Origin of the sequence: Kocuria rhizosphaerae (assembly GCF_044462265.1) — a bacterium.
Lineage (GTDB): Bacteria > Actinomycetota > Actinomycetes > Actinomycetales > Micrococcaceae > Kocuria > Kocuria rhizosphaerae.
Window position 1 is genome coordinate 1 of record NZ_JBISWL010000076.1, and the last position, 56,948, is coordinate 56,948.

The following is a 56,948-nucleotide window of genomic DNA, read 5'->3' on the forward strand; positions in this document are numbered from 1 at the left end:
CACGCGCGGGTGTTCTCAGCGGCGGTCGTGGCCCCGGTCGTCGCCGTCGCGGTGCGCCGAGCCGATGTCCACGGGGCCCGAGCGCTCGCGCTCCTCGTCCTGCTCGTAGACGTCCGGGATGCCGTCGTGGTCGGCGTCGACGGACTCGAGCTTCTCGATCATCCGGTAGCGCCGATTGCGGGCCGTCAGCAGCACCGAGGCGAGCAGCGCGGCCAGCACGGAGGCCGTCAGGATCGCGACCTTGGCGTGGTCGCCGAAGTCGCTTCCCGGGGCGAAGCTGAGCTCGGCGATGAGCAGGGAGACGGTGAAGCCGATGCCCGCCAGCAGGGACACCCCCACGAGGTCGATCCACTGGAAGTCCGGGTCGAGCCGCGAGCGCGTGACCTTGGTGATCAGCCAGGTCGCGCCCGTGATGCCGATCGGCTTGCCGAGCACCAGTCCGGCCACGATCCCGAGCGTGACGGGAGCGGTCATGGCCTCGGCCAGGCCGTCCCAGCCGCCCACCGCGACACCGGCCGAGAAGAACGCGAAGACCGGCACGGCGAAGCCCGCCGACAGGGGGCGGAAGCGGTGCTCGAAGATCTCGGCGAGGCCCGGTCCGGCCTCGGGGCCGCCGCTGGCCTGGCTGCGGATCACCGGCACGGCGAAGCCCAGCAGCACACCGGCCACGGTCGCGTGGATGCCGGCCTCGTGCACGAGCGCCCAGACCACGATCCCGAGCGGCAGCAGGATGTACCACGCGCCGGGGGCGTGCAGGCCGAAGAACCGGCGGTACTTCTGCGCCAGGAAGAGGTACAGGGCGAACGGGATCAGTGCCAGCAGCAAGGGCTGGACGCTGACGTCCTCGGAGTAGAAGACCGCGATGATGGTGATCGCCAGCAGGTCGTCCACCACGGCCAGCGTCAGCAGGAACAGCCGCAGCGCGGGCGGCAGGTGCGAGCCGATGATGGCGAGCACCGCCACGGCGAAGGCGATGTCCGTGGCGGTGGGGATGGCCCAGCCGCCGGAGGTGTCCGGGTGGGTCGCGTTGAAGGCGACGTAGATGAGCGCCGGGACGGCGACGCCGCCCACGGCCGCCGCGATCGGGACCATGGCCTTGCGGAAGTCCCGCAGGTCGCCCGCCACGAACTCGCGCTTGAGCTCGAGGCCCACGAGGAAGAAGAAGACCGCGAGCAGTCCGTCGGCCGCCCACTTGCCCAGGCTCAGATCGAGGTGCCACGGCTCGTAGCCGACCTTGAAGTCCCGCAGGGCGAAGTAGCTGTCCGCGAACGGGGAGTTCGCCCACACGATCGCGATCAGGGCGGCCGCGACCAGCAGTATGCCGCCGACGGTCTCCTTGCGCAGGATCTCCCCGACGCGCAGGACCTCGCGGTAGCTGCCCCGGTGCAGGGTGTCGTGGCTGTGGTCCTCGGGGCGGACCGTGGGATCGTGACTGGACATGGGCAATCCTCTTTCCGGGGTCGACGAACGTGCACATGCCGACCAGACTTCCCGGCTCACCTGACAGGCCAGTCTACGGAAGATCGTGGTGCACGCCACCTGACCCGGCCCCGCTCCCGGCCGGGTCAGGTCAGCAGACCCCGTCGGCGGAACCCGGCGGCGGCCACGGCCACGAGCACGAGCGCCGCGGCCGACAGTCCGAGCAGCGGTGCGGCCTGCGGGTCCTCGGACGGCACGAGCGGTGTGAGGTGCACGGGGGAGAGGCTCATCGCCCACTCCGGCATGTCCAGGAGCATCCCGAACCAGGAGACGAACACCGTCCAGGCGACCACGGCCCAGCTCAGGGCGGCAGCCCGGGGGGCGAGGCCCACCAGGGCCGCGGCCAGGCCGGACACCGCGAGCACCGCCGGGGCGTAGGCCAGGGCGGCGAGCGTCAGGTCCGCGATCCACCCGGGGTCGCCCGTGGTCGCGCTGACACCCGCGCCCAGCGCCGCGCCCGAGAGCACGAGCGCCACGAGCGACTGCGCGCCCACGACGGCGAGCCAGCCCAGCAACCAGCGGGCCCGCGGGAGCCCGGCCGAGAGGACCAGGGCGGTGCGCCCGGCGTCCTCCTCCCCGCGCAGCCGGAGCACGGCCGAGACGGCGAGGGCGAGGACCCCCAGCACGAGGAAGGACAGCATCGACGCGGCGAAGGACTCGGTGAGGGCGTCGAGGTCCACCGCGAGCATCTCGGTGATCGACGGGATGTCCTCGATGCTGTCCTCGAGCGACTCGGCGAGGGTGCCGAAGGCGACGCCGAACAGCACCAGGCCCGCCGTCCAGCCGAGGAAGGTGCCGCGGAGCAGGCGGCGGGCGAGCCCGGCCGCGGAGCGCAGGGACCCGCGGGCCGTCGCGGGACCCGGCCGGCCCGGCCACAGACCGGCGCCCAGGTCCCGCCGCCGGCCCAGGAGCACGGCGGTCGTGAGCAGGGCGGCGGTCAGGGCCGCGGTCGGCGCCAGCGGCCACCACCGCAGGTCCACGTAGAGCCGCGTCTGCTGGGCCCACGCGATGGGCGAGAACCAGGACAGCCATGAGCCGGTGGGCTCGACGACGTCGCCGATCCCGCGCACGAGGAAGGCCGCGCCGAGCACGGCCAGCGCCATGCCGGAGGCGGCGCGTGCGTGCTCGGATAGCTGGGCGGTCACGGCGGCCACGGCCCCGAACGCCAGGCCGGTGAGCGCGGTCGCCAGGCCCCACGCCACGGCGTCGAACCCGCCCAGGCCGGCCGCGGAGAGTCCCGCCGTGACGCCGGCGCCGACCGCCGCATCGGCCACGGCGACGGCCGCGAGCGCGGCCGCCGGCGGGGCGAAGCGGCCCACGGGCAGGGCACGGACGACCTCCAGCCGTCCCGACTCCTCCTCGGCCCGTACGTGCCGGCTCACCAGGAGGATGCTCATGACGGCGGTGGCCACGAGGATCGACAGGCTGAGCTCGTTGACCGTCATGGCGCCCAGGGTGTAGTCGTCCGCCCCGAAGGCCGGTCCGGTCATCATGATCGCCGAGGGGTTGTCCAGCAGCGCGGCCCGGGCCTGGCGGGATTGGCCGTCCGGGAAGGTCTGCTCGAGGGCCCGGACGGTGGCCCAGACGGTGCCGGAGATCGCGAGCGTCCACACGAGGACGCGCATCCGGTCCAGCCGGAGGTTGAGCCGGAACAGCCGTCCCGTCGCGGCCCAGGGCCCGGCGCCCCTCATCGGGGGTGACCGGCGGCGGGTCCGGCGGACCGCTCGGCCGGGCGGTCGCCGTAGTGCCGCAGGAAGAGCTCCTCGAGCGAGGGCGGGGCCACGGTGAGGTTCTGCACGCCCAGGTCGGCCAGCGCCCGGAGGACCTCGGGGACGCGGACGTCGTCGACGTCGAAGGAGACCCGGCCGTCCGCGTGCACGAGGTGGTGAACCCCCTCGACGTCGTCCAGGCGGGACGGGTCCGCGGAGGTGGTCGCGGTGACGGCCGAGCGGGTCAGGTGGCGCAGCTGCGCCAGGGTTCCGCTCTCCACGTCCCGGCCCGCGCGGATGATGGTCACGGTGCCGCACAGCTTCTCGACCTCCGCGAGGATGTGGCTCGAGAGCAGGACCGTTCCGCCCTGGTCGGCGATGCGGCGGACCTCGTCGGTGAACACGGCCTCCATGAGCGGGTCCAGACCGGAGGTCGGCTCGTCGAGGACGTAGAGCTCCGCCTGGGCGCTCAGGGCCGCCACGAGCGCCACCTTCTGCCGGTTGCCCTTGGAGTAGCTGCGGGCCTTCTTCGTGGGGTCCAGCTCGAAGCGCTCGATGAGCTCGTCGCGGCGCCGGCGGCGGCGTCGTCCGCCGCGGATGTCCGTGAGGAGGTCGATGATCTCCCCGCCCGTGAGGCCGGGCCACAGGTTCGTGTCCCCGGGCACGTAGGCGGTGCGGCGGTGGATCTCGACCGAGTCCGTCCACGCCTCCCTGCCGAGGACCCGGGCCGTGCCCTCGTCCGCCCGCAGGAGGCCGAGCAGGACGCGGATCGCCGTGGACTTGCCCGAGCCGTTGGGCCCCAGGAACCCGGCCACCTGGCCGGCGCGGACGGTGAGGTCGAAACCGTCCAGGGCCCTCGTGGGTCCGAAGGTCTTCACGAGTCCTCGGGCCTCGATGACCGGGGTGTCCATGGCTGCTCCTGGGGTCGTGCGGCCGACGACGTCGTGGCCGTCCGCTCCTCACGCTAGGCACGGGACCCGTGGCGGACAAGGGACGCGCCGCCCCGTCCCGCACGGCCCGCGGGGAAGGCCCCCGGGCCGTTCCCGGCCGGGTGTGCGCCCGGAGATGGCACGGAGGCGGGATCTCTGCTGAAGTATGCCCATGGACGTTGCTGGCTTCAGGGCGCTGTTCGGCGACAGCATCCGGGCGTGGATCGACTGGGACGCGCTCGACGACGGGAACTCCCGCGTGCAGGATCGCGTGCTCACCACGCGGCAGGAGATCGGCAATCTCTACACGGTCTGGCACGTGGACCCGGAGGGCAACCCGGGAGAGTGGTCGCACCCGCGGCACCGGCCCCTGACGGTGGCGGAGGCCGCGTTCCGGGAGTGGCCGGAGGACCGGCAGGCGAAGATCGACCGGCTCCGGGCCGAGTTCGCGCAGGAGTCGGGGCCCGTCCAGCTCACCATCCCCGCCTATCGGACGGTGGACTCGCTCGTGGTCCTGGACTCCTCCCACCGGCTCATCGGGGCCTACCTCTCCGAGGCGGACCTGCGGGTGCTGCTGATCGTGCTGGACGGCCCGGACTCCTCGCTCGTGCTCCCGGCCACGGCCCAGATCGAGAACGACCAGCGCTCCCGCGGCTGAGGCGGCCGGCGCAGCCCGTTCCACCCCGCCGGGTGCCGTCGCGGGGTGTCAGAGTTGGGAGGCCAGCCGGTGGAGGAAGGCCGCCATGACGCCGCGGTCGACGGCGACGTGGGGGCGGTACTCCTTGCCGGTCGCCGTCGACCAGCCGCCGGAGATGCCGGCGTCGGCCATCCAGGCCATCTCCCGGTAGAAGGTGGTCTGCGGGGTGATGTCGGCGAACGGCGAGGTGGCCGGGGGCGTGAACTGCGGGGAGCCGGCCAGGCGGTAGAGGAAGGCCGCCATCACGTCGCGGTCCACCTCGGCGTGGGGCCGGTACTCCTTGCCGCCGTCAGGAGTCGTCCAGCCCCCGGAGATGCCCGCATCGGCCATCCAGGCCATCTCCTTGTAGAAGGTGGTCTGCGGGGTGATGTCGGCGAACGGGGAGGTGGCCGGGGGCGTGAACTGCGGGGAGCCGGCCAGGCGGTAGAGGAAGGCGGCCATCACGTCGCGGTCCACCGCCAGCCGGGGGCGGTACTCCTTGGCGCCGTCGGCGGTGGCCCAGCCGCCGGAGATCCCGGCCGAGGCCATCCAGGAGATCTCCTGGTGGAACGCGTGGGTGGTGGGCACGTCCTGGAACGGCGTGGCGGCCGGAACCGCGGCCAGCGCGGTGGCCGTGTTGGCCACCGGAACGCCGGCCGGTGACGTGGCGGTGCTCAGCAGGGCCGACTTGAGCTGGGCCGGGGTCAGGTTCGGGTTCTTCTGCCGCATCAGCGCGACGGTCCCGGCCACGTGGGGCGAGGCCATGGAGGTCCCGGACAGCCACATGCTGTTGGCGGTCGCGGGGGCCTTCGTCCCGCTGTTGCCGCTGGAGATGATGCTGTGGCCCGGCGCGTAGATGTCGACGACCCAGCCGTGGTTGGAGTACGAGGCCCGCTGGCCGCTGGAGGTGGACGCACCCGTGGTGATGACGTTGTAGCAGTTGCCCGGTGCCGCGTGGAGCGCCTCGACGCCGGAGTTGCCGGCGGCGACGACCACCGGGACCCCGCGGTGGTAGGCCGTGTCGATGGCCCTCTGGAACGTCGTTCCGCATCCGCCGGGGAAGCTCAGGGACAGGTTGATGACGTCGGCCGGCCTGGCCGGGGCCGGCGCGCCGGCCACGGGGGCGCCGGCCAGCCAGGTCACGGCGTCGGCGATGTCGGAGATGTAGCCCAGGCCGCAGGCTCCGAGCGCCCGGGCGTTGAGCAGCTTCGCGTCCGGGGCGACCCCGACGGTGCCGACGCTGTTGCGGGCCGCCGCGGCGGTCCCCGCCACGTGGGTGCCGTGCCAGTTCGAGGTCGACGCCGCCGCACCCTGGTAGCACTGGTCCACGGACGAGTAGGTGCCCGGGTCTCGGGGGTCGGCGTCCCGGCCGTTGCCGTCGTTGGAGAGGTTGCTCGCGGAGACGAAGTCGAAGCCCCCTGCGACCTGGGGGTCCAGGTCGGGGTGGGAGGCGAAGCCGGTGTCGACGACGCCGATGGTCACGCCCGCTCCGGTGGCGGAGTTCCACGCGGTGGACACCTTCGTGGCGGGGTGCGCCCACTGGCTGGAGTAATGGGCGTCGGAGGCCGCTGCGACGGACACGAGCTGGTCCGGCTCCGCGTAGTCGACGGCCGGGTCGTCCGCGATCTTCCGGGCGAGCTTCTCCACCTGCTCGTCCGAGGTCTCGGACTCGAGCTCGACCACGGCGGCGCCGTCGGTCGTCGTCCTCACCTCGCGCACGTCCGTGCCCTCGGGAACCCCGGCCTCGCGGGCGGAGTCCTCGACCACGCGTTCCTCGTCGGCGTCCGAGAGGGGGGTCTTGTACTTGACGATCAACCGGTCCGTGACCTCGGGCAGCTCCACGGTCTCGGGCTGCGACGCGGCCGTGCCGGCCACGGGCGGTTCCGCCTCCGTGGCGGACGCGAGCGGCAGTGGTCCCAGTACGAGGGCCAGACAGAGCGCGGGGATGACGGAGGACGGCAGGGGACGGCGCACGGGGGGATGCTCCTGGGGGTGGCGGGGGCGGCACGGCCACGACAGGGAAGGTGCCGGAGGCTGTTGCATGTCGGCGGACCGTCCCGGCCGGTGCCCACCGTCCCGGAACATCCGCTGTCACATTACGATAGCGAAGACCTCAGGGATGTCCATGTGAATGCATTGTCTGTGACGCGCAAAGACTCCGGGGGCGCGGGACCGGCCCTGACGGAGTCCGGCAGGTGCCGGCGTCCGGCCGGAGGCGTCGCGGGTCTACGCGGTCGGCAGCTCCAGCAGGCCGTCCCGGCGCACGATCCGACCGTGACGTTCCAGGAGGTCGAGGACCGCTGAGTAGCGCTCGCGGATCTCTCGGCCGGTCCGGTTGAACCCGAAGACCTCGTTGAGCATCTGGAAGACGTCCTCCTGCTGTCCGCGGCCCTGAGCCCCCAGGAAGTGGCGCACGGCGTTGCCCAGCTCCTGCGGGGCGATCTCCGTGACGGCCCTCTTGTCCCCGCCCGGAGGGGTCCTGCGGAAGCCGGTCCAGGCGTCCGGCTCCACGTCGTCGGGCCAGTAGAAGGCGCCCAGCGCGCTCCTGCTGCAGCGACTCCTCGGCAGGCACCCCAGGATGGTCTCCTGGCGCTGGGCCGGCACCCGTTGCATGCCGAACCGGTTGCCGAGCAGCCGCGCCAGGCGCCTCGCCTCGACGGGACCCTCCGCGGCGATGATCTCTTCGAGGTTCTCCCTCACCAGTTGCTTGTTCCGCGGCGCGGCGATGGCGTCGAGATCCGCCCTCGAGCCCGTCTCCCGATGGGGAGCCGCTCGATACACCTCGGACGAGTTGCCCCCGTCGTTCGACGGAGGCCGGGTGGTCACGGTGTCCGGCTCGGGAACCGGGAGCGGCGGTCCGGAGCGCACCAGCTCCCCGTCGTTGTCGGACGACGAGCCGGAGCCGCTCTCGGCGGGCACGCCCACCGGGGCGGGGTCACCCTTCGGCACGAGTCCGCCCTCGGTCTCGGGGAACGGCTCGACGGTCTCGGGGAACGGCTCGACGGCGTCCGGCTCCGTCGCCGGTGTGCTCTCCGGGGCCGGGCGCCTGACCGCCGCCTCCGTGGCGTCCACGAACTCCTGCACCACCGCGCTCCGGGACCGGATCCAGGCGGGCAGCCACACGCGCTCGAGGTGCCGCCAGCCCATGGCGCCGGTCAGCACCTGGGTGGGGAGTGCGTCACGGTCGGAGACGATGGTGCGGTGGGCCCAGGCCGGGCCGTCGAGCAGGACCCCCACCCAGTCGTGGTCGCCCGAGGCCCGAGCCGCGAGGTCCACGCGGAAGTTCGACATGCCGATGTCCTCGGCCACCTCGAGACCGGCCTTGCGCAGCTCGGCGGCCACGTCCTGGCGGTGCAGGTCCCAGGACTCGCCGGTGGGCACGTGGACGGCGTCCCGTCCGTGGTCCCGGGCGAAGATCAGGTACTCGCGCAGGTGCCGCAGGCCCTCGGAGCCCGTCCGGGCCAGGTCGATGTCCTCCGGGCCGAAGGAGCTGTAGATCGTGATGGCGCGCCGGGCCCGGGTGATCGCCACGTTGAGCCGGCGCTGTCCGCCCGACGCCGTCAGGGGCCCGAAGTTCAGCCGCAGCACGCCTGTCTCCTTGTTCCGGGAGAAGGCGAGGGAGAAGAGGATGACGTCCCGCTCGTCGCCCTGGACGTTCTCGAGGTTCTTCACGAACAGCGGGTCGTCCTCGCGCACGAGCGCGTCCTGCACCACGCGCACCGTCGACTGCTCGAGCTTGTCGAGCACGAGGTCCCGCTGCTGGGTGTTGAACGTGACCACCCCGATGGAGGCGCCGGGATCCTCCCGGAGGCGCTGCGCGACGTCGTCGACGATCCGCTGCGCCTCGACCTCGTTGGTGCGGGTGCCGCCCTGGCCGCCGTCGAACTCGCCGTCCACGCGCTCCCAGGTCACGCCGAGGCCGGGACGCCGTTCCGGGGGTCCCGGAAAGCTGGAGAGCCCTCCGCGGTAGTAGCGGCGGTTGGAGAAGGCGATGAGGGACTCGTCCTGGCTGCGGTAGTGCCAGGTGAGGCCGATGCTCTGGACGTTGGAGTCCACGGACTCCGTGAGAATGGAGTCCTGGTCGGCCACGACGAGGCCCTCGTCCTCCGTGCCCTCCTCGTCGTCGGCGCCCGAGGAGGCGAACATCGAGGAGGGCGGCATCTGCTGGGAGTCGCCCACGACGACGACGGCGCCGGAGCGGCCCATCGCGCCGATGGCGTCGGCCACCCGGATCTGGGAGGCCTCGTCGAAGATCACGACGTCGAAGGACATCGCCCCGGCCGGCAGGTACTTCGACACGGAGTGCGGGCTCATCAGCAGGCACGGGGTGAGCTGCTGGAGCACCGACCCGGTCCGTTCCATGATCTCGCGGACGGAGCCGCCGCGCTTCTGGTGGATGAGGCGGTTGAACTCGCCCTGTTCGCGGGTGGGGCGTTCACGGTTGATGCCGGTCGCGGTGAGGACCTGCGCCGGCAGGGCCGTGCGCATGCTCTGCCGGACGCTGTCCGAGAGCTCGAGGTAGCTCTCGACCTGCCGGTCCCTGGCGTCCGCGTCGAAGGACGTGAGGTTGGACTCCTCGAGCGTGTCGGTGAGCACCTCCTCGGCCACGGCGTGCCGGAGCCGTTCGGCGAGGCCCGCCACGGAGGCCGTCCCGGACCGCAGCGCGCCGGCGAGGGCGGCGAAGCCGGCATCCTCGAGCTCCTGCAGCTCGGCGTCCACGAGCCGGTACGTGCGCAGCCGCCGGTCCCGCTCGCGGTCCACCTGGTCCTGCCAGACGGGCGCGACCTGCCGGAGGCGGTCGAGCACGGGCTCGTCCCTGCGCCAGCGGTGCAGCGAGGCCCCGGTCGTGCCGAGGAACTCGAGGGCGGCCGTCCAGGCGTCGGCGAAGGCCGCTGTCGAGGGAGCCAGCGGGCGCCGGGAGCGGTCCCGGTCCGGAACGGCGCCCCCCACCGGTACCAGGAGCGAGCTCAAGGCGTCCTCCCGGCCGGGGAAGGCGGCCAGGACGTGCTGCAGCGCCTCGGCGGCGGCGAGCACGCCGTGGAGCACGCCCACGGGATCGCGATCGGTGAGGGACCACCCGATGCCGGTGGGCAGCAGCGTCCCGGCACGGTGCCGGAGGTCCTGCTCGGCGTGCTGGAGGGCGTCCAGGGCGTCGAGGAAGGCGGCAGGGTCGCCGAGCAGCTCCTCGTCCGCTGCGACGGCCAGGCGCCGCAGTGACTGGGCGACCCCGGCAAGGGCCTTCTTTCGCCCGAAGAGCTTCCCCTGGGCCTCGTCCAGCTCCTGCCGGTACGGAGCCAGGTCCGCGGCGAGCGCGGCGGGGTACACGGCGTGCAGCAGGGGCCCGTGCTCCGCGAGGACCCGGCGGACGTCGTCCAGGAGGCGGCACAGGTCGTCGTGCCACGTCCGGGAGACCACCTCGCGGTAGTGCGCCGGCGGCATCGCCCGGTGCGCGTCGACGTCGTGCAGCCAGGCGGCCAGCGTGCGCCAGCGGCCGACGTCGTCGGTCGTGCGCAGGAGGGCGACCGCCCGATCGTCGAGCTCCCGCAGCGCGGCCAGCAGCTCGCCGACGGGTCGCAGCGGCGCGGTGCCGCGCGCCGGCCCGTCCGGCCGGTCGGGCCCGGCGAGGCACCACTCGTCGTCGTCGGGACGGTGCCCCAGCTGGGGCAGGGAGGTCTCCAGCGCCGCCGCCGTGCGCAGCGCGGCGTCCGCCCGCTCGGGCTGGGCGACGAGGGTGCCCGGGATCGTGATGTCCGCACCGGACGGGACGGCCGCCTCGGCCCGGGCGGCCCGCAGGGCCAGGAGCTCCTGGTTCGCCTGCCACACGCTGCGGCCCCGCGTGGGCCGGTGCAGAGCCCGGGGATAACGGCACAGCTCGGAGACGCTGTCGGCGTGCTGGTCGCGGAGCACGCCGAACGCGGGCGAGGTGGTCCTCGTCCGGGCGTCCCAGGAGCGCACGAGCTGCTCGCGCACGCTCTTGGTGCTCTGCTGCCGGCCGTGCAGCTCGAGGGCGAGCGGGCCGAGGCCGACCTTCTCCAGCCGGTCCCGCACCACCTGCAGGGCCGCCTGCTTCTCCGCGACGAACAGGACCGTGCGGCCCGCCGCGAGGTTGTCCGCGATCATGTTGGTGATGGTCTGGGACTTGCCGGTGCCGGGAGGGCCTTCCAGCACGAACGTGCGCCCGGCCGTCGCCCACTTGACGGCCTTGAGCTGGGAGCCGTCCGTGGGGACGGGCAGGTAGGACGCGGCCTCGTCGTGCTCGTCGACCTCCGGCTCGGGGACCGGGTCCACGAAGGTCTCGGTGGGGGTCTCGACGAGGTGCCGGACCACCGGGTTGTCGAGGAAGTCCTCCCAGTGGGTCGTGAGGTCGCGCCACATCTCGAGGGTCGAGAACTGCAGCATCGCCAGCCGGACGTCCGGGACCACGGTGAAGGGCAGGTTGTGCCGGGCCATGGTCCGCCGCACCTCCTCGAACACGGAGGCCACGTCCATGCCGCTCTCGTCGACCGGCGGCGTGGACAGGGCAGGGACCTCCAGGCCGTGGTCCTGCTTGAGCTTCTCGATGAGGCAGAAGTTCGGCTGGGCCTCGGCGCCGTCCTCGACCTGGATCCGGAACTCCTGGTTCTTGCGCCCGGTGAGCACCACCGGCACCAGGAAGAGCGGGGCGAGCGCCTCCTTGCCCTGCTTGTCCTGCCAGGAGAGCGCGCCCAGGGTGACGAAGAGGTTGTTCGCGCCGGTCTCCTCGAGGACGACCTTGGCCTTGCGGCGCAGGCCGTCCAGCACCGTGCCGTGCCGGGCGTCCGTGGTCCGGGCGTGGACGGTGTGCTCGGTCCGCAGGATCGCGTCGAGCGTGGCGTCGTCCATCTCGGCGGCCGAGCGCTTCCCCTGGGCCGCCGCGATGTCGGAGAGGTCCTCCCCGGAGCGCAGACGCAGCACGGTGCCGCTGGCCAGGCGGTCCTCGAGGTCGGGGAGGGTGCGCTCCGGGACGACCAGGGACACCGCCCCGGTCTTCTTGAGCTTGAGGAGCGGGTTGCGCAGGCTGAGGTCCAGCAGCGCCGAGCGCCACGTGCGGACCCGCGGGGGGAACGCGGTCGTCCCGCTGGCCGCCGTCCCTCCTGCGGCGCGCCGCCCGGGGGCGGGCAGCGGGGCCGGGGCCGCCTTCTCCACCTCGATGACGATCCCGCCCTCGACCCGCCGGACGCGGGGCAGGGGGCGGATCCTGCGGTGGGCCGCGGCGACGTCCAGGACGTGGTGGATCTCGCCGTCCGTGTCCCAGTGGCGCGCAGTGGCCAGCCGGGCCCGCTCGAAGCCGAGGGCGCGGCCCTCGACCACGGCCGTGGTCTCCAGGGGGAGCAGCAGACCGCCGCGGACGAAGTTCTGGATGATCCCCGGGTCGGTGAGCGCGAGCTCGGGCAGCTGCGCCTCCTCGGTGAGGAAGCCCGCGAAGGCGTGCCCGGGGACCCGGACGACGACGGGGTTCAGGCCCGCCTGCTCCAGGGCCGCCGCGCAGGCCACGGTGAGGTCCAGGCACGTGCCCCACCGCTCGGCGAGCACCGCGTCGACGGGACGGATCTTCTGCCCCGTGGTCTCGAAGGAGGCCGGCGGCTCGGCGTAGCGGATGCCGAACGAGACCAGCGCCTCGTAGACGGCCTGCCCGATCTCCAGGGCCCGTTCGGGCCCGCCCTGGTAGCCGTCCAGCGAGGGGTCTCCCGTGCGCTCGGCCAGCACGCCGGAGGCCCGCTCCAGGATCTGCTGGACGCCGGCGGCGTTCGGGGTGATGAAAGCGGCCAGCAGCTCCGGGATGGACCGGGCGTACCACTCGTCGCGGGCGAGCAGGCGCACGCTGGTGGTCTCCGTGGTGACCCGGCCGTCCACGGTCGCGTTGATCCGCAGCGAGACCGTGCGGGCCTCGTCGAGGGCGGCGAAGGCCTCGTGGCTGAGCGGCCAGGCGACGTCCGCGCCGTCGAGCAGCAGCTCCTCCCCGGCGCCCACGGTGACCCGGTCCACGCGCCGCGGTGTGCCCATGGCGCCGTCGTCGAGGGCGTCGTCCAGGACCAGGACCAGCTCCTCCAGCACGTGGGCGGCCACGGGGTCCGTGTTGTGCACGCGGATCTCCAGGAGCGGGCTGACGTCGTTGTTGACCAGGGCGTAGTTGACGGCCTCCCGGAACAGGACCGTGACGGTCAGCGGGCCGGCCGTCAGGCGCGCCTGCCGTGTCCCCGGCGGCAGGTCGTCCCGCTCGAAGGGGACGCCGTCGTGGGCCTCGGCCGGTTCGACCCCGCACGCGGGAGCTGCGGGGCCGGCCCCGGCGGAGTCCTCCGGCTCGTTCCGCGGTGCGTTCGCGTCCGGGTCCGCGGCGGGGACGTCGACGTCGGCCGGCTCGTGGAGTCCGAGGCTCTCCAGGAGCAGGCGCATGGTGTCCGTGGCGCGGGCGACCTCCGCCGCGGTGACCGTCAGCGGTTCGTGGGCACAGACGTTGAGGTGGTGGACGATCTCCCGGGCCCAGCTGCTGTGCAGGGGGGTGACCTGGTGGTCGAACTGCTTCCGGTCCTGGATGAGCAGGCGCAGCAGGAAGCGCGGGTCGTCCATGCTGTACCTGCGGTGGGGCCGGCCGTTGACCCTGTCCTCGTGCTGGGCGCGGGTGGTCCAGGACTGCGGATCGCCCGCCACCGGCGCATGGCTCTCCACCCAGGGACGGAGGGTGCGTGCCATGGCCACGGCGGCGCGCTGGATCGCTTCGGAGGGGAGGGTCTCGGGCACGGGGGCTCCTCGAGGTCAATGCATTTGCGATTGCGAGTCTACGGAGCGGCACGGTCCCTGCCGGAACCCGGTGACGATTGTTGCCCCGGGAGGAGGGCCGCACGCCGAACCCGGCGACGGTGCTCCCCGAGCCATTGCCCTCGGCGCGGTGCTCAGGTGGTCGTGGTGCCGGCGCGGCGCCACAGCTCCAGGAGCGCGGCGTTGAACCCCTCGGTGACCAGCTGCACCTCGTGCCCGGCGCCCTCGACCGTGCGGTGCTCGGCCCCGAGGTCCCGTGCGAGCGCCTCGCACATGGCGGTGAAGGCCGGGTGGTGGTTGCCGGAGACCACCAGGACCGGGAAGCGCGCCCCGGCCAGTGGCCCGAGCGGCACCGGCGTCCCCCACGGCGGGCGACCGAGCCGGACCGCCGGGGCCATGGCCTCCATGTCCGAGACGAGCTCCTGCGGCAGGTCCTCGACGGAGGTGCCCACGGCTCGTAGGAAGGCGTCGACGAACTCCTGGTCCGTCCCCTGGCGGGCGAACACCGCCTCCGTCCGCTCTCGCAGCGCGGCCACCGCGGGGTGCTCCGGGGCCGCGCCGAAGACGGGAGGCTCGGCCAGGACGAGGGAGCGGACGGCCTCCGGACGGGCGGCGGCGGCGACCATCGCCGAGAGCCCGCCGTAGGAGTGGCCGACGAGGTGGGCGCCGTTCCCGAGCAGTTCCGCGACGTCGTCGCCGTCCGTCAGGAAGTCCTCGCCCTCGCCGGCGTGGCCGGGCAGATAGGCGCGACGCGTGGGCACCACCAGCTGGTAGCCCAGCTCGGCCAGGACCCGCTGTCCCTCCCACTCCAGAGGCCCCGTCGCGAAGGAGCCGTGGACGAGCACGACCCGCTCGCCGGCGCCCCAGGTCTCGTACTCCGTGCCGGACATGGCGGGAGCCTACGCCGGCGGTCGTCGGCCGACAGCGGCGAACGATGTCGACGACGCCCGGAGAGCCATCAGCTCACGTCGTCGTCGTCGGGGTCGAGGTCGGTCTCACCGACTCCGGTGGACTCGCCGTGGGCGTCCTCGTCGTCGGGGTCGGCCTCGTCCTGTCCCCGGAGGGTCGGATCGTCGAGCACGTCACGGTCCTCGAGCACGTCACTGCTGTCGCGCACGACGGGCGCCTCGGGCGCGTCCGCCTCGGAGGTGCCCGTGAGGGAGTCGGGGTGCTTGATCTGGTCGTGGGGTCCGCTGCTCATGACGGGTCCTTCCGGGTCGGGCCGATGGACGGGCGGCGGACACGCGCCGCACGTCAGTGGGCTGGTCCTCGTGTGCGCTTCAGACTAGAGGCGGGGCGGGGCTTTGTCTGCCCCCACGGGCGCGGGATCACCAGGGTGATCGAGAGGGCGCCGGTGCACGAGCGACGAGGATCGGTGGTGATCGACGGTGGCGCGCACCCAGTCCGGTGAGTCCGTGCTCTCCCGCGCCGTGCGCCTGGTCGAGGCGTTCCGGCAGGGGGAGGAGTGGCTCACCGTCTCCGACCTGGCCCGGCGCACGGGCCTGCACCTGGCAACGGCCTCCCGGCTGGTCGCCGAGCTGACCGAGCACGGCTGGCTCGAGCGGGACGAGGCCCGCCGGGTCCGGCTGGGCGTGCGGCTGTGGGAGGTCGCGGCCCGGGCGTCGTCGGCGCTGTCCTTGCGGGAGGCGGCCATGCCGGTGCTCGAGGACCTGCACGCCCAGGTGCGCCAGCACGCCCAGATCGGGGTGCTGGACGGCACGGAGGTGCTGTTCCTGGAGCGGCTCAGCGCCCCGGACGTGGTCGTGAACTACACCCGCATCGCCGGGCGGATCCCCTTGAACGCGTCCTCGTCCGGGCTGGTGCTCCTGGCGCACAGCGATCCCGCGTTCCAGGAGGAGGTGCTGGCGGGCCCGCTCGAGTCGTTCACCGAGCACACGCCCGCGGCCCCGATGCAGCTGAGGAGACTGCTGGCCACGATCCGGCGCACCGGCTCCGCCTACTGCCCCGGCTACCTGCACCCTGACGCCACCGGGATCGCCGCACCGGTCTTCCGCCACGGCAGGGCCGTGGCCACGCTCTCCGTCGTCGTGCCCAACGCGCCGCAGGCGCGGCAGTGGGAGCCCCTGCTGCGGATCGCCGCCGCGACCGTCACCCGCCGGCTCGACGGAACGGGCTGACACTCTCTCAACCATTGAGAGTGCTGTGGTGTGTGACGCAGACCACACCGAACACTGGAGGACATCAGCACCGAGGAGGTCCGATGTCCACCACCCTTCCGTTCGCCGGCACGCGCACCCCGGAGCACGACGGCGTGCACGGCCGCGGGCCCAGCCACCAGCACGACGGCGTTCGCGGCCGTGACCGCGGTCCGGCCGGGCTCGCCGTCGTCGCCAAGGAGGCCGTCGCCGAGCACACCGTCGCCCTGACGCTGGCCGCCCCCGACCGCGGCCGGCTGCCCGACTGGGCCCCCGGCGCACACGTCGACCTGCACCTGGGGGAGGGGCGGATCCGGCAGTACTCGCTGTGCGGGGACCGCTGGGACCCCACGACCTACCGGGTCGGGATCAAGCTCGACCCGGCCGGCCGCGGCGGCTCCCGGTGGGTGCACGAGCAGCTGCGCGTGGGCGACGTCGTACCGTTCGGGGGACCGCGCAACACCTTCCGGATGCGCCCGGCGCCGTCCTATCTCTTCCTCGGCGCCGGCATCGGCATCACCCCGCTGCTGCCCATGATCGAGCAGGCCGAGCGGCTGGGGGTGACCTGGCGCTGCGTGGCCGTCGGCCGGAGCCGCGCCGCCATGCCGTTCCTGGCCGAGCTGGAGCGGCACGGCGGGAAGGTGGAGTTCGTCGAGACCTCCGTCGCCGGACGGTGCGACCTGCGCGAGGCGATCGGAGCGCTCGACGGGACGGCCGGCGTGTACGCGTGCGGCCCGGAGCGCTTCCTCACCCCGCTGCTGGGCCTGGAACCCGAGCTGGCGCTGCCGCCCGGGGGCCTGCGCGTGGAGCACTTCACCGCGCCCGCCGATGCCGCCCCGGCCGGGGGCGCGTCCTTCGAGCTCGAGCTGGCCCGCAGCGGCCGGGTGCTGGAGGTGCCCGCCGACCGCACCGTCCTCGACGCCCTGCGCGAGGCCGGCCGCACCGTCCTGGCCTCCTGCGAGCAGGGCCTGTGCGGCACCTGCGAGACCGACGTCCTCGCCGGGACCCCCGACCACCGCGACTCCGTCCTCGCCCCGCACGAGCGGGAGGCCGGAACCTGCATGATGCCCTGCGTCTCGCGCTCGCTGACGCCCCGCCTGACCGTGGACCTGTGACCGCGCCGCCCGACCGAGAGGCCCTGCCATGACCGTCGTTCCCACCACCGCTGCGCCCGTGCTCGCCGAGGACCCCTTCGGCGACGACGTCCTCACCGACCCCCACCCGTTCCACGAGGCCCTCCGCGAGGCCGGCCCGGTCGTGTTCCTCGAGTGCTGCAGCGTCTGGGCCATGGGCCGCCACGCCGAGGTCCACGCGGCGCTGACCGACTGGCAGCGGTTCCAGTCCGCCGCCGGCGTGGGCCTGTCCAACTTCACCACGGAGAAGCCCTGGCGCCCGCCCAGCCTGCTGCTGGAGGCCGACCCGCCCCGGCACGACGCCCCGCGCCACGTGCTGGCCGACGTCCTGAGCCCGCGGGCGCTGCGGAAGCTGCGGGCGGCCTGGGCCGCCGACGCCGAGCGGCTCGTGGCCGAGGTGCTCTCCGGGGATCCCGAGTTCGACGCCGCGGAGCGGCTCTCCGGGGCATTCCCGCTGCGGGTGTTCCCCGACGCCGTCGGGCTGCCGCAGGGGGGCCGCGAGAACCTGCTGCCCTACGGGGACCACGCCTTCAACGCCTTCGGCCCGCCGAACCACCTGGTGGAGAAGGGAGCTGCGCGCGTGGCCGAGCTCAGCGGCTGGGTGGGGTCCCGCTGCGCCCGCGAGGCGCTGGCCCCCGAGGGCTTCGGCGCCGACATCTGGGCCGCCGCCGACCGCGGCGAGATCACCCCGGAGCAGGCCCCGCTCATCGTCCGCTCCCTGCTCACCGCGGGCGTCGACACCACCGTGCACGCGCTCTCCGCGATCCTGTACGCCCTCGCGACCCATCCCGGGCAGTGGGACCGTCTGCGGCAGGACCCGTCGCTGATGCGCACCGCCTTCGACGAGGCCGTGCGGCTCGAGTCCCCGGTCCAGACGTTCTTCCGCACGACGACGCAGGACGTCTCCGTCGCCGGCACCCGGATCCCGGCGGGCGAGAAGGTGCTCCTGTTCCTGGGCTCCGCCAACCGGGACCCGCGGCGCTGGGACCGCCCCGACGAGTTCGACCTCTCCCGCGACCCCTCCGGGCACGTCGGCTTCGGCATGGGCATCCACCAGTGCGTGGGCCAGCACGTGGCCCGGCTCGAGGCCGAGGCCCTGCTGCACGCCATGCTCCCGCGCGTGCGCCGCATCGAGCTCGCGGGCCGCCCGCGCCGCCACCTGAACAACACCCTGCGCGCGTGGGGCTCGCTGCCTGTGCGCGTGGAGCTCGAGCGCTGAGCTCCCGCCGCGCCGTCGTTCCTTCGCTCCCCTCCTGACATCTCCGCTCCTGACATCTCCGCACGACCTCTGCTCCGCTCCGCCGACGAAAGGCCGATCCATGTTCCGCACCACCGCCCACCGCCGTCCCGTCCTGCTGCCCGTCCTCGCCGTCCTGTCCCTCGGGCTCGCCGGCTGCGGCGGAGGCGCCGAGGCCGACGACGAGGAGGGCGGCGCCGAGGCCGTCCGGATCGGGTACTTCCCGCTGGTCCACACCGCCACCGCTGTCCACGCCGAGGAGACGGGCCTGTTCGAGGCAGAAAACCTCGACGCGGAGCTCGTGCCAACAGGGGGCGGTGCCTCGGCCGTTCCGGCGCTGATCTCCGGGGAGCTGGACATCACCTACGCCAACTACACCTCGGCCCTGCTGGCGGCCGAGAAGGGCCTGCCCCTCCGTCTGGTGGCGGGCAACGACGTCGGCGCCACCGACCACGGCATCTACGTCGTCGCCGGCTCCGATATCAGCCGTCCCGCCGACCTCGCAGGCAGGACGGTGGCCGTGAACAACCTGCAGAACATCGGCACGGTGGCCGTTTACGCCCAGCTGGAGGACGCGGGCCTCGACCCCGAGGACGTCGACCTGGTGGAGATGCCACTCCCGGACATGAGCGCCGCCCTGGAGCGCGGAGAGGTGGATGCCATCTGGCAGGTCGAGCCCTTCCAGGCCGTGGCCGAGGCGGCGGGGCACCAGAAGATCTTCGACCTCTTCTCCGGGCCGGTGGCGGACATGCCGGTGGCCGGCTGGGTGACCACGGAGAAGTTCGCGCAGGAGAACCCCGAGGTCGTGGCGGCGTTCGAGCGGGCGATCAGCGCCTCGGCGGAGGAGCTGCAGGGCGACCGGGAGCGGCTGGTGGAGCTCGTGCCCACGTTCACCCAGGTGAGCGCGGAGACGGTCGAGCAGGTCGAGCTGCCGGTCTACGCGGGCGAGCTGGACCTCGAGCGGCTCCAGCGGACCGCCGACCTGATGCAGCAGTACGGCATCACGGGCGGGGAGCTGGAGGTCTCCGACCTCGTGGCCGAGCCCGTGCGCTGACCCGCACCCTCGCCTCCGCCGCACCCTCCGCCGCGACCCTCCCGCGCGAGTGTGCCGTCGTTGTCGCCCCGGCACGCGCGAAGCGGCAACAACTGCACACTCGCGCCGGAGACGGCGGTGGACGGGTGTCCTCGCGGGGGACAGGGTCACGGTTAGCATGAAGCGCATGAGCGACGACGACGGCTGTCCCGTCCCGCACGGCGACCGGCGCAGGACCTCCCGGCCCGGCGAATCCGGCGGCGCCCCGGCGGTGGAGGTGCTCGACGGCGTGTGGCACGTCCGCTCGCTGCCCCTCGTCCGCCAGGTCCTGCGGGAGGCGGACGCCACCACGCAGGCCGGGTTCAACGCCGAGGCGGCCCGGAAGGGGCTGACCGGCGACCACCCGCCCGTGCTGTACCAGGACGGTCCCGAGCACCGGCGCCAGCGCACGGCCACCGCGCGGTTCTTCACCCCGGCCACCGTGGGCCGGCGCTACCGGGAGCTCATGGAGCGCCGTGCCGACGAGCTCGTCGAGGGCGTCCGCGCTACGGGCGGGGCGGAGCTCTCGGGGCTCACGCTGCGCTACTCGGTCGAGGTCGCCGCACAGGTCGTGGGCCTGACGGACTCGGACGTGGCGGGGATGGCCCGGCGCCTGGAGTGCTTCTTCGCCGTCCCGCTCGACGCGGCGAGGCCGGGCGTCCTGGGCCGGGCGCGCGCCGTCGTGCGCTCCGTGCGCCCGCTGTGGGCGATGACCGTGTTCCACCGCCGGGACGTCCGCCCGGCCATCGCGGCGCGGCGGCGGGAGCCGCAGGACGACGTCCTGTCGCACCTGCTGGAGCAGGGGTACACGGACCGCGAGATCCTGGTCGAGTGCCTGACCTATGCCGCGGCCGGCATGGCCACCACGCGCGAGTTCATCGCCGTCGCCGCCTGGCACCTGCTCGACGACGACGCCCTGCGCCGCCGCTACCTGGACGCCGGTGAGCCCGAACGGCAGTCGATCCTGCACGAGATCCTGCGCCTGGAGCCGGTCGTCGGGCACCTCCACCGCCGGGCGGTCCGGGAGATCGTGCTCGAGGACGGCGGTGAGCGCCACGTGGTGCCGCCCGGGGCGCTGCTGGACCTCTCGGTCCGCCGGGCGAACGCCGATCCCGTGGCGCTGGGCGAGGACGCCCTGGAGCTGTGCCCGGAGCGGCCGCGGCCCCGGGGGATCCGGCCGGAGGTCATGTCCTTCGGCGACGGCGCCCACCGCTGCCCGGGCGGATTCCTGGCGATCCAGGAGACGGACGTGTTCCTGCTGCGCCTGCTGCGCCTGCCGCTGGAGGTGGCGCACCCGCCGCGGGTCTCGTGGGTGGACCTCATCTCCGCCTACGAGGTGCGCGACGTCGTGCTGCGGGTGCGGGCCGGTCAGGAGTGCCGGGAGCCCTCCCCGGCGAGCACCGCCCGGTAGCCCTCCCGGTACGTGGGGTACCGGAACTCGAAGCCGGACTCCCGCAGCCGGGCGTTGGAGAGCCGCTTCGCACCGCGCGGCGGCGAGTCGGCCTCCGGGACGTCCTCGGGCAGCGGCACCCCCAGCTCCTGGGCCACGAACTCGAGGACCTCGCGCTCGGGCACGGGCCGGTCGTCGGTGCCCAGGTACAGGGTCAGCGGCTGGTCCGCCATGGTCAGCAGGTGCACGGCGGCCGCGGCGGCGTCGTCGCGGTGGATCCGGTTCGTCCAGGCGGCGCCGCCGGCGGCGTCCCCGGATCGCACCTTGTCGATCAGCCGCGTCCGCCCGGGGCCGTAGAGCCCGGACAGCCGCAGCACCGTGCCGTACGGGAACTGCTCGTGGAAGAGGTCCTCGGCCTCCAGCAGGACGCGGGCCGTGGGCGTGACCGGGTCCGGGGGCGTGTCCTCGGTGACCACCTCGCCGTCGCCGCTGCCGCACACGGCCGTGGACGAGATCAGCAGCGCCCGGCGGGGCAGCGACCCGGCCGCGCGCACCCCGTCGAAGACGTGCCGCAGCGAGTCCACATAGGCCGCCTCGTAGGCCTCCGGGGTCCGCTCGTCGGCGGCCGTGGCGACGACGAGGAGATCGACGTCGCCGGGCAGCTCGGGGACCTCGGTGCTCAGGTCCACGGACACTCCCGTCAGCGGCGGCGGCACGAGCTCCGCCCGGCGGCGCAGGCCCACCACCTCGTGCCCCAGCCCGGCCAGACGCAGCCCGATCTCCGTGCCCAAATCTCCGCATCCCGCGATCACAGCGCTCATGCGGGTCATTGTCGCACCGCCGGCGCCGGGCGCAGGACCACAGGGCACGACCGTCGTTCCGTCCCGGCGGCGCACGGCCTAGATTGGAGGTGATGACGAGCCGAGAGGACGACGATGACCTGGTACCGCGAGGACGTGGAAGAGCTGACGGCCGAGGACTGCTGGGACCTGCTCGGGCCGGCCGGGACCGGCCGGCTGGCGGTGGTGGTGGACGGGGAACCGGAGATCTTCCCCGTCAACTACGCCGTGGACGAGGGGACGGTCGTCCTGCGCTCCGGGAAGGGGACCAAGACGGCCGGGGCCCTCTCCGGGGCGTCCGTCGCCTTCGAGGTCGACGGACGTGACGCGTCCGCCGGCCGGGCCTGGAGCGTCGTCCTCAAGGGGCACGCCCAGGATGTCCCTCCCGGTCACGAGCTGATGAACGCGCTCGAGCTCCCTCTGTTCCCGTGGCAGGCCGGGCGCAAGGACACGTTCCTCCGGATCCTGCCGGCGGCGGTCACCGGTCGCCGCTTCTCCGTGCTCGAGCCCGAGGCGTGGGACTCCACGGCGGCTCCCGGCCGTCGGACCCCGGGCGGCTCGGCGCGGTGGCTGGCCACGGATCCCGGCGAGCCCTGACGAGCACGCACGAGCCGCGCGCGCCGTGGCCGCCACGGGACCGGTGTCGGTCCCCGCCGCACCCCGGCGCCGGTCAGTAGGCTGAGGTCATGGCAGGGCACACCGTCTACACCGTGGGACACTCCACCCGATCCGCCGAGGAGTTCGTGGCGCTGCTGCAGGAGTTCGGCGTGCAGGAGCTGGCCGACATCCGGACCGTGCCGCGTTCGCGCACCAATCCCCAGTTCAACCTGGACGAGCTGCCGGACACCCTCGCCGTGGCCGGCATCGGCCACACGCACTGCCCCGGCCTCGGGGGACTGCGCTCCACGTCCGAGGACTCGGTCAACACCGCGTGGCGCAACGCGTCCTTCCGCGGCTACGCCGACTACATGCAGACCGACGCGTTCCGGGAGGCCCTCGGGGAGCTGGAGGCCCTGGCGGCGGACCGCGTCGTCGCCGTCATGTGCGCGGAGGCCGTGTGGTGGCGCTGCCACCGCTCCCTCGTTGCCGAGGCCCTGCTCGTGCGCGGCCACGACGTCCAGCACATCATGGGACCCGGCAAGCTCACCCCCGCCACCCTGCGGGACTTCGCCGTGGTCGACGGATACCACATCACCTACCCAGGAGGATGACCATGCAGCACCTCAACGAGATCGCCATGCAGCACCTGAACGAGGCCCGTCACGCCCCGCACGGGCGCAGCGCGGCGCAGCTGCTGCACCAGAAGGTGCTGCGCCAGACGCTGCTGGCCATGAAGGAGGGCGCCGTGCTCGCCGAGCACAACGCCCCCTACGCCGGCAGCCTCCAGGTCCTGCACGGGCGGATCCGCGTCCGGGCCGGCCAGGACCTGGTGCTCGAGGCGGGTCAGCTGCACGTGATCCCCGTGGAGCGCCACTCCGTGGAGGCCGTCGAGGACTCGGTCTTCATCCTCACGGCGGTGACCGGCATCGAGGACGCCGCAGAGTAGGCGGGCAGGGGATGCCGCGCCGCTCCGGCCCGGCTGCTCCTGACCGGCGGAGGCGCGCCGGGACGGTCGGGGCGCCGTCGCCGTCGGCGGCTCCGCGGGTGGTCCGGCGCCGGTGCCCGGTTTCGCCCTGCGCGTGAGACGTGTTCCTTCCTCCGGGACCGGTCTAGCGTCGGGGAAGGAACATCCCTCCCCTGACATCCACGTCCCTGAACCCCAAGGAGCACCCCATGTCTCACGTGTGCATCATCGGCGGCCACGGCAAGGTCGCACTGATCCTCGCCCAGATGCTCAAGACCGGCGGCAACGACGTCACGAGCGTCATCCGCAACCCCGACCACACCGACGACGTCGAGAACACCGGCGCGACCGCCGTGGTCGCCGACGTCGAGCAGCTGTCCGTCGCCCAGCTGGCCGACGTCCTCGAGGGGCACGACGCCGTGGTGTGGAGCGCCGGCGCCGGCGGCGGGAACCCGGAGCGCACGTACGCCGTCGACCGGGACGCCGCCGTCCGCACCATGGACGCGGCCGCCATGGCCGGCGCCAGGCGCTTCGTCATGGTCTCCTACATGGGTGCCGGCCAGGACCACGGCATCCCCGAGGACGACCCCTTCCACGCCTACGCGCAGGCGAAGGCGGACGCCGACGACCACCTGCGGGAGTCCGAGCTCGACTGGACCGTGCTGGGACCCGGCGCCCTCACCACGGAGGAGGCGACGGGCAAGATCTCACTGGGCACCCGCGGCCGGGACGAGGAGCGGAAGACCGCGCGCGGCAATGTGGCGCTCGTCGTCTCCGCCGTGCTCGACGACCCGTCGACCATCGGCAGGACCATCGACTTCTGCGACGGCGACACGCTCATCACGGACGCGCTCACCGAGGCCGAGTAGTCGTGCGGCCCGCGCGGGCCATCACGGTGTGACCGCGGGCAGGGGTCCGGGCCGCAGCCCCCTGCCCGGGCGACGTCCTCGTGCGGTGTCCCCGTGGCACCGCGCCATCTAGTCTGGCGTCATGGACACGCACCACGACCCCATCCAGCCCGGCTCCGGGGAGGTGGCACCGTGACGCTGCCGCCGATCCACCCGGGGGCCTCCGACGGACGCGACCCCGAGGAGCTCGACCTCGACGAACCGCTGCGCCTGAACGCCGTCGTGCACGGTTCGGTGCAGGGCGTGGGCTTCCGCTACTGGACCGCCCGCCAGGCGCAGCGGCTGGGCCTGCACGGCTTCGCCGTCAACAACGAGGACGGCACCGTGTGGGTCGTGGCCGAGGGCCCGCGCCGCGCCGTGCGGGACCTGCTCCGGTCCCTGCACGGCGGGAGCGCGCCCGGCGCCGTCATGAAAGTGGACTCCCACTACGGCCCGGCCACGGGGGAGTTCAGCGGGTTCACCACCGGCTGAGCCGGGCGGGAAGCCGCGGCGCCGTCCTACGATGGAGGCATGGTGCACGACCACGCCGCAGACCCCGCGGGCGCGGGGGACGGACACGGCCACGCCCACGGCGGGTCGGACCGGTGGCGGATCGCGACCGCCTTCGGGATCACGGCCACGCTGTTCGTGGTCCAGCTGGTCGGCGCGCTGTGGACCGGCTCCCTGGCGCTGCTGCTCGACACGGCCCACGTGCTCACCGACGCCGGCGGGCTGCTCCTCGCGCTCGTCGCGGCCCACCTGACCCTGCGCCCACCGTCGGCCCGGCGCACATGGGGGTGGCGGCGCGCCGAGATCGTGGCCGCCGCCCTGCAGGCGGGCGTGCTGCTGGCCGTCGGGCTGTTCGTCGTGGTCGAGGGGATCCGGCGTTTCATCGACCCGCACCCCGTGGCCTCGGTGGAGCTGCTCGTCTTCGGTGCGGTGGGCCTGGTGGGCAACCTCGTGTCCATGGCCGTGCTCGCGGGCGGACGGCGCGGCAACCTCAACCTGCGCGCCGCGATGCTCGAGGTCCTCAACGACGCGCTGGGCTCGGTCGCCGTCATCGTCGCCGCCGTCGTCATCACCCTGACCGGCTGGATGCAGGCGGACGCCGTCGTGGCCCTGCTGATCGGCGCGCTGATCGTTCCGCGGACCATCCGGCTGCTCGTGGAGTCGCTGTCCGTGCTCATGGAGAGCACCCCGCCGGGCCTGGACCTCGCGGACGTCCGCGGACACATCCTCGAGCTGCCCCACGTCGTGGAGGTCCACGACCTGCACGCCTCCCGCATCTCCTCGGACCTGCCGGTGCTCACCGCCCACGTGGTGCTCGACGAGCAGTACTTCTACTCGGGCGGCTCGGCCGAGGCCCTGGGCCGGATCCAGCGGTGCGTGGCCGAGCACTTCCCCGTCTCCGTCCAGCACTCCACGATCCAGCTGGAGCCCGCCGACCACGTCGAACCGGAGGTGTGCGCGCCCCATGACCACTGAGCCCCCGAGCACCCGGCACCACTGCCTGGTCGTGTTCGTCCCCGGGACCCACGCGGAGGCCGTGCTGCAGGCCCTCGGCGACGCCGGGGCCGGGCGCCTCGGGCCGTACTCCCACGCCGCGTTCGTGAGCCGGGGGACCGGCCGCTTCACGCCCCTGCCGGGGTCGGACCCCGCGATCGGGGAGGTCGGGCGGCCCGAGGAGGTCGACGAGGTCCGGATCGAGGTCCTGTACCCGGCCGCGGAGCGGGAGCACGTCCTGCAGGCCATGGCCCGGGCGCACCCCTACGAGGTCCCGGCCTTCGCGACCTTCCCCGTCCACGACCGGGGCCCGTCCTTCGACGAGCAGGGCCGGTTCAGGTCCCCGCCCGGCCCGTGAGGAGTACCCGGTGCGCGGCGCCGGGGGCGGGGGGACGAAGGCTCGGGGGTGAAGGGCCAGGGGTGCAGCGCCGGGGGACGTGCCGGGTGGCGGCCGCCCCGCCGGCGGACGGCTCACCGGAGCCGGCCGAGGAACTCCTCCAGGCCGAGGCCGTCCAGGACGGACGCGGGGTGGGGGCCCGCGGCGTCGAGGGACCCGGCCCACCCGCGGGGCAGGGGACGGCGGCCGGCCACCAGGACGAGGTTGCCGGGGTAGCGGCCCGTGAGCAGGCGCTGCTCGGCCAGGCACCACACGTCGGCGAACACGGATCGCAGAGCGAGCGCCTGGCCGGCGAAGAACGAGAGCCCCGGGTCGTCGCCGACGTTGACGGCGAGGACCCCGGTGGGCGCCACCACGCGGGCCACCTCGGCGTAGAAGGAGGGCTCCGTCAGGTGCGGGGGCGCGTCCCGGCCGGAGAAGACGTCCAGGACCACGAGGTCCGCGGACCCGGGGGCGACGACGTCGGGCAGCGCGGCCCGGGCGTCGCCGACGACGACGCGCACGTCGGCCCCGGCCGGCAGCGGCAGCGCGTCCAGCACGAAGCCGGGCAGCTCCCGCTCCAGCTCGACGGCGGTCTGGGCGGAGCCCGGCCGGGTCGCCGCCACGTACCGCGCCAGGGTCAGGGCTCCGGCGCCCAGGTGCACGGCCGTGACCGGGGCGCCGGGGGCCGCCACGACGTCGGCCACGTTGGCGATCCGCCGCAGGTACTCGTAGAAGACCTCCTCCGGGTGCGCCAGGTTCACGTGGGACTGCTCGGCCCCGCCGATGGACAGGACGAAGCCGCCCTCGGTGAAACCGTCCGGGGCGATCTCGGCGTGCACGCCGGCGTCCTTGAGGAATCTGCGCATGCGGTCCATTGTCCCGGTCGGAGGCCCGGGTCCGCCGGCGGCGCCGGTCCGGGCGTCCCGGGCCTAAGCTCTACGGGTGGCACCCGCCCCTCGGCGGTCGCCGCCCTCCCGACGCCCGAAGGAACCGGACCATGCCCGACGACATCCCGCTGCCCGTGCCCGCGGGCGCGCCCGCCCCTCCCGGGGCCCCGGCCCCGGCACCCGGTGCTCCCGCGGCCACCGCCCCGCACACGCCGCCGCCGGCCGACCTCGCCGCCCGCGACCGCCTCGTCATCGGCCTGCTGCTGGCCTCCACGTTCGTGGTGATCCTCAACGAGACGATCATGGGCGTGGCACTGCCGAGCCTCATGGACAGCCTGTCGATCACCGCGGTCGCCGGACAGTGGCTGACCACGGCCTTCATGCTGACCATGGCCGTGGTCATCCCGGTCACCGGTTTCCTGCTCCAGCGGCTCGACACCCGCCCGGTGTTCCTGGCCGCGATGGGCCTCTTCAGCACCGGCACCCTGATCTGCGCCGCGGCCCCGGGCTTCGGGGTGCTGCTGGCCGGGCGCGTGGTCCAGGCGGGCGGAACGGCCATCATGCTGCCGCTGCTCATGACCACGGTGCTGACGCTCGTGGCCCCGACCCGTCAGGGGCGGGTGATGGGCAACATCGCGATCGTCATCTCGGTGGCCCCGGCCGTCGGCCCCACGATCTCCGGGGTGATCCTCAGCGTCCTGGACTGGCGCTGGATGTTCCTGGCCGTGCTCCCCATCGCGGTGGCGTCCCTGGTGCTCGGCGCCGTGCGCATGCCCGACGTGACCGAGCCCCGGGCCGCGTCCCTGGACGTCCTGTCGGTGGTCGTCTCGGCGCTGGGGTTCGGCGGCCTGGTCTACGGCCTCAGCTCGTTCGCGGAGGGCGCGCTCACCGTGGTGCCGCCGTGGGTCCCCCTGGGCGTGGGCGCCGCGGCGCTCGCCGTCTTCGTGCGGCGGCAGACGCGGCTGCAGCGCGCCGACCGGGCGCTGCTGGACCTGCGCACCTTCCGCTCGCGGACCTTCACCATGGCCACGGTCGTGCTCGGCGTCAGCGTGACCGCGCTGTTCGGCACGCTCATCGTGCTGCCGCTCTACCTGCAGAACGTGCAGGGCCTCGATCCGCTGGGGACCGGTCTGCTGCTGCTGCCCGGCGGGCTCGTCATGGGGCTGCTCGCGCCCGTGGTGGGACGCGTGTACGACCGGTCGGGCCCGACCGTGCTCCTCGTGCCCGGGACGGTGGTCGTCAGCGCCTCGCTGTGGGGCCTCACCCTGGTCTCGGCCACGACACCCGTGGCCGCCGTGCTGGTCGCCCACGTGGTGCTGAGCGTGGGCCTCGCGCTCGTGTTCACGCCGCTGTTCACCGCGGGCCTCGGCTCGCTGCCGCACGAGCTGCACGCGCACGGCTCCGCCGTCGTGGGCACCGTGCAACAGGTGGCCGGCGCCGCCGGGGCCGCGCTGTTCGTCACGGTCATGACGCTCGGCACCGTGGCCTCGGACGCGGCGGGCACCGAGGCGGCCGCCGAGGGCGTGCGCGCGGCCTTCCTGTGCGGCGCGGTCCTCTCGCTGCTGGCCGTCGCGGGGTCGGTCGGGGTGCGCCGTCCGGTGGTTCCCTCGTCCTGAGCGGGCACGGCCGCGCACCTCGTCCCGGTCCGGCGTGCCGGGGCGGGGCCGGGCTCAGTCCCGTACGCGCTCCCGGACCCGGCGTGCGAGCTCCGCGGCGTCGTCGACGGCCCGCTCCCCGCGGCCCACCTCCGCCCGCAGCCGATCGACGGCCGACGGGTCCTTGAGGGGCCGCAGGTTGATCTCGAGGGTCACCACGGCCGTGGCCACGGCCGCCCGCGCCGCCTCGGCGGCCGCCGCGACGTCGCTGAGCACGTTCGGGTTGCACCACCCGGACAGCTCGCGGGCCAGCTCCACCACCTCGGCGCCCACGCCGATCAGGTCCCGGGGCGGACCCGCCGCCCCCGTGGTGGCCTCCTGCACGGCCCGCGACCGGTCCGTCCGCTGCTCGTCGCTGTCCTGCGGCAGCGCGTACGCCGCGGACAGGGCCCGGAAGGCCTCCGCATCCGCGTCGGCGAGCCGCAGCGCGGCGGGGATCAGCTCCTCGGCGCGGGCGGCCGTGCGCTCGGCGTCCGCCGTGCGCCCCGACCCCGTGGAGTAGCGGGCGGACATCGCGAGCAGCGCCGCGGCCAGTGCCGCCTGGAGCGCCCCGGCAGCACCCCCGCCCGGGGCGGGTTCGCCCGAGGCCATGCGCTCGACGTAGGCCCTGACGTTCTCCGAGTCGATCGGCGACGTGGTCACGGTGGTCCCTTCCGGTGCGGGGGCGCCGCTCCCGGGCCGGGCGGCGGCATCGGCACGAGCCTAACCGCCGGTCGCACCGTGGCGAGTCTCACAGGCCCGCCGTGCCGACGGCACGGCCCGTCAACCGGACCGAAACATTCCGGCCACGTCCGGAGGCCATCCTGGGGGAGTCCTGACGCCGACGCCGAGAGGGCCGGGGCAGGCACCGCGGGACCGGATCGGCCCGGCGGTGCGAGCAGCCCGACCCGCCATCGTCCTGCACCGCGCCGCCCGGCCCGGAGCAGACCCCCACCGAGAGGACGTGCCGCCATGACCTTCGTCGACGCACCGACCACCCCTGACGCACCGACCACCGCCGACGCACCGACCACCGCCGGGGAACCGGCCGGGAGCTGGGTCGCCGACCCCGAGCAGATCCGCCCGGGCGACCGGATCGAGGTGTGGGAGCAGGACCGCCTGCGCCACGTGGGGACCGTGGGCCAGAGCGCGCCGCACCTCGGGATCCTCTGGATCCTCGAGGCGGGCACGGGCTCCCGCAAGCTGATCCCCGTGCACGGCTACCGGCTGCGCCGGTCCCCGTTCGACCGAGCCGCCTGAGCCCCCGTCCGACGCCGGCCCGACGGCCGTGCGGCACGCCCGCGGGAGCGGCTGACAGCGGGCCTGACCAGGAGGATCATGGGAGGACACGGGGACGTGGCGCCCTCCGCCCTGCGCCCGGTGCGGGACAGGGCCTCGCCCCGGCAGGGCGCCGGAGGGCACGGGTGGGGAACGGGAGGGGATCGGCATGACGGCCCAGGACGTGGCGGCACTCACCGCTCGGCACGCCGGCGGGCACCAGGACGCCGGGGGCGGGCCGTGACCGACCGCAGGGAGCGGGCCGGGGAGCTGCTCGAGCGCGTCCGGGCCCTCGTCGACGTCGTCGTCCGGGCCAGACGCGCCGCCGCTCCGGAGCTCGAGCAGGTGAACCCCCGCCACCGTCGCTCGGCCCTGAACCTCGTGGACTACGTCGCCGTGCGCAGCCGTGACGTCCGGGACCTCCAGCAGGACCTCAGCGGGCTCGGCCTGTCCTCCCTCGGCCGCATGGAGGCGGGGGTCATGACCCACCTGCTCGCCGTCGTCGAGACCCTCGGCGTGCTCGCGGGGCGGACCGAGGGGGACCCGGGAGCCGTCGCGGAGGTCCCCGACCCGGGCGTCGAACTCGAGGGGCCGGAACTCCCCGGGGCGCAGGTGCTGAGCCGGAACACCGCCGCGCTGTTCGGGGCGGCACGGGAGGAGCGCAGCACGCGGATCATGGTGACCTTCCCGTCCGAGGCCGCTGGGGACCCGGACCTCGTGGCGGAGATGGTCCGTGCCGGGATGGACGTGGCACGGGTCAATTGCGCCCACGACGGGCCCGAGCAGTGGGCGGCCATGGTCGAGCACGTCCGCGCCGCCGAGCGGGCCCTGGGCCGCGAGGTCCGCGTGGCCATGGACCTGGCCGGACCCAAGCTGCGCACGGGCCCGCTCGAGCCGGGACCGCAGGTGCGGAAGATCCGGCCCACCCGGGACAGCACCGGGCGGGTGACCGTCCCGGCCCGCCTCTGGCTGGGCGACCCCGATCCCGGGGCCGACGACGACGCCCCGGCCGTGCCCGTGGCCGACCCCGCCTGGGCCGCGGCCCGCAGCCGGGGGGAGAGGCTGCGGCTGAAGGACGCGCGCGGCTCGGGGCGCACGCTGCGGGTGCTCGGGACCTCCGGGGCCGGGGCCCTGGTCGAGTGCTCCAAGACCGTCTACTTCGCCACGGGCCTCGCCGTCGAGGCGGAGGACGGTTCGCGCGGCACGCTCGGGGAGCTCCCGGCCGTGGAGCAGCACCTGCGCGTGCACACCGGGGACACGCTCGTGCTGACCCGGGACATGTCCCCCGCACCGGTGCGGGACACCGGGCCCCACCGGATCGGCTGCTCGTTGCCCGAGGCGTTCGCCGACGCCCGGCAGGGCCAGCCCGTGTGGCTCGACGACGGGAGGATCCGCTGCCGGATCGCGTCCGTGCACCCGGACGAGATCGAGCTGGAGGTGCTCCAGGCGCGGCCCGGCGGGGCGAAGCTGCGGGCCGGGAAGGGCATCAACCTGCCGGAGACGGAGCTGAACATCTCCGCGCTGACCGACGAGGACCGTTCCCACCTCCCCTTCGTGGCCGAGCACGCCGACATCGTGAACATGTCCTTCGTGCGCTCGCGCCAGGACGTCAGGGACCTGCTGGACGAGCTGGCACGGATCGGCAGCACGGCCCTTGACGTCACCCTGAAGGTCGAGACCGTGGGCGGCTTCCAGGCGCTGCCCGGGATGCTCGTGGAGGCCATGCGGTGGCAGGACGTGGGCGTCATGATCGCCCGGGGAGACCTCGCGGTCGAGGCCGGCTTCGAGCGCCTCGCCGAGGTCCAGGAGGAGATCCTGTGGCTGTGCGAGGCCGCGCACGTCCCCGTGGTGTGGGCCACGCAGGTCCTGGAGAGCCTGGCCAAGGAGGGACTGCCCTCCCGCGCGGAGGTGACGGACGCGGCCATGGGGCAGCGCGCCGAGTGCGTGATGCTCAACAAGGGCCCCTTCGTGGTGGACGCCATCGCCGCCCTCGACGACATCCTCGTGCGGATGGAGGGGCACGCGCACAAGAAGTCCGACAGGCTCCGGCGGCTCAACGCCTGGGGACCGCTGGGGGAGTGAGTCGTGCCACACTGTGGGCATGGCCGCACGTGACACCGCCGTCCTCCGTTTCCTCGCCGCGCCCACGGACGCCGGCCGCACCGGCACCGTGGACGGCGGGCGCGTGCTGGAGTGGATCGACAAGGCGGCCTACGCGTGCGCCGTGGGCTGGTCGCGCTCCTACTGCGTCACCGCCTACGTCGGCAACATCCACTTCGACCGACCGGTCTGCGTGGGGGACATGGTCGAGGTCGCCGCGAAGATCGTCCACACCGGCCGGTCCTCGATGCACATCCGCGTGGAGGTGGCCTCCGCGGACCCCCGCGACCACGGGGTGACCCTCAAGGACACGTGCCTGATCATCATGGTCGCCGTCGACGGCGACGGCCGCCCCACACCCGTCCCGCAGTGGGCCCCCGAGACGGAGTTCGAGCGCCAGCAGCAGGCGGTCACGCGGCGGCGGATCGAGCTGCGCAACAGCATCGAGAAGCTGATGGCCGAGCAGCGGTACACGGACCAGGGCACGGCCGAGGAGACCGTGCTGCGCTTCCTCGCCGCCCCCACGGACATCAACTGGGGCGGCAAGGTCCACGGCGGGACCGCGATGCGGTGGATCGACGAGGCGGCGTACGTGTGCGGCTCCCGGTGGGCCGGGCGGCCGGTGATCGCCGTCTACGCGGGCGGCGTCCGGTTCTACCGGCCCATGCACATCGGCCACCTCGTCGAGGTCCGGGCCCGCCTCATCCACACGGCGGCCCGCGGCCTGCACATCTCCGTCAACTGCTGGTCGGGGGACCCCGCCACCGGGCAGCTCGAGCTCACCACCAACTGCCTCATGGTCATGGTGGCCCTCGACGACGCCGGGCACGCGCTGCCGGCCCGGCAGTGGCAGCCCGTGAGCCAGGAGGACCGGGACCTCGACGCCTTCGCCCGGGAGCTGGTCCGGCTGCGCGCGGACTTCCCGGACTCCTTCCAGCAGGTCGACCCCTCCGTCTCCCGGCTGCCCGGCACCTGACGGACGGGCCGCCGCCCGGCTGTGCGCTCAGTGTGCTGTGCATATAGTGGGGCCGACGACCACCGTCCCGTTCCCGAGGAGAGCACGGCCATGGATCTGAACCCGCTGGACAAGGCGTTCGACGACGAGGGCAGGCCGAAGCCGGCCCTGAACAAGGTGCTCGACACCGTGCTGCGCGTCCAGCGCCCGGTGGTGCTCAACTTCGTGAAGAAGCAGCGGGAGGAGCACCCGAAGGACACCCCGGAGCAGCTGGCCAAGCGGATCGAGAAGCTCTACGTCCGCTCGGTGACCGTGGGCGGCGGTGCCGTGGGCGCCACGGCGGTGGTGCCGGGGATCGGCACGATCGCCTCCCTCGGGCTGTCCTCCGTCGCCGTGGCCGGCTACCTCGAGGCCACGGCGCTCTACGCGCAGGCCATCGCCGAGCTGCACGGCGTGCACACCGAGGACCCGGAGAAGACCCGCACCATGGTCATGGCGCTGATGCTCGGCGAGGACGGCCGGCAGGTCATGAACCAGATCCTGGCCAGCGGCGCCCGGGGCAAGGGCATGGTCTCCTCCTGGGGCCTGATGATGGGCCGGGACGACTCCAAGACCTTCGACGTCGGCCGCGTCGTGCGCAACATGTTCGTCAAGCGCTTCCTGCTCCGGCAGACCGGCGCGGTGTTCGGGCGGGCCCTGCCGTTCGGCATCGGAGCGGTCGTCGGCGGCGGTGCGAACCTCGCCATGGCCAAGCAGGTCATCTCCGCCACCCACGAGGCGTTCGGCCCGCTGCCCGGCACGTTCCCCGCCGAGCTCGAGCCCGGGGAGCGCGCCCCGCGCTTCGCCGGGGCCGGGGACGAGGGCGAGGGAACCGGCGAGATCACCGGCGCGAACCCGTAGGCGCTCCGCGGCCACGGACCGGATGACCGGCGTTCCCCGACATCCCCCGGGGCCGGTCCTCCTCGCGCACCGGCACCGTCCCTCCGGCGGTGCCGTGCGCTCCTGACACCGCTCCGGCCGGTGGCTGCCCGCGGCGGGCGGAGGGCAACGGTTCTTCACACCGGGGCCTCCGGGGATTGGCGCCGCGTTCACCGGTCCTCCCTACCGTGGTGCCGAGCGGGGCGGTCCGCGGCCCCGCCGTGAGCCGAGGGAGCGCCGTGCGACCGAGCGTCTACGCCCACCGGGGTGCGAGCGCCGCCCATGCCGAGCACACCCGTGCCGCCTACGTGCAGGCGCTGCTGGACGGGGCCGACGGTGTGGAGTGCGACGTCCACCTGACCCGCGACGGCCACCTGGTCCTGCACCACGACGCGCAGCTGGGGCGCACGAGCAACGGCCGCGGTCCCGTGTCCGCACGCACCCTGGCCGAGCTGCGCCGGCTGGACTGGTGCTCGTGGAAGGGCGTGCCCGTCCCGCCCACCCACGGAGCGACGGACCGGCAGCTCCTGACGCTGCCCGAGCTCCTGGACCTGCTCCGGGACGCCGGCCGTCCCGTCGGACTGGCCGTCGAGACCAAGCACCCCAGCCCGTTCGGCCACCGGCTCGAGGACGAGGTGCTGGCGCTGCTCCTGCGGGAAGGCTGGGATCCCGAGACCGGACGCGTGGACGACGTCACCGTCTCGCTCATGAGCTTCCATCCGGGCGCCGTCCGCCGCCTCGCGGAGACCGTGCCCCCGCGGCACGTGTGCCAGCTCGTGGAGACGGCGACCCGGCGCACGGTCCGCGACAGCCTGCGCGTCGGCGCGGCGGCGGCCGCCGTGCTCCACGCCGGGATGCGGCTGGTGGTGCCACCGGCGCTGCCCGTGATCGCGGACGGTCTCGTGGATCTCGTGGGGCCCGGCACGGACTACGTCCGGGCGCACCCCCGGACAGGTGCAGGACTGGCTGGCCCGGGGCCTCGCGCTGCGCGTCTGGACCGTGGACACGCCGCAGGACGTCGATCTCTGCCTGGCACTGGGGGTCCAGGAGATCACGACGAACCGGCCGGCCGACGTCCTGACCTGGACGAGCGGATCGGCCGCGGCGGGAGCCGCACGGACCGCGGGTCCGGCCGCTCCGCACGGGGCACCACCTCCCCTTCTCGTCGGCGCCCGCTCCGCGTCCCCGGGCGCCGTCCCACCGGTTCACGAAAGGTAATACAACCATTTTCTCCGGGCCGCACCCGGGCCGCACCCGGGCCGCACCCCGAGGCGCCCTCCGTCGCGGCCGGTCACGGGTTGTCCCCGCAACGGTGGCCTCCCCGGGGTCCCGGCGACCCCGCGGCGGGAGCGTGAACCGCGCGATTGCGGGCGCGAACGTCTCGGGGCAGGTGCGGCACCGTGTGAGTTTGCACACGGACGGGGCTCCCGCCGGGTGCGCCCGGTCGCGCCAACGCGGGGATCGAACGCACCGGTAACGCACCGATAACGCCTGCGTGATGCATCCGTGAGGGGGTCATAACACCGTCCTGAGTAGGAAGGACGGGTCGGCAATACCGGCATTTCACGCCTTGGAAGGAGTTGGACATGACCTCAGCACCACATCGCTCCCAGCGCCGCGACGGGGGGTCGTCGGCGGAGCGAGTGCTGTGGGACGAGGCCGCGGTGACGGGCAGCTCCGTGGGGGCGCGACCGGGGACGGACCACTCGGCAGGAGCGGGCAACGACCCCTCGCCGACCCGGCTCCACCAGTTCTTCGAACGCAGCTGCGACCTGACGCCCCACGCCGAGGCTCTCCACGTCGAGGACCGGACGTTCACCTACGCGGAGCTCGACGATCTCGCCAACCGCATGGCGCACCTGATCGCCGGGTACGGACTCGCCCCGGGCGACCGCGTCGGCATCCTGCTGCAGCGTTCCACCATGCTCTACGCCTCGCTGCTGGCCGTCCTCAAGACGGGCGCCACCTTCGTCCCGATCGACCCGAACCTGCCCGCCGAGCGCGTGCAGTTCATCGCCGAGGACTCGGACCTGTCCCTGCTCCTGACCTCGGGGGACTTCGTGCCGCTGGTCGAGGAGACCCCGGGCGACGTCCTGGACGTCGAACGCATCGGCCAGGACCTCGACGACGCGCCGGCGCACCGTCCGGAGGTCCGCCACGAGGGCGATCCGACCTGCTACATCATCTACACCTCGGGTTCGACCGGGCGGCCCAAGGGCGTCGAGATCGCGCACTCGAGCATCTGCAACTTCATCAGCATCGTGCCCGAGGTCTACGACGTCCGCGCCGAGGACCGCGTCTACCAGGGCATGACCATCGCCTTCGACTTCTCCATCGAGGAGATCTGGCCCACGTGGGCCTCCGGCGCCACGATCGTGGCCGGGCCGACGGACGACGCCCGGCTCGGGCAGGGGCTCGTCGACTTCCTCGAGCGCATGGAGATCTCCGTGCTCTACTGCGTGCCCACCGTCCTGGCCACCCTCGACCACGACCTGCCCCGGGTGCGCAGCATCCTGGTGGGCGGCGAGGCCTGCCCCGCGGAGCTCGTGGACCGCTGGTCCACCCCGGAGCGCCGCATGCTCAACACCTACGGGCCCACCGAGGGCACCGTGACGGCCACGTGGGGCGAGCTGTCCCCGGGGCGGCCCGTGACCATCGGCAAGCCCCTGCCCACCTACGACGTGCGGATCCTCGACGAGGAGCTCAACGAGCTCCCCGACGGCGAACCGGGCGAGATCTGCATCGCCGGCCCCGGCGTGGCCCGCGGCTACGTGAACCTGCCGCACGTCACGGAGGAGCGCTTCCGGCCGCACCCCGAGGGACCCCGGGCCGGGCGCATCTACCGCACCGGGGACCTGGGCCGGATCCTTCCCGACGGCGAGATCGAGTACCTCGGCCGCGCCGACAGCGAGGTCAAGATCCGCGGCCACCGCGCCGACCTGCAGGAGATCGAGAACGTCCTGCGCCGCGATGACGTCGTGGCGGACGCCGCCGTGAAGCTCGTCGCCGGCGGCGACGACGTGGCCGCGTTCCTCACGCTGCGCAACCCGGTGGGCGACGAGCGCGCCCTGTTCGAGCTGCTGCACGACTCCGTGGCCGCGGCGCTCCCGCCCTACATGGTGCCGTCCTTCTACGAGATCCTGCCGGCCATGCCGATGATGGTCAGCGGCAAGGTGGACCGGAAGAACCTCCCCGACCCCAGCTCGCCGCGCTTCGTCACCACGGTGGGGCTGGTGCCGGCGGAGACGGAGATGGAGCGCCGCATCACGCAGGTCTGGTCCCGCGTCTTCCGCATCCCCGAGGACCAGCTCTCCGTGGAGGCGGACTTCTTCATGGAGCTCGGCGGGCACTCCCTGCTCGCCGCGACCGCCACGTCCGAGCTGCGCCGGGAGCAGCCCGAGCAGGACCTGTCCATCGCCGACATCTACACCTACCCCACGGTGCGGGACCTGGCCCGGCACCTGGACTCCGCTCCGGCGGCCGTCCCGGCGACGACCGCCGTGGACGACCGGCCCTCGGCCCTGTACCACACGAACGGCCGGGTGGCGCTGTGCGGCCTCGCCCAGCTGTCGACACTGCTGCTGGCCGTCATGCTCGTCGGCTCCCCGCTGGGCGCGGTCCTGTACTCCTACGGCGGTCAGTTCAGCTACGCCCTCATGTGGGACCTCCTGCTCGTGGGCCTGCTGGTCTCCGTGACCGCGCGGTTCCTGCTGCCGTTCGTGGCTTCCCGGGTGCTCGGGCGGTTCGTCAGACCGGGCCACCACCCGTTGTGGGGCAGGCAGTACTTCCTGCTCTGGTGCATCGACGGGCTGACCCGGCTCTCGCCGCTCAGCCTCCTGACCGGCACCCCGATGGCCGCCGGCTACCTGCGCCTGCTGGGCGCCACGGTCGGCCCGGGCGCCCACGTGGGCACCGCGACCGTGGGCCTGCCGTCGCTGGTGAGCATCGGCGCGGGCGCCAGCATCGGCTACAACGCCTCCGTGCAGACGGCCCAGGTCGAGGACGGCTGGGTGACCATCCGTCCCGTGCACGTCGGCGACGACGCGTTCGTGGGCGCCAACGCCCTCCTGCAGCCCGGTGCACGGCTCGAGGACGGCGCCCGGCTGGGCGAGCAGTCCCTCGTCTCCCGGAACCAGACGATCCCGGCCGGCGAGCACTGGATCGGTTCCCCGGCCCGTCCCGGCGAGGGGGAGGACGAGCTCCTGGAGCGCATGGAGCGGCGCCCCCGCCCGAGCGGCAGGATGCCCGCTCCGCTCGCCACCGGTCTGCTCCTGGGCTGGATGGCCCTCGAGATGCTGCCCTTCGTCCTGGTCCTGCCGTCCTTCCTGATGATCTGGATCGCGGCCCTCGAGTTCGGCGTCCCCGTGGGCCTGGCGCTCACCCCGGCGGTCGGCCTCGTCTACGTGGTCACCGTCTGTGCCGTGGTGGCGGCGGGCCGGGCCCTGGTCCTGCGCAGGACCCCCACCGGCATCCACGCGGTCCGCAGCGGGCTCGGCGTGCGCAAGTGGCTGGCCGACCAGCTCCTCCAGACGAGCCTCGAGAGCACCAACGCCCTGTACGCCACGCTCTACACCGTGCCGTGGTTGCGGGTGCTCGGGGCCAAGGTCGGACCGCGGTCCGAGATCTCCACGGTGGGTCACATCGACCCCGACCTCCTGACCCTCGGCGAGGGAAGCTTCGTCGCGGACATGGCCAGCGTCGGCAGCGCGGTCTACCACAACGGGCACCTGCACATGGAGCGCACCGTGGTGGGGGACCGGTCCTTCGTGGGCAACGCGGCGTTCGTGCCCTCCGGCACCCGGATGGGCGACGCGTCGCTGGTGGGTGTGGCCTCCGTGCCCCCGGCCGACGTCCCGGACGGGACGTCCTGGCTGGGCTCGCCGGCGATGTTCCTGCCACGGCGCCAGGACAGCGGCAACTTCGACGAGAGCCTCACGTTCCGGCCCTCGCGGGGCAAGGTCGCGGCCCGGCTGCTCATCGAGGCCCTGCGCATCACGGTGCCCCCGGCGCTGATCGGCCTCATCGGCTATCTGGGCCTGCTGGCCTCGGTGGCCCTGGTGCCCGAGCTGCCGCTGCTCGCCTACCTGGCCGTGCTGCCGCTCATCGCGCTGGCCACCGGCTTCACGGTGGTCCTGGCCGTGGTGGTCCTCAAGTGGGCGATCGTGGGCCGGTACCGGCAGCGGATCGAGCCCCTGTGGGACAACTTCGTCCGGCGCAGCGAGTTCGTCACCGGCGTCTACGAGTCCGCAGCCGTCCCGGCGCTGATCGGCGGTCTCGTGGGCACCCCGTTCATCGGCCCGCTCCTGCGGCTCTTCGGCGCCCACGTGGGCCGGCGGACCTACATCGGGACGACGTACCTGACCGAGTTCGACCTCGTCCACATCGGCGACGACGCGGCCGTGTGCACCGACGTGTCCCTGCAGACGCACCTCTTCGAGGACCGGGTGATGAAGATGTCCTACGTGGAGATCGCCTCGGGCGCCAGCGTGGGAGCACGCTCGATCGTCCTCTACGACACCACGGTGGGGGACGGCACGACCGTGGACGGGCTGTCGCTGGTCATGAAGGGCGAGCAGCTGCTGCCCGAGACCTCCTGGCGCGGCATCCCGGTGCGCTCCGCCGCCGCCGCGGTGACCTCGGGCCGCTGACGCGACGATGGACGGCACGACGGTGGCCCCGCGACCCGGAACCGGGTCACGGGGCCACCGTGCGTCAGAGGGCTCGTCAGGCGCTGCGCATGTCGTTCATGAGCTCGGTGATCTGCCGCGAGGGCGGCGCGCCGAGCTCGTCGGCCATGGTGGTGCAGAAGCTGCGGAAGGTCTGCAGGGCCGGGGCGTTATTGCCGAGACCGAGGTCCGCCTCGATGGACACGCGGACCGCGCTCTCCCGGAGCGGGTCGACGGCCCGGACGTTGTCGGCCAGCATGTGCGCGCGGTAGAAGTCACCCTCCTCGAGGGAGAGCCGGGCGAGGTGCTCGACCGCGTTGACGTAGAGCGTGCGCAGCCTGTCCTGCTCGGCCATGACCCAGCCGTCGTACCAGCCCGGCAGGAGCTGGGCGCCCCCGGGCGCCAGGAACCACGGGTCCTCGGTGACGGCGTCCGAGGTGGCCGCCGCCCGCTGCAGGGACTCCCGCAGCTCGTGCAGGTCCACCGCGACCGCCTCGGTCAGCGCGATGTTGTTCCCGCGGGCGCCCACGGCCCCGGGCACCTGCCGCGAGAGGTTGAACACGGTGGTGCGCAGACTGCCCATGGCGCGCTGCGCGGTGCGGTCCGGCCACAGGAGCTCGCCGAGGAAACGGCGGGGCCGAGGGCCGAGAACGGCCAGCGCGGCGAGCAGTCGCTGCTGCCGGTGGCCCAGGGCCAGCACGGTCCCGTCGAGTTCGACCTCGACGTTGCCGAGCAGCCGGAGCTTGATCGATTTTTCCCCATCCACTGCCATATCCACTGTCATGATCCCCCGATGACGTGATCCCTGATCCCCGCTCGTCCGGTGCCGGCCTTCCCCCGAAGACGGCGTCCCGCACGTCCCCTCCCGGTGGCCGCGCTCCGGTGGACCGGAGAGCGGCGGAGAGGGTTCAGAACCTGATGATCCCCGGACCAGCGGGAAGAGTCAAAAGTAAATCGACGCACGGCGTTCACAGTCCGCGCCGCGCACCCCGATCGACGCTGCTCCCGCCACCGGCGGAGGCGCCGGTCGGCCCAGCATTACATCAACGGCCCCGGGCCCGTGGCCCGGGCCGGCAGCTGTCAGGAGATCTTCCGATGACCGATCAGCGACCCGTGACAGGAGTCCGGACGGACCCCCTCGGAAACATCGTCGCCCTGTGCAATCCCGCCGAGGTGTGGTCCCCGAGATCCACCAGCAGGATCATCCGGGACATCGAGGCCGAGGTGCACGACTACTACGTTCCGGCGGCACCCGGACCGCTCCGGGTCCGGGTGGTCCCGACGGAGTGCGGAAAGCGGCTGTGGGCCGCGCCGGAGGACACGGTCTGCAACAATCTGCACGACCTGCCGTCCGTGTGAGCGGCCGGGTTCCGGGCGGAGCAGCCCGGAACCCGGTCTCCCGGGCCGCGGGTCCGTCCGGACCCGGCCGCCGCCCCGGCCCCGCCGGGGCCCGGGTCACAGGTAGCGGACGAGGTCCTCGGCGATGCCCGTGTACGTCGCCGGCGTCAGCCCGGACAGCCGGCGCTCGGCCTCGGCGGACAGGCCCAGGCCGGCCACGAACTCCTGGAGCCGGGCCGCGTCCACGCGGTGTCCGCGGGTCAGCTCCTTGAGCCGTTCGTAGGGGTTGTCCATGCCCTCGACGCCGGCGACGGCCTCGGCGCGCATGACCATCTGGATCGCCTCCGCGAGGACCTCCCAGTTCGCGTCGAGGTCCGCGGCCAGGACGTCCTCGGCCACGTCCAGGCGGGAGAGACCCTTGCGCACGTTGGAGACCGCGAGCAGCGAGTGCCCGAAGGCCACACCGATGTTGCGCTGTGAGGACGAGTCCGTCAGGTCGCGCTGCCAGCGGGACGTCACGAGTGTGGCGCCGAGGACGTCGAGCAGCGCGTCGGAGAGCTCGAGGTTGGCCTCGGCGTTCTCGAAGCGGATCGGGTTGACCTTGTGCGGCATGGTCGAGGAGCCCGTCGCGCCCTCCACCGGGACCTGCTGGAAGTAGCCGATGGAGATGTAGGACCAGACGTCGGTGCAGAAGTTGTGCAGGATCCGGTTGAAGCGGGCCATGTCCGCGTAGAGCTCGGCCTGCCAGTCGTGCGACTCGATCTGGGTGGTCAGCGGGTTCCAGTCCAGGCCCAGGCCCTCGACGAAGCCGCGGGAGACCTCCGTCCAGTCCGCCTGCGGAACGGCCGCGTAGTGCGCGGCGTAGGTGCCGGTGGCGCCGTTGATCTTGCCCAGGTACTCCGTGCGCTCGATCCGGGCGAGCTGACGGCCCAGCCGGTGCGCGACGACCGCCATCTCCTTGCCCAGCGTGGTGGGCGTGGCGGGCTGGCCGTGGGTGCGGGAGAGCATCGGGGTGCCCGCGGCCGCCCCGGCCAGGGCGGCGACCTCCGCGACGAGCGCGCGCGCCTCGGGCAGCCACACGTCCGTCGTCGCGTCCTTGACGCCCAGGGCCCAGGCGAGGTTGTTGATGTCCTCGGACGTGCACCCGAAGTGCACGAGCGGGACGAGGTGCTCGAGCCCGAGGCCGGGCAGGCGGCGGCCGATGAAGTACTCCACGGCCTTGACGTCGTGGACGGTCACGGCCTCGATCTCGGCGAGCTCCGCGACGGAGTCGGTGTCGAAGTCCGTGACGATGCGTCGCAGTCCGGCCGCCTGCTCGCCGGTCAGGGGTGCCAGGCCCGGCAGGACGGAGCGCTCGGCCAGGTGGATGAACCACTCGACCTCGACGTGCACGCGGTTGCGGTTGAGCGCGGCCTCGGACAGGTGGTCGACCAGCGGGGCGACGACCGGCTGGTAGCGGCCGTCGAGCGGGCCCAGCGCGACGGGCGGCTCGGCGGCCGCGAGCGCGGCGCGCCCGGAGGGCAGGGGATCGGGCAGGGTGTTCTTCGTGGTGGGCATGGGCACATTCTCCCACGGCGCCGCGGGCGGCCCCCGCCGGCCGGTCCGTGCTCCGCCGCCGACAATTCCCGGCCCCGGTTGTATCGTGCCCGGACGAATCCCGGGGCTCCCGGGGACCCCGCGTCACGCGCCGACGGAACCCGGCTCCTGCGGGGATAGCATGTGCTCCATGAGTACCAGCGACGCTGCCCAGATCCAGGCCGGAGACACCCCGGCCCCGGGCGCGCCCGCCGCCACCACCCCGGCGCCCCGGCCGCGACCCGCCCTGTCCCGACTGCCCCGATACGTGGCCGGCCAACCGCCGGTCGTGGTCGAGGGTCTGACCCCCTACAAGCTGTCCTCCAACGAGAACCCCTTCGGCCCCGTTCCGGCCGTCCGCGAGGCCATCGCCGGCTGGGACGCGGTGCACCGCTACCCGGAGACCACCTCCGCGGAGCTGCGGGAGGTGGTGGGGGAGCACCTCGGCGTCCCGCCCGAGGACGTCGTCACCGGCGCCGGCAGCCTCGGGGCGCTCAACCAGCTGCTCGGGGCCTTCGTGGGCACGGCCGCGGACGGCACGCCCGACGAGGTGGTCCACGCGTGGCGCTCCTTCGAGGCCTACCCCATCAGCATCGGGCTCTCCGGCGGCCGGGGCGTCCCGGTGCCCAACCGCCGCGACGGCTCCCATGACCTCGAGGCCATGGCGGCGGCGGTGACCGACCGGACGAAGGTCGTGCTGCTGTGCACCCCCAACAACCCGACCGGCCCCAGCCTCACGACCGCCCAGGTCGAGGAGTTCCTCGCCGCCGTGCCGCGCGACGTCGTCGTCGTCGTGGACGAGGCCTACCAGGAGTTCCAGCGCCGCGACGACCTGGTCGACGGCATCGAGACCTACCGCCGGCACGCCAACGTCGTCGTGCTGCGGACCTTCTCGAAGGCCCACGGACTCGCCGGCCTGCGGATCGGCTACTCGGTGGCCGGGCAGGGGATCACCCCGTACCTGCGCCAGGCCGCCCCGGCGTTCTCCGTCACCGACCTGGCCCAGCGCGCCGCCATCGCCTCCCTGCGCCACATCGACCAGGTGGCCGAGCGCGTCCAGCGGGTCGTCGACGAGCGGGTGCGCGTGCTGGCCGGGCTCGAGGACCTCGGCTGGCCGCACCCCGAGACCCAGGCCAACTTCGTGTGGCTGGACCTGGGGGAGCACAGCGGGCGGTTCGCCGAGCTGTGCGACACCCACGCCCTGTCCGTGCGCCGCTTCGGGGACGAGGGGGTGCGCGTGACCTTCGGCGAGCCCGAGGCCAACACCCGCTTCCTGGAGCTGTGCGCGCGCTTCCCGCACCCGCCCGTGCTCTGACCCGCGGGCCCGCACGGCCCCGCACCGCCCGAGCAACCCGAAAGGACGTCCTGCCCATGGATGCCGCTCCCTCGTCCCCGGCCGCGCGCGTGCCGGACCGAGCCGCGACGGACCGCACCGTGCCGACACCGGAGGTGCGCACCCGGCTGGTGCGGCTCCTCGACCGGGACGGCGGCCGGGGCGAGGACCCGGTCCTCTCCCCGTACGTCCGGGACGTGGACGCGGCGGTGCTGCGCGAGCTGTACCGGTCGATGGTGCTCGCCCGCCGCTTCGACGAGGAGGCCACGAACCTCCAGCGGCAGGGACAGCTCGTGCTGTGGGCCCCCATGCGGGGGCAGGAGGCCGCCCAGGTCGGCTCGGCCCGCGCGCTGCGCCCGGAGGACCGCGTGTTCCCCACCTACCGGGAGCACGCCGTGGCGATCGAGCGGGGCGTGGCCCCGGCGGAGCTGCTGAGCATCTTCCGCGGCACCAGCGCCGGCGGCTGGGTGCCGGACGAGCACGGCATGCAGGTGTACTCGATGGTGCTCGGCTCCCACGTCCCGCACGCCGTGGGCTACGCCATGGGCGTGGCGCTGGACCGGCGTGCCGCGGAGGAGGCCGGCCGGGAGGCCGGGGCCCCCGCGGTGATCGCCTACTTCGGGGACGGCGCCTCGACCGAGGGCGAGGTGCACGAGAGCATGGTCTTCGCGGCCTCCTACGACGCTCCCGTGGTCTTCTTCGTGCAGAACAACCAGTGGGCGATCTCCGTGCCGTTCTCGACGCAGTCCCGCGTCCCGCTGGCCGAGCGCGCCGCCGGGTACGGGTTCGAGGGGATTCGCGTGGACGGCAACGACGTGCTGGCCGTCCTGGCGGCCACCCGGTACGCCCTCGAGCAGGCCCGCGCGGGCCGGGGCCCCGTGCTGGTGGAGGCCGAGACGTACCGCCTGGGCGCGCACACGACGGCCGACGACCCCACCAAGTACCGCCGGCGGGAGGACGAGCAGCGCTGGGCCGAGCTGGACCCGCTGGTCCGGCTCGAGGCCCACCTGCGCGAGGAGCACGGCACGGCGGACGACTTCTTCGAGGAGGTCGCCTCGGCGGCCCGCGACTGGGCGGCGCGTGCCCGCGAGGACGTCCTGGCGATGTCCCCGCCCTCGTTCGAGGAGTTCTTCGACAAGCCCTACGCCGAGCGGCACCCGCTGGTCGAGGAGGAGCGGGCCTGGTACGCCGCCTACCAGGCCGGCTTCGAGGACAACGCCCCGCGCGACGACGACGACAACGACGACGACAACAACGACGACGACGACAACGACGACGCCGCCCACGACACCGGTGCGGTCACGGGCGGTCCGGACCGCGGCACGCAGGCCGCGAGCCTGACCGTGGCCGCCGACCCCGCGACCGGGGCCCCGGACGAGCGCTCCGCCGGCACCGAGGAGGACCTCGCATGAACGCCGCTCCCGAGCTGACGATCGCCAAGGCGGTGAACGCCGGCCTGCGCCGGTCCATGGCGGAGAACTCCCGCGTCCTGCTCATGGGGGAGGACATCGGCTCCCTCGGTGGCGTCTACCGGGTGACGGACGGACTCAAGGCGGAGTTCGGCGCGCACCGGGTGATGGACACCCCGCTCGGGGAGGCCGGGATCGTGGGCACCGCCGTGGGGCTGGCGATGCGCGGCTACCGTCCCGTGTGCGAGATCCAGTTCGACGGGTTCGTCTTCCCGGCCTTCAACCAGATCACGACCCAGCTGGCGAAGCTGCGCAACCGCACGAGCGGGGCCGTCACCGTGCCCGTCACGATCCGCATCCCCTACGGCGGCGGCATCGGCTCCGTGGAGCACCACTCGGAGTCCCCCGAGGCCCTGTTCGCGCACACCGCGGGCCTGCGGATCATCACGCCGTCCAACGCCCAGGACGCCTACTGGATGACGCAGCAGGCCATCGCGTGCGAGGACCCCGTGATCGTGCTCGAGCCCAAGCGCCGGTACTGGCTCAAGGGCGGGGTGGACCGGGAGCGGCCCACGGCGGACCCGTTCTCCGCCCAGGTGGTCCGCCCCGGCGAGGACGCGACCGTGGTCGCCTGGGGCCCGCTCGTGCCGGTCGCCCTCGCCGCGGCCGAGGCCGCGGCCGAGGACGGCCGCAGCGTGGAGGTCGTCGACCTCCGCTCGCTGTCCCCGATCGACTTCGACACGCTCGAGGACTCCGCGCGGCGGACCGGCCGCCTCGTCGTCGCCCACGAGGCTCCGAGCTTCGGGGGCCTCGGCGGGGAGATCGCCGCACGCATCACCGAGCGGGCGTTCTACGCCCTCGAGGCCCCGGTGCTGCGGGTGGGCGCCTTCCACCTGCCCTACCCCGTGGCGGCCGTCGAGGACCAGTACGTGCCGGACCTCGACCGGATCCTCGAGGCCCTCGACCGGTCCTTCGCCTACTGACCCCGCCTGCCCCGCCCGCCCGGGACACGCGCCAGAGAGGAATTCACTGACATGCCCCAGATCTTCACCCTGCCCGACGTCGGAGAGGGCCTGACCGAGGCGGAGATCCTCGCGTGGAAGGTCGCGCCCGGAGAGACCGTGACGGTCAACCAGGTGCTCGTCGAGATCGAGACGGCGAAGTCCGTGGTCGAGCTGCCGTCGCCGTACGCGGGCACCGTCCTCGACCTGCTCGTCCCCGAGGGGCGGACCGTCGAGGTGGGGACCCCCATCATCGCCGTCGGCACCGCCGAGGAGGCCGTCGAGCGGCCCGACCCGGGCGGGACCGGGATGCCCGGGGCGCACGGTGAGGCCGGCACGCCGCCGGCCGGGGCCGACGCGGACCGTCCCCTCGTGGGTTCGGGGCCGAAGGCCGACCCCGTGCGGCGGCGCCGCCGCACGGCACCGCCGCCCGAGCAGTCCCCCGAGCCCGAGCCGCCGCGCTCCGCGGGGTGGACGGAGAAGCTCTCCCGGACCCCCCTGGGGGGCGGCCTCGGAACCGCGGCACAGGGCCTTGCCGGCCGGGCCGCGCGCCTGGCCGAGGAGAGCGGCGTCTGGCGCCGGCCGGGCCGCGGCGACGCGCCGGGCGCCGTCCCGGTCCCGCACCGCCCCACACTGGCCAAGCCGCCCGTGCGCAAGGCCGCCAGGGACCTGGGCATCGACCTCGCCGAGGTGCGGGCGACCGGGGCCGCCGGGCAGATCACCAAGCAGGACCTCCTCGCCCACGCGGCCCGGCTCGAGGAGTCGGGGTCCCGGGCCCGGCGCTCGGCCCCGGAGCAGCGGATCGAGCGGATCCCGGTGAAGGGCGTGCGCAAGGCCACGGCGCAGAACATGGTGCGCAGCGCGTTCAGCGCACCGCACGCCTCGGTGTTCGTCGAGCTGGACGCGACCAGGACCATGGAGTTCGTGCAGCGACTCAAGGCGACCCCGGACTACGAGGGCGTCAAGGTCACACCGCTGCTCGTGCTGGCCCGGGCCGTCGTCTGGGCGGTGGCCCGCAACCCGCAGGTCAACGCCACGTGGACGGACGAGGAGATCCTGGTCAAGCACTTCGTGAACCTCGGGATCGCGGCCGCGACACCTCGCGGGCTCATGGTCCCGAACATCAAGGACGCCCAGGAACTCTCCCTGCGGGATCTGGCCGTCGCCCTCGACGAGCTCTCCCGGACCGCCCGTGCCGGACGGACCCAGCCGGCGGACATGCAGGGAGGCACGGTGACGATCACGAACATCGGGGCCCTCGGGCTGGACACCGGGACGCCCATCATCAATCCCGGCGAGGTGGCCATCGTCGCCTTCGGGAGCATCAAGCAGAAGCCGTGGGTCGTGGAGGGGACCGTGATCCCCCGGTGGGTCACCACGCTGGCCGGGTCGTTCGACCACCGCGTGGTGGACGGGGACCTCGCGGCGCGCTTCACCGCCGACGTCGCCCGGATCCTCGAGGAGCCGGCGCTGCTGCTGGAGTGAGCGGCGGCCCGGAGGGGCGCACGGCAACGGCCCCGCACCGGACGGTGCGGGGCCGAGTGCTGCGTCGTCGACGCGAGCGCCCCACGGCCTGCGCCTCTCCCCGCCGGGACTCCGCCCGGCGGCGCACACCGTGATCGGGAAGGCCGGCGTCCGCGCCCGGCGTCACCGCCGTTGTGGACCCGTGATTGAAATCCCCCCAGACACAATCACACATCTCATTCACGCGGGATCACCGGTGCAACGCGGGTCGCGGCCGGCGACCTTCCCGGTCGGCCGCCGGCACGATCACCGGCGGCCTCGTCCCCCCAACGCCCGGCGCCCCGCCTCGGCGGAACGTCCCGACGTCCAGGACTGGGTTCATTATTGCGGATGCATGGCTGAAATGCTGTCCCCCGAAGTGCGCATTCCGGCCCGCGATCCGGCGCAGGGCCGTCCCCACTTCTGTGCCCCGTGGCGTCCCGGGAGGCTCCGCGAGCCGTAGGGTGGGGGCATGCCAGCGCTGCGCCCACCCGGCCCGTCGGCCCGATCGGCGGTGGCGCCGTTCCGGGTCATGGAGATCCTCGCGGAGGTCGAGCGCCTCCGCGCGGCCGGGCGGGACGTCGTCTCGCTGTGCGCCGGCGAGCCCTCCGGCGGGGCCCCGCGTGTCGTGGCGGAGGCCGCCGCCCGCGTGCACGCCCGCAACGAGGGCCTCGGCTACACCCCCGCCCTCGGGATCGAGCCGCTGCGCCGGGCCGTGGCGGGGCACTGCGCCCGGTGGTACGGGCTGGACGTCCCCGCCGCGCAGGTCGCGATCACCACGGGAGCCTCGGGGGCGCTGGTGCTCGCCTTCCTCGCGGCCTTCGACGTCGGGGACCGGGTCGCCGTGTGCCGGCCGGGCTACCCGGCCTACCGCAACACCCTGGCGGCCCTGGGCGCCGAGGTGGTGGAGCTCGACTGCGGGCCGGCGACCGGGTTCCGCCCCACGCCCGCCCTGCTCGACGCGGCGGTGGCCGCCCGCGGACCGCTCCACGGCCTCGTGGTGGCCGGCCCGGCCAACCCGACCGGGACCGTGCTGGAGCCCGCGGAGCTCGCCGCCCTGGCCGCGTGGTGCGCCGAGCACGGGACCCGGCTGATCAGCGACGAGATCTACCACGGGATCGTCCACGCACGCCCGGCGGGCGGGGACGGGCCCTACCGGGGCACGAGCGCGTGGGAGCACGACCGGAGCGCGGTGGTGATCAACTCGTTCTCCAAGTACTGGGGGATGACCGGGTGGCGGCTCGGCTGGGCGCTGCTGCCGCCGGACCTGGTCGGTGCGGTGGACGCGCTCGCGGGCAACGTGAGCCTCTGCCCACCGGCCGCCGCGCAGCACGCCGCCGTGGAGGCGTTCACGCCGGAGGCCTACGCGGAGGCGGACCGCGCGGTGGAGCAGTTCGCACGGTCCCGGGACCTGCTCCTCGACGCCCTGCCGGCCCTGGGATGGGGCGAGAGCGCGCCGCCGGACGGCGCGTTCTACCTCTACGCGGACCTCGGACGGCAGCTCGAGCGCCACGGCAGCTCCCTGGAGTGGTGCCGGCGGCTGCTGGAGGCCGAGGCCGTGGCCGTCGTGCCGGGCCTCGACTTCGACGCCGTGCACGGCCACCGCACGGTCCGGCTGTCCCTCGCGGCCGGGCCCGATCGTGTCGCGGAGGCCCTCACCCGGATCCTGCGGTTCCAGTCCCGGCCCTGAAGCACCCGGCGAGGTGACCGGGCAGCACCCCTGTCCGGAGCAGCACCCGGTGCGCCGTGGTGCCTCCCACGAACACCACCCCCGCGCCCTTGAGCCGTGCGGCGAGGAGGTCGCCGGCGGGAGACCGGCCGGCCGCCTCCAGGGCGGTGCGCGGTCGCGCGGCACGGGCCGGCCCCAGGTCCGCGACGTGCCGCGCCCAGTCCTCGGGGCCCATCCCGGCGCACGCGCGCGCGTTGTGCACGAGGGCCTCGATCTTGGTGCGGTTGCGGATGACGGCGGGATCCAGGAGCAGGTCGTCGACGTCGTCGTCCGTCAGCCGCGCGAGGTCCTCCGGGACGAAACCCCGGAGGGCACGGTGCAGGCCCTCCCGCCGCTCGGCGATGCTCCTCCGGGACAGGCCGGCCCGGAGGATCTCCAGGCACACCGCCTCGAACCAGCCCGGGGCGTCCGACGGGGGCACGCCCCAGCGCCGGTCGTGCTCCTCGAGGAGGGCCGGACCGGCGGCGGGCGCCCAGGGGCAGCGGCGCAGCCCGTCCCCGCACAGCACCGCCCGGAAGGCGTCCTCGGGAGCTCCACGGTGACCGGGGCCCGGGTCCTCCCGGTGGCCCGCGGCGGCGGGGAGGTCCCCGGGCGCTGCATGGGGAGCGGGGTCCGGGTCGCGCGTGGCGGGTGCGTCGTCCATGGGGCCACGGTAGGAGCGGCGTGGCCGCGGGCGGCACGCTCGGACCCGGTTGTGGACGGGACCTGCCCGGGCCCCGCGGGCGCCGGACCGGTGCAGTGGGACCGGCCTCGCGCGACGGCTCAGAACCGGGAGACCTCGCCCGTGCCGTCGGCGATCTCGATGGCCACGGGGTCCTCGTCCGCGGCGTTGCCGTCGTGGACGATGAAGACCGCGGTGGGCTCGCCCTCCGGGAAGGCACGGATCGTCACCGAACCGGTCGTCGCGGCGTCGAGGACCTCCATGGCCTGGCGCGTGGCGGAGCGCAGCACGGCGATGGGCAGGCGTGTGCCCCGCTCGTCGAGGATGTCGACCTTCACCCCGCGCGCCCGCGCGGCACGGGTGACCTCGAGCAGGTAGGGGGTGGCCACCGACCGGCCCCGGATGGAGTCACGCAGCTGGGCCTCCGTGAGCCGGAACTGCTCGATCTCGTAGGCCGAGACGGGGGAGGGGTCGTGGGCGATCCGTTCGAGGAGCCCACCGGCCAGCCGCCGGACCTCCTGGACGCGCTGCACGGAGGCGTTGACGGTGTCCTTCTCGGCCTCGCCGTGGGTGCGCGCGGCGGCCGCCATCTCCCAGGCCTCGGCGAACGCGCCGGAGGCCCGGTCGTACTCGCGCGCGATGAGCTGACTGGCCAGGAGCAGGGCCGCGGCCGCCGCGTTGCTCAGCCCGGCCTCCCACACACCGACGGCCGAGCGCGCGCCCCACGTCATGGACACGGCGACCGCGATGATGAGCGTGGCCCAGCCCCACCCGCCGCGGCGGCGCACGCCCAAGGCCACGAGGAACCCGTCGAAGCCCAGGGTGAACCACTGCCCGCCGAACAGCTCGGCCTGGGGGTTCAGGGCGTCGTAGGACCGTTGGATCGACACGAGCATGAGCAGCACGGCCAGCGCCGTCGGCAGCTCCGGCAGCCGTCGCCTGCCGTACGGATGGACCACGAGCGCCACTGCCGTGAGGTAGGTGACGAGAGCGGCCGTCATGAGGTCGGGCCGGTCCATGCCGGGAGTCTGGAGGATGCCCAGCACCATGGGGATCAGGAAGAAGACCCCGGCCGCCACGAGCGTCAGCGGGTGGAAGAGGACGCGGGAGATCACGGCTGGGCGTCCCGGGGCCACAGGATGGTCACGCGGGTGCCCCGGCCGGGGGCCGCGTCGATCTCCACCGCACCGCCCACGTGCTCCACGTTGCCCACGATCGACACGCGGACCCCCAGCCGGCGGGAGTCGATGCCGCGGAGCTGGAAGCCACGCCCCCGGTCGACGACCTGGAACCGCAGGAAGAAGCCCTCCGGATTGATGGGGGTCGGCGGGCACTGGTCGCCGTCCATCGTCACGAAGGTCACGTCCGTGCCCGAGTGGCGGGCGCTGTTGGAGACCGCCTCGGTGATGGCCTGCACGAGCGCCTGCGCCGTCTCCGTGGGGATCAGGGGACGGGGCTCGCCGGGGGGCCTGATGTAGGGGGTGATGCTGTTGAACCGCACGCGGTTGCGCCACGGGGACAGGGCGTCGAGCAGCTCGTCGAGGAGGTCGTGGACCATCGTGGTGGCCTGGCCGCGGGCGCGGCGCTCCTCGAGGGCCAGGACGTCGAGGGCGCGCTGGGCCAGTTCCCGGGTGCGGCTCTGGACGGGCCCCGGGGCGCGGCCCGCGTCGAGCAGTGCCGCCATGACGTTGTCGTGGATGAGGCGGTCCAGCCGCTCCTGCTCCTCGGCCTGCGAGCGCGTGCGGTTCAGCCGCAGCTCCTGGGCGATCGCCTCCGCGTAGACCCGGTCCGCGTTCTGGCCCCCCTTGTAGACGAGGCTGATGAGCACCACGAGGACCACCCCGAAGGCGATCCGGCTCGTGGCGTCGAAGACCACGTCCATCACGTTCGGGGCGGCCGCGGTGTGGACCATGACCAGGACGTAGACGGCCGTGACCGTGACCAGGTAGGCGAGGGCCACCTCCACGCTCAGCACCATCACGGTGGCGGCCGCCGCGAGGAGGATGAACGGCTCCACCCACGGGTCCTGCGCCGGCGGGACCTCCGTCCAGGCCAGCGGGAGCGCGAGGACAGTGGGCACCACGAGCACCGGGGTCACGAGGGCCGGCCCCAGGCGCACCCGCCGGTTGGCCATCTGCCAGAGCAGCAGGAAGCCGTTGAGGACCAGCAGCACGAGGAAGACCAGGTGCCACCGCCGGAAGGAGAGCAGCTGGTCCTCGAGGACCGTGAGCGACTCCAGGAACAGGGCGACGGCCACGAGACCGTGGCAGATGTTCGCCAGCCAGTGGATCCGGTAGGAGTTCATGCCGAGCTCCTGCGGCGACGTGGGCACCAGCGGGCCGGTGCGCCGCCGCCGTGCCGGGACCTTCCGGTAGGCCAGCTGCTGCCGGGGCGCGGGATGGCTCACGGAGCGAGGGCCCTCACCGGGCAGGGCCAGGGCTCACAGGTACTTCTCCGCGGTCGTGACGTCCGCCGTCGGCTCCACGAGGCCGTCCTCGATGGCGCGGATGCGCAGGTCGATCTTCGTGGGCGCGGGGCGTCCCACCCGGGCGTACTTCTCCCGGATCCGGTCGATGTTGGTCTTCACGGCGCTCTGCTTGATGCCCATGCGGCGGGCCACCTGGACCTGGGCGAACCCGGAGGCGTAGAGGCGCAGGGTCTCCTGCTCGCGCGGGGACAGGCTGGCCCGGGAGAACTCGACGTCGCCGTCGATGGCCGCGGCGAGCTCCTTGGTGATCACGGGCTTGCCGTCGGCGATGTTGCGGGCCTCCTCGATGGCGTGCTCGAGCGGGTCGGACTTGCGCACGAGACCCAGTGCGCCCGCGCGCAGCGCCTCGCGGATCAGGGCGGCGTTCTCCCCGATGCTGAAGATGAGGACCTTCATGCCGGCGGCGCGCAGCAGCTCCACGTTGGTCGCGGGCCGGGACCGGTCGTCGAGGGACAGGTCCAGCAGGACGACCTCGCACTCGATCCGCTTCGCTCCCTGGGCGGTGAGGGCGGGGTTCTCCGGGTCGCGCCCCAGCTGGTCGAGCAGGGCGGGCACGGTCGGGGCCGCGCCCACGAGCTTGACGTCCGCCTGCGAGGTCATGGAGACGAGGCGGACGCCCTCCCGGACGACCTCGTGGTCATCGACGACGGCGACAAGGGTGGACGGCATGGGCGTTTCCTCCGAGTGCTGCTCGGTGGGCCGGCCCGCAGGTCTCTGCGTGGGGGTGACGGAACACACCGAGGTGCTCCGATTGTCGCCGGTCGGGCCGCCGGATGCTAATCCGACACAGTCCCGGGGGCAACGTTACCTCTCCGTGTCGTCCCAGCGGTCCACCCGACGGTGGTACCGCAGGCCCCAGAGGCCGCCGAGGACCGCTCCGAGGAGGTCGACGGCCAGGACCGCGGCCACGGCGAGCAGCCCCGGCGCCAGCTGCTCGCCGATGAGCGCCTGGGCCGAGATGCCCACGGGTGAGAGCCCGACGGTGTCCGCCCACACGAGACCGGCGACCGTCGCCACCGAGCGGCCGAACAGGGACCACAACCACACGGAGACGCCCTGCCCGGCCCCCGAGAAGCGTGCCATCCGGCCGGCGGTGTAGCCGCCGCCCAGGAACGCCAGGAACTCGACCACGCCCAGGACGGCCACCGCCGACCACGCGGCCGCCGTCCCCGACGCGAGGTCGTCGACGATGTCGCCGATCGCCTCGGGCAGCCCGGCGCCCATGGCCGAGGCGACGAGTCCGGCCAGCGCGAGCAGCAGCCAGGTCAGCGCCAGCGCGCTGAGCCAGCCGTAGAAGCCGGGGACGAGCTGCAGGCCGCCGAACTCCTCGCGCCGGCGGGCGAGCCGCGCCGCGGGATCGGTCTCCCGGTGGCCGGCCGTCCCGTAGGCCGGCGCCGTCCCGTGGCCCGGCGCCGTGGGGTAGCCCGCCGTGGGGTAGCCCGCCGCGGGGGCGGAGCCGGGCGCCGCCCCGTGCCCGCCGCCCGGAGCGTAGGACGCCGGCTCGTCGTGGACCGGACGCTGGGCGGTCACCGACGGCATGGGGCGGGTGTGCTGGTCGTCGTCGTCGTACCAGGACCAGTCCGCGGAGTCGTCGAGGGTCCTCTCGGGGCCGGGTGCGCTCGGGTCGCGGCGCTCGCGGGGCCCGGCGGCGGTGTCCGCGGGGGGCGGGCCCTCGGGGAAGCGGCTGACCGGCGGCATCGGCCGGGTGGCGTCGTCGGCGCCGTGCCGATCGTCGTCCGACCAGGGCATCGGGTCGTCGTGGGAGGGCGAGCCGGGCGTCGAGGAAGGCGTCATGTCATCGAAGTCTACGGGCGCACCCGGCGGGCACGGAGCGCCGGGGACCTCCGCTCAGGGCAGGTCCGCCTCCGGCGCCGTCTCCCGGTAGGGGACACGCCGGATCGAGCGGATCCGGCCCAGTTCGCCCCACTCGTTCCGGCCGAGCCGGGCGATCGGGTCCAGGGACCGCACGACCGGGCCGCGCTCGTCCATGGCGTCCTCGTCCACGACGACGTGGGTCACCTCGCCGAAGACCAGGAAGCTGTCCCCGATCGGCAGCGGCTCGCCGTGCAGCCGGCACTCGATGGCCGCGGGGGACTCCGCCACCCGAGGGGCGGCCACGGTGAGCGAGGGCTCACGGGTGAGCCCGGCGGCGTCGAACTCGCTGATCCCGGGCGGATAGTCCGTGCCCGTGGCGTTGATCCGCTCGAACAGCCCGGCCGCGGCCAGGTTGACCACGAACTCCCGGGAGTGCCGGATGTTGCGCAGGCTGTCCTTCTCCCCGACGGAGACGAACTGGACGATGGTGGGCGAGCCGGACGCCACCGTGAAGAACGAGTGCGGGGCCAGGTTGTGGACCCCTGCGGCGGAGACCGAGCTGACCCAGGCGATCGGTCGCGGAACCACGAGGGACTTGACCGCCCGCACGAAGGACCCGTGCCGGTCGGCGCCGATGTCGGTGCGCATGGCCCCATTGGACCACGCCGGCCGGTGCCGGTCACGGGGCGTCCGAACTCCCGGCACCGGCAAGCGGCACGAAACCTTGTCACACAACTGTCCTAATAGGACGTATTCGGGTTATTGTGTAGATCAATCGGCGAGAGGTCGATCCACGGAGGGGCCGACGGCGGCCGCTGCCGGACCGAACGGAAGGGTGACTGGCCACCATGGAGATCCGGCAGCTCAACTACTTCATCGCCGTCGCCGAGGAGCGTCACTTTGGCCGGGCCGCCAAGCGCCTGCACATGGCGCAGCCGCCGCTGTCGCAGCAGATCCGCCAGCTCGAGGACAACCTCGGGGTGCGGCTCCTGGACCGCACCACCCGCCGGGTCGACCTCACGGCCGCCGGCCAGGTGCTGCTGGACCGCGGCCGGCGGATCATCAACGAGATCGAGGCCCTCAAGGCGGACGTGTACCAGGTGGGCCAGGGCGCCACGGGCGTCCTCCGGGTGGGCTTCTCCGGCTCCGCGACCTACGGCGTCATGCCCCGTGTGGTCCGCCGGGCCAAGGAGGTCATGCCCGGCCTGTCGTTGGCCCTGCAAGGGGAGATGCTGACGCCCGCCATGGAGCAGGGGCTGCGGGACCACACGCTCGACGCGGCCCTGCTGCGCCCGCCCGTGGCCTCCCCGGAGATCGAGTACCGGATCGTGGCCCGCGAGCCGCTCGTGGTCGCGCTGCCGTCCTTCAGCCCCCTCGCCGTGGACCGCCCCGTGGCCGTGCACGAGCTCCAGGACCAGGAGTTCATCACCTATCCGCCGGACTCCGTGCTCTACCGCACGGCCGCCGACATGTGCCGGCAGGCGGGCTTCCAGCCCCGCATCGCCCAGGTGGCGGGGGAGACCTCCACCCTGCTGTCCTTCGTGGCCGCCGGCGGCGGCGTGGCCGTCGTGCCCGCCGGCGTGCGCACGTTCCAGCTCGAGGGGGTCGTGTACCGCGACATCGAGTACACCCCGTACGTCGAGCTCGCCGTGGCGTGGCGGCGCGAGGACCGCTCCGCCCTGCTCCACCACTTCATCGACCTCGTCGTCGACGTCCAGGCCGACCCCGGCCGCTGACCAGCCGTTCCGTTCCGCCCGTTCCCGAAAGGTCCCTTCTACCCATGAAGATCGCGTCGATCGAGGCCGTCCCGTACTCGATCCCCTATGTCCACCCGCTGCACTTCGCCTCCGGGGCCGTCCACGAGGCGGACCACGTGCTCGTGCGCGTCACGACCGAGGACGGGATCGTCGGCACGGCCGACGCCCCGCCGCGGCCCTACACCTACGGGGAGACCCAGAAGTCCATCGTGGCCGTGGTCGAGGACGTCTTCGCCCCCCAGCTGGTGGGCCTGGACGTCCTGGACCGTGAGAAGGCCCAGACGGTGATGGCCCGCACCATCCACAACCAGACCGCCAAGGGCGCGGTGGACATCGCCCTGTGGGACGTCATCGGCCAGGCCCTCGGCCAGCCGGTGACCAAGCTGCTGGGCGGGTTCACGGACTCGATGCGGGTCTCCCACATGCTCGGCTTCAAGCCGGCCCAGGAGCTGCTGGACCTGGCCCTGGAGTTCCGGGAGACCTACGGGATCACGACGTTCAAGCTCAAGACCGGCCGGCACCCGATCGGCCTCGACGTCGAGGCGGCACGGGTGCTGCGCGAGGGACTGGGCGAGGACGCCGAGCTCTACATGGACGCCAACCGCGGCTGGTCGGCCAACGAGGCCGCCGAGGTGCTGCGCCGCACCGCCGACCTGGGCCTGCAGTTCCTCGAGGAGCCCGACGACGCCCGCGAGGTCCTCGGCCGGCGCCGGCTCGTGGAGCGTTCCCCGATCCCGATCGCCGCCGACGAGTCCGCCCCGAACCTGGGGGAGGCGGCCAAGGAGATCCTCACCGGCGGGGCGAACCTGCTGGCCGTGAAGACCGCCCGCTCCGGGTTCACCGAGGCCGCCAAGATCGTCGGGATGGCCGAGGGCATGGGCGTGGACGTCTATGTCGGCAACCAGATCGACACCCAGGTCGGCACGATCGCCTCCGTGGTCCTCGGCTCGGCCCTCGCCCACACCTCCAAGCGGGCCGGGGAGCTGTCCAACTTCCTGGACATGTCCGACGACCTGCTCGCCACCCCGATCGTGATCGCCGACGGACGGATCCGCGCCCCGCAGGTCCCCGGCGCGGGCACCGCGGTGGACGAGGACAAGCTCAACCACTACCGCACCGACCGCCCGGCGTCGGTGTCCGTCGGCCTCTGACCCCAGCCCGCACAGCCCCGGT

The 56,948-nt window shown here is 73.8% G+C and carries 45 protein-coding genes and 1 pseudogene; 28 read left to right on the forward strand and 18 right to left on the reverse strand.

Translation table 11 applies throughout. The features are described from left to right. Positions 1-15 precede the first annotated feature (15 nt). The 3 genes from nhaA to ACH9EU_RS08785 form a co-directional block, all read right to left on the reverse strand. A complete protein-coding gene (gene nhaA, locus ACH9EU_RS08775) occupies positions 16-1,440 on the reverse strand; it encodes a Na+/H+ antiporter NhaA (protein WP_396413552.1) in 1,425 nt (474 codons plus the stop codon). Between the two features lie 125 nt (positions 1,441-1,565). Next, positions 1,566-3,170, reverse strand: a complete 1,605-nt coding sequence (locus ACH9EU_RS08780) for an ABC transporter permease (protein ID WP_396413553.1) — start codon at positions 3,168-3,170, stop codon at positions 1,566-1,568. After that, entirely contained in the window at positions 3,167-4,099 is a 933-nt protein-coding gene (locus ACH9EU_RS08785; protein ID WP_396413554.1) for an ABC transporter ATP-binding protein, read from the reverse strand. The genes ACH9EU_RS08780 and ACH9EU_RS08785 overlap by 4 nt, the downstream gene beginning before the upstream one ends. A gap of 190 nt (positions 4,100-4,289) precedes the next feature. On the opposite strand from ACH9EU_RS08785, the gene ACH9EU_RS08790 reads away from it, so the two are divergent. Next, complete coding sequence (locus ACH9EU_RS08790; RefSeq protein WP_396413555.1) at positions 4,290-4,775, forward strand: hypothetical protein; 486 nt, start codon at positions 4,290-4,292, stop codon at positions 4,773-4,775. A gap of 48 nt (positions 4,776-4,823) precedes the next feature. Here ACH9EU_RS08790 and ACH9EU_RS08795 read toward each other — a convergent pair whose 3' ends face one another. The 4 genes from ACH9EU_RS08795 to ACH9EU_RS08810 all read right to left on the reverse strand — a co-directional run bounded on the left by ACH9EU_RS08795 (position 4,824) and on the right by ACH9EU_RS08810 (position 14,769). After that, entirely contained in the window at positions 4,824-6,767 is a 1,944-nt protein-coding gene (locus ACH9EU_RS08795; RefSeq protein WP_396413556.1) for a S8 family serine peptidase, read from the reverse strand. 252 nt (positions 6,768-7,019) lie between these two features. Then, positions 7,020-13,550: a DUF4011 domain-containing protein gene (locus tag ACH9EU_RS08800; protein WP_396413557.1), complete on the reverse strand. Its 6,531-nt coding sequence runs from the start codon at positions 13,548-13,550 to the stop codon at positions 7,020-7,022. 152 nt (positions 13,551-13,702) lie between these two features. Next, positions 13,703-14,458: an alpha/beta fold hydrolase gene (locus ACH9EU_RS08805; protein ID WP_396413558.1), complete on the reverse strand. Its 756-nt coding sequence runs from the start codon at positions 14,456-14,458 to the stop codon at positions 13,703-13,705. 68 nt (positions 14,459-14,526) lie between these two features. Then, the gene (locus ACH9EU_RS08810) at positions 14,527-14,769 is read right to left on the reverse strand and encodes a hypothetical protein (protein ID WP_396413559.1); all 243 of its coding nucleotides are present in this window, start codon (positions 14,767-14,769) and stop codon (positions 14,527-14,529) included. Positions 14,770-14,956: 187 nt separating this feature from the next. On the opposite strand from ACH9EU_RS08810, the gene ACH9EU_RS08815 reads away from it, so the two are divergent. The 5 genes from ACH9EU_RS08815 (at position 14,957) to ACH9EU_RS08835 (ending at position 20,577) form a co-directional block, all read left to right on the forward strand. Beyond that, positions 14,957-15,706 (forward strand): IclR family transcriptional regulator domain-containing protein, encoded by a 750-nt coding sequence (locus tag ACH9EU_RS08815; protein ID WP_396413560.1) that lies wholly within the window; start codon positions 14,957-14,959, stop codon positions 15,704-15,706. An 83-nt stretch (positions 15,707-15,789) separates the two neighbouring features. Then, a complete protein-coding gene (locus ACH9EU_RS08820) occupies positions 15,790-16,839 on the forward strand; it encodes a 2Fe-2S iron-sulfur cluster-binding protein (RefSeq protein WP_396413561.1) in 1,050 nt (349 codons plus the stop codon). A gap of 28 nt (positions 16,840-16,867) precedes the next feature. Continuing rightward, complete coding sequence (locus tag ACH9EU_RS08825) at positions 16,868-18,076, forward strand: cytochrome P450 (protein WP_396413562.1); 1,209 nt, start codon at positions 16,868-16,870, stop codon at positions 18,074-18,076. A 100-nt stretch (positions 18,077-18,176) separates the two neighbouring features. Continuing rightward, the gene (locus tag ACH9EU_RS08830; protein ID WP_396413563.1) at positions 18,177-19,148 is read left to right on the forward strand and encodes an ABC transporter substrate-binding protein; all 972 of its coding nucleotides are present in this window, start codon (positions 18,177-18,179) and stop codon (positions 19,146-19,148) included. Positions 19,149-19,314: 166 nt separating this feature from the next. Continuing rightward, a complete protein-coding gene (locus ACH9EU_RS08835) occupies positions 19,315-20,577 on the forward strand; it encodes a cytochrome P450 (RefSeq protein ID WP_396413564.1) in 1,263 nt (420 codons plus the stop codon). Here the strand turns inward: ACH9EU_RS08835 and ACH9EU_RS08840 are convergent. Next, positions 20,535-21,377, reverse strand: a complete 843-nt coding sequence (locus tag ACH9EU_RS08840) for an NAD-dependent epimerase/dehydratase family protein (RefSeq protein WP_396413565.1) — start codon at positions 21,375-21,377, stop codon at positions 20,535-20,537. The genes ACH9EU_RS08835 and ACH9EU_RS08840 overlap by 43 nt on opposite strands. Before the next feature lie 114 nt (positions 21,378-21,491). On the opposite strand from ACH9EU_RS08840, the gene ACH9EU_RS08845 reads away from it, so the two are divergent. The 7 genes from ACH9EU_RS08845 (at position 21,492) to ACH9EU_RS08875 (ending at position 25,707) form a co-directional block, all read left to right on the forward strand. Further along, the gene (locus tag ACH9EU_RS08845; protein WP_396413566.1) at positions 21,492-21,992 is read left to right on the forward strand and encodes a pyridoxamine 5'-phosphate oxidase family protein; all 501 of its coding nucleotides are present in this window, start codon (positions 21,492-21,494) and stop codon (positions 21,990-21,992) included. A gap of 89 nt (positions 21,993-22,081) precedes the next feature. Beyond that, positions 22,082-22,606: a DUF488 family protein gene (locus ACH9EU_RS08850; protein ID WP_396413567.1), complete on the forward strand. Its 525-nt coding sequence runs from the start codon at positions 22,082-22,084 to the stop codon at positions 22,604-22,606. Between the two features lie 2 nt (positions 22,607-22,608). Continuing rightward, positions 22,609-22,941: a cupin gene (locus ACH9EU_RS08855; RefSeq protein WP_396413568.1), complete on the forward strand. Its 333-nt coding sequence runs from the start codon at positions 22,609-22,611 to the stop codon at positions 22,939-22,941. Between the two features lie 227 nt (positions 22,942-23,168). Further along, positions 23,169-23,828: an SDR family oxidoreductase gene (locus tag ACH9EU_RS08860; RefSeq protein ID WP_396413569.1), complete on the forward strand. Its 660-nt coding sequence runs from the start codon at positions 23,169-23,171 to the stop codon at positions 23,826-23,828. Between the two features lie 171 nt (positions 23,829-23,999). After that, on the forward strand, positions 24,000-24,338 hold the full coding sequence (locus ACH9EU_RS08865; RefSeq protein WP_396413570.1) for an acylphosphatase: 339 nt from the start codon (positions 24,000-24,002) through the stop codon (positions 24,336-24,338). Positions 24,339-24,377: 39 nt separating this feature from the next. Continuing rightward, on the forward strand, positions 24,378-25,331 hold the full coding sequence (locus ACH9EU_RS08870) for a cation diffusion facilitator family transporter (protein WP_396413571.1): 954 nt from the start codon (positions 24,378-24,380) through the stop codon (positions 25,329-25,331). Further along, the gene (locus ACH9EU_RS08875; protein WP_396413572.1) at positions 25,321-25,707 is read left to right on the forward strand and encodes a hypothetical protein; all 387 of its coding nucleotides are present in this window, start codon (positions 25,321-25,323) and stop codon (positions 25,705-25,707) included. Before ACH9EU_RS08870 ends, ACH9EU_RS08875 begins: the two co-directional genes overlap by 11 nt. Positions 25,708-25,820: 113 nt before the next feature. Here the strand turns inward: ACH9EU_RS08875 and ACH9EU_RS08880 are convergent, their stop codons facing one another. Beyond that, entirely contained in the window at positions 25,821-26,594 is a 774-nt protein-coding gene (locus tag ACH9EU_RS08880; RefSeq protein WP_396413573.1) for a fused MFS/spermidine synthase, read from the reverse strand. A 131-nt stretch (positions 26,595-26,725) separates the two neighbouring features. Here ACH9EU_RS08880 and ACH9EU_RS08885 point away from each other — a divergent pair, with 131 nt between their 5' ends. Beyond that, positions 26,726-28,231 (forward strand): DHA2 family efflux MFS transporter permease subunit, encoded by a 1,506-nt coding sequence (locus ACH9EU_RS08885; protein ID WP_396413574.1) that lies wholly within the window; start codon positions 26,726-26,728, stop codon positions 28,229-28,231. A gap of 54 nt (positions 28,232-28,285) precedes the next feature. Here the strand turns inward: ACH9EU_RS08885 and ACH9EU_RS08890 are convergent, their stop codons facing one another. Beyond that, positions 28,286-28,912, reverse strand: a complete 627-nt coding sequence (locus ACH9EU_RS08890; RefSeq protein WP_396413575.1) for a cyclodeaminase/cyclohydrolase family protein — start codon at positions 28,910-28,912, stop codon at positions 28,286-28,288. 309 nt (positions 28,913-29,221) lie between these two features. Between ACH9EU_RS08890 and ACH9EU_RS08895 the strand changes: the two genes are divergently transcribed. The 6 genes and pseudogenes from ACH9EU_RS08895 (at position 29,222) to ACH9EU_RS08920 (ending at position 39,148) form a co-directional block, all read left to right on the forward strand. Then, positions 29,222-29,509: a hypothetical protein gene (locus ACH9EU_RS08895; RefSeq protein WP_396413576.1), complete on the forward strand. Its 288-nt coding sequence runs from the start codon at positions 29,222-29,224 to the stop codon at positions 29,507-29,509. Positions 29,510-29,767: 258 nt separating this feature from the next. Continuing rightward, entirely contained in the window at positions 29,768-31,609 is a 1,842-nt protein-coding gene (locus ACH9EU_RS08900) for a pyruvate kinase (protein WP_396413577.1), read from the forward strand. A 19-nt stretch (positions 31,610-31,628) separates the two neighbouring features. Beyond that, positions 31,629-32,603, forward strand: coding sequence for a hotdog domain-containing protein (locus ACH9EU_RS08905; protein WP_396413578.1), 975 nt, complete (start codon positions 31,629-31,631; stop codon positions 32,601-32,603). 90 nt (positions 32,604-32,693) lie between these two features. Further along, positions 32,694-33,482 (forward strand): di- and tripeptidase, encoded by a 789-nt coding sequence (locus ACH9EU_RS08910; RefSeq protein ID WP_396413579.1) that lies wholly within the window; start codon positions 32,694-32,696, stop codon positions 33,480-33,482. A gap of 257 nt (positions 33,483-33,739) precedes the next feature. Further along, positions 33,740-34,718: pseudogene (locus ACH9EU_RS08915) on the forward strand (glycerophosphodiester phosphodiesterase family protein). A 368-nt stretch (positions 34,719-35,086) separates the two neighbouring features. Then, a complete protein-coding gene (locus ACH9EU_RS08920) occupies positions 35,087-39,148 on the forward strand; it encodes a Pls/PosA family non-ribosomal peptide synthetase (protein ID WP_396413580.1) in 4,062 nt (1,353 codons plus the stop codon). Positions 39,149-39,224: 76 nt separating this feature from the next. Here the strand turns inward: ACH9EU_RS08920 and ACH9EU_RS08925 are convergent, their stop codons facing one another. Then, positions 39,225-39,938, reverse strand: coding sequence for an AfsR/SARP family transcriptional regulator (locus tag ACH9EU_RS08925; RefSeq protein ID WP_396413581.1), 714 nt, complete (start codon positions 39,936-39,938; stop codon positions 39,225-39,227). A 323-nt stretch (positions 39,939-40,261) separates the two neighbouring features. On the opposite strand from ACH9EU_RS08925, the gene ACH9EU_RS08930 reads away from it, so the two are divergent. Beyond that, the gene (locus tag ACH9EU_RS08930) at positions 40,262-40,525 is read left to right on the forward strand and encodes a DUF3892 domain-containing protein (RefSeq protein WP_396413582.1); all 264 of its coding nucleotides are present in this window, start codon (positions 40,262-40,264) and stop codon (positions 40,523-40,525) included. Between the two features lie 96 nt (positions 40,526-40,621). Here ACH9EU_RS08930 and purB read toward each other — a convergent pair whose 3' ends face one another. Continuing rightward, complete coding sequence (gene purB, locus ACH9EU_RS08935) at positions 40,622-42,061, reverse strand: adenylosuccinate lyase (protein ID WP_396413583.1); 1,440 nt, start codon at positions 42,059-42,061, stop codon at positions 40,622-40,624. 169 nt (positions 42,062-42,230) lie between these two features. Here purB and ACH9EU_RS08940 point away from each other — a divergent pair, with 169 nt between their 5' ends. The 5 genes from ACH9EU_RS08940 (at position 42,231) to ACH9EU_RS08960 (ending at position 49,015) form a co-directional block, all read left to right on the forward strand. After that, positions 42,231-43,394, forward strand: coding sequence for a histidinol-phosphate transaminase (locus tag ACH9EU_RS08940; RefSeq protein ID WP_396413584.1), 1,164 nt, complete (start codon positions 42,231-42,233; stop codon positions 43,392-43,394). 56 nt (positions 43,395-43,450) lie between these two features. Further along, complete coding sequence (locus tag ACH9EU_RS08945; protein WP_396413585.1) at positions 43,451-44,824, forward strand: thiamine pyrophosphate-dependent enzyme; 1,374 nt, start codon at positions 43,451-43,453, stop codon at positions 44,822-44,824. Beyond that, the gene (locus tag ACH9EU_RS08950) at positions 44,821-45,804 is read left to right on the forward strand and encodes a transketolase C-terminal domain-containing protein (RefSeq protein WP_396413586.1); all 984 of its coding nucleotides are present in this window, start codon (positions 44,821-44,823) and stop codon (positions 45,802-45,804) included. The genes ACH9EU_RS08945 and ACH9EU_RS08950 overlap by 4 nt, the downstream gene beginning before the upstream one ends. Before the next feature lie 51 nt (positions 45,805-45,855). Further along, positions 45,856-47,307 carry a 2-oxo acid dehydrogenase subunit E2 gene (locus tag ACH9EU_RS08955; protein WP_396413587.1) on the forward strand — a complete coding sequence of 484 codons (1,452 nt, stop codon included), beginning with the start codon at positions 45,856-45,858 and terminating at the stop codon, positions 47,305-47,307. Between the two features lie 490 nt (positions 47,308-47,797). After that, entirely contained in the window at positions 47,798-49,015 is a 1,218-nt protein-coding gene (locus tag ACH9EU_RS08960) for an aminotransferase class I/II-fold pyridoxal phosphate-dependent enzyme (protein WP_396413588.1), read from the forward strand. On the opposite strand, the gene ACH9EU_RS08965 is transcribed toward ACH9EU_RS08960, so the two are convergent. From ACH9EU_RS08965 to ACH9EU_RS08990, 6 genes are all read right to left on the reverse strand, one after another. Then, on the reverse strand, positions 48,981-49,697 hold the full coding sequence (locus tag ACH9EU_RS08965) for a DNA-3-methyladenine glycosylase I (protein ID WP_396413589.1): 717 nt from the start codon (positions 49,695-49,697) through the stop codon (positions 48,981-48,983). The genes ACH9EU_RS08960 and ACH9EU_RS08965 overlap by 35 nt on opposite strands. A gap of 119 nt (positions 49,698-49,816) precedes the next feature. After that, positions 49,817-50,830, reverse strand: a complete 1,014-nt coding sequence (locus ACH9EU_RS08970) for a hypothetical protein (RefSeq protein ID WP_396413590.1) — start codon at positions 50,828-50,830, stop codon at positions 49,817-49,819. Then, positions 50,827-52,122, reverse strand: coding sequence for an ATP-binding protein (locus ACH9EU_RS08975; RefSeq protein ID WP_396413591.1), 1,296 nt, complete (start codon positions 52,120-52,122; stop codon positions 50,827-50,829). The genes ACH9EU_RS08970 and ACH9EU_RS08975 overlap by 4 nt, the downstream gene beginning before the upstream one ends. Before the next feature lie 33 nt (positions 52,123-52,155). Next, positions 52,156-52,872, reverse strand: coding sequence for a LuxR C-terminal-related transcriptional regulator (locus ACH9EU_RS08980; protein WP_396413592.1), 717 nt, complete (start codon positions 52,870-52,872; stop codon positions 52,156-52,158). Between the two features lie 135 nt (positions 52,873-53,007). Continuing rightward, entirely contained in the window at positions 53,008-53,997 is a 990-nt protein-coding gene (locus ACH9EU_RS08985) for a hypothetical protein (protein WP_396413593.1), read from the reverse strand. 54 nt (positions 53,998-54,051) lie between these two features. Continuing rightward, positions 54,052-54,666: a flavin reductase gene (locus ACH9EU_RS08990; RefSeq protein WP_396413594.1), complete on the reverse strand. Its 615-nt coding sequence runs from the start codon at positions 54,664-54,666 to the stop codon at positions 54,052-54,054. Between the two features lie 200 nt (positions 54,667-54,866). Between ACH9EU_RS08990 and ACH9EU_RS08995 the strand changes: the two genes are divergently transcribed. Beyond that, on the forward strand, positions 54,867-55,754 hold the full coding sequence (locus tag ACH9EU_RS08995; RefSeq protein ID WP_396413595.1) for a LysR substrate-binding domain-containing protein: 888 nt from the start codon (positions 54,867-54,869) through the stop codon (positions 55,752-55,754). 44 nt (positions 55,755-55,798) lie between these two features. Then, the gene (locus tag ACH9EU_RS09000; protein ID WP_396413596.1) at positions 55,799-56,926 is read left to right on the forward strand and encodes an enolase C-terminal domain-like protein; all 1,128 of its coding nucleotides are present in this window, start codon (positions 55,799-55,801) and stop codon (positions 56,924-56,926) included. The last annotated feature ends 22 nt before the right edge of the window (positions 56,927-56,948 follow it).

What these genes read in the sequence shown, in the direction of transcription:
- nhaA (WP_396413552.1), bottom strand. Translation starts at nt 1,440, where the DNA reads ATGTCCAGTCACGATCCCACGGTCCGCCCCGAGGACCACAGCCACGAC.
- ACH9EU_RS08780 (WP_396413553.1), bottom strand. Translation starts at nt 3,170, where the DNA reads ATGAGGGGCGCCGGGCCCTGGGCCGCGACGGGACGGCTGTTCCGGCTC.
- ACH9EU_RS08785 (WP_396413554.1), bottom strand. Translation starts at nt 4,099, where the DNA reads ATGGACACCCCGGTCATCGAGGCCCGAGGACTCGTGAAGACCTTCGGA.
- ACH9EU_RS08790 (WP_396413555.1), top strand. Translation starts at nt 4,290, where the DNA reads ATGGACGTTGCTGGCTTCAGGGCGCTGTTCGGCGACAGCATCCGGGCG.
- ACH9EU_RS08805 (WP_396413558.1), bottom strand. Translation starts at nt 14,458, where the DNA reads ATGTCCGGCACGGAGTACGAGACCTGGGGCGCCGGCGAGCGGGTCGTG.
- ACH9EU_RS08810 (WP_396413559.1), bottom strand. Translation starts at nt 14,769, where the DNA reads ATGAGCAGCGGACCCCACGACCAGATCAAGCACCCCGACTCCCTCACG.
- ACH9EU_RS08820 (WP_396413561.1), top strand. Translation starts at nt 15,790, where the DNA reads ATGTCCACCACCCTTCCGTTCGCCGGCACGCGCACCCCGGAGCACGAC.
- ACH9EU_RS08825 (WP_396413562.1), top strand. Translation starts at nt 16,868, where the DNA reads ATGACCGTCGTTCCCACCACCGCTGCGCCCGTGCTCGCCGAGGACCCC.
- ACH9EU_RS08830 (WP_396413563.1), top strand. Translation starts at nt 18,177, where the DNA reads ATGTTCCGCACCACCGCCCACCGCCGTCCCGTCCTGCTGCCCGTCCTC.
- ACH9EU_RS08835 (WP_396413564.1), top strand. Translation starts at nt 19,315, where the DNA reads ATGAGCGACGACGACGGCTGTCCCGTCCCGCACGGCGACCGGCGCAGG.
- ACH9EU_RS08840 (WP_396413565.1), bottom strand. Translation starts at nt 21,377, where the DNA reads ATGAGCGCTGTGATCGCGGGATGCGGAGATTTGGGCACGGAGATCGGG.
- ACH9EU_RS08845 (WP_396413566.1), top strand. Translation starts at nt 21,492, where the DNA reads ATGACCTGGTACCGCGAGGACGTGGAAGAGCTGACGGCCGAGGACTGC.
- ACH9EU_RS08850 (WP_396413567.1), top strand. Translation starts at nt 22,082, where the DNA reads ATGGCAGGGCACACCGTCTACACCGTGGGACACTCCACCCGATCCGCC.
- ACH9EU_RS08855 (WP_396413568.1), top strand. Translation starts at nt 22,609, where the DNA reads ATGCAGCACCTCAACGAGATCGCCATGCAGCACCTGAACGAGGCCCGT.
- ACH9EU_RS08860 (WP_396413569.1), top strand. Translation starts at nt 23,169, where the DNA reads ATGTCTCACGTGTGCATCATCGGCGGCCACGGCAAGGTCGCACTGATC.
- ACH9EU_RS08870 (WP_396413571.1), top strand. Translation starts at nt 24,378, where the DNA reads ATGGTGCACGACCACGCCGCAGACCCCGCGGGCGCGGGGGACGGACAC.
- ACH9EU_RS08875 (WP_396413572.1), top strand. Translation starts at nt 25,321, where the DNA reads ATGACCACTGAGCCCCCGAGCACCCGGCACCACTGCCTGGTCGTGTTC.
- ACH9EU_RS08880 (WP_396413573.1), bottom strand. Translation starts at nt 26,594, where the DNA reads ATGCGCAGATTCCTCAAGGACGCCGGCGTGCACGCCGAGATCGCCCCG.
- ACH9EU_RS08885 (WP_396413574.1), top strand. Translation starts at nt 26,726, where the DNA reads ATGCCCGACGACATCCCGCTGCCCGTGCCCGCGGGCGCGCCCGCCCCT.
- ACH9EU_RS08895 (WP_396413576.1), top strand. Translation starts at nt 29,222, where the DNA reads ATGACCTTCGTCGACGCACCGACCACCCCTGACGCACCGACCACCGCC.
- ACH9EU_RS08905 (WP_396413578.1), top strand. Translation starts at nt 31,629, where the DNA reads ATGGCCGCACGTGACACCGCCGTCCTCCGTTTCCTCGCCGCGCCCACG.
- ACH9EU_RS08910 (WP_396413579.1), top strand. Translation starts at nt 32,694, where the DNA reads ATGGATCTGAACCCGCTGGACAAGGCGTTCGACGACGAGGGCAGGCCG.
- ACH9EU_RS08920 (WP_396413580.1), top strand. Translation starts at nt 35,087, where the DNA reads ATGACCTCAGCACCACATCGCTCCCAGCGCCGCGACGGGGGGTCGTCG.
- ACH9EU_RS08925 (WP_396413581.1), bottom strand. Translation starts at nt 39,938, where the DNA reads ATGGCAGTGGATGGGGAAAAATCGATCAAGCTCCGGCTGCTCGGCAAC.
- ACH9EU_RS08930 (WP_396413582.1), top strand. Translation starts at nt 40,262, where the DNA reads ATGACCGATCAGCGACCCGTGACAGGAGTCCGGACGGACCCCCTCGGA.
- purB (WP_396413583.1), bottom strand. Translation starts at nt 42,061, where the DNA reads ATGCCCACCACGAAGAACACCCTGCCCGATCCCCTGCCCTCCGGGCGC.
- ACH9EU_RS08940 (WP_396413584.1), top strand. Translation starts at nt 42,231, where the DNA reads ATGAGTACCAGCGACGCTGCCCAGATCCAGGCCGGAGACACCCCGGCC.
- ACH9EU_RS08945 (WP_396413585.1), top strand. Translation starts at nt 43,451, where the DNA reads ATGGATGCCGCTCCCTCGTCCCCGGCCGCGCGCGTGCCGGACCGAGCC.
- ACH9EU_RS08950 (WP_396413586.1), top strand. Translation starts at nt 44,821, where the DNA reads ATGAACGCCGCTCCCGAGCTGACGATCGCCAAGGCGGTGAACGCCGGC.
- ACH9EU_RS08955 (WP_396413587.1), top strand. Translation starts at nt 45,856, where the DNA reads ATGCCCCAGATCTTCACCCTGCCCGACGTCGGAGAGGGCCTGACCGAG.
- ACH9EU_RS08960 (WP_396413588.1), top strand. Translation starts at nt 47,798, where the DNA reads ATGCCAGCGCTGCGCCCACCCGGCCCGTCGGCCCGATCGGCGGTGGCG.
- ACH9EU_RS08965 (WP_396413589.1), bottom strand. Translation starts at nt 49,697, where the DNA reads ATGGACGACGCACCCGCCACGCGCGACCCGGACCCCGCTCCCCATGCA.
- ACH9EU_RS08980 (WP_396413592.1), bottom strand. Translation starts at nt 52,872, where the DNA reads ATGCCGTCCACCCTTGTCGCCGTCGTCGATGACCACGAGGTCGTCCGG.
- ACH9EU_RS08985 (WP_396413593.1), bottom strand. Translation starts at nt 53,997, where the DNA reads ATGACGCCTTCCTCGACGCCCGGCTCGCCCTCCCACGACGACCCGATG.
- ACH9EU_RS08990 (WP_396413594.1), bottom strand. Translation starts at nt 54,666, where the DNA reads ATGCGCACCGACATCGGCGCCGACCGGCACGGGTCCTTCGTGCGGGCG.
- ACH9EU_RS08995 (WP_396413595.1), top strand. Translation starts at nt 54,867, where the DNA reads ATGGAGATCCGGCAGCTCAACTACTTCATCGCCGTCGCCGAGGAGCGT.
- ACH9EU_RS09000 (WP_396413596.1), top strand. Translation starts at nt 55,799, where the DNA reads ATGAAGATCGCGTCGATCGAGGCCGTCCCGTACTCGATCCCCTATGTC.